Origin of the sequence: Bacillus sp. FSL P2-0069 (genome assembly GCF_038593315.1) — a bacterium.
Classification (GTDB): Bacteria; Bacillota; Bacilli; order Bacillales; family Bacillaceae; genus Bacillus; species Bacillus safensis.
In genome coordinates this window covers 2,874,766-2,932,038 of record NZ_CP151984.1, presented here as the reverse complement: position 1 = coordinate 2,932,038, position 57,273 = coordinate 2,874,766, and the positions used below count along the sequence as shown (strand labels likewise).

60 protein-coding genes, 2 pseudogenes and 1 riboswitch (2 of these 63 cut by a window edge) are annotated in these 57,273 nt (G+C 41.5%); of the genes and pseudogenes, 48 read left to right on the top strand and 14 right to left on the bottom strand.

Going from position 1 to position 57,273, the window contains the following annotated elements:
- From NSQ34_RS15150 to pdxA, 4 genes are all read left to right on the top strand, one after another.
- A protein-coding gene (locus NSQ34_RS15150; protein ID WP_061110070.1) for a sialidase family protein crosses the window boundary here: on the top strand, positions 1–949 show its 3' portion. The gene continues 227 nt to the left of window position 1, outside the view; the window shows 949 of its 1,176 coding nt (coding positions 228–1,176); its start codon lies beyond the left edge, outside the window; its stop codon occupies positions 947–949.
- Between the two features lie 147 nt (positions 950–1,096).
- On the top strand, positions 1,097–2,878 hold the full coding sequence (locus NSQ34_RS15145; protein ID WP_176967222.1) for a sigma-54-dependent transcriptional regulator: 1,782 nt from the start codon (positions 1,097–1,099) through the stop codon (positions 2,876–2,878).
- A 25-nt stretch (positions 2,879–2,903) separates the two neighbouring features.
- Positions 2,904–4,247 carry a four-carbon acid sugar kinase family protein gene (locus tag NSQ34_RS15140; RefSeq protein WP_176967223.1) on the top strand — a complete coding sequence of 448 codons (1,344 nt, stop codon included), beginning with the start codon at positions 2,904–2,906 and terminating at the stop codon, positions 4,245–4,247.
- Positions 4,223–5,248, top strand: a complete 1,026-nt coding sequence (pdxA, locus tag NSQ34_RS15135; protein WP_065215182.1) for a 4-hydroxythreonine-4-phosphate dehydrogenase PdxA — start codon at positions 4,223–4,225, stop codon at positions 5,246–5,248. The genes NSQ34_RS15140 and pdxA overlap by 25 nt, the downstream gene beginning before the upstream one ends.
- Positions 5,249–5,265: 17 nt before the next feature.
- Here pdxA and NSQ34_RS15130 read toward each other — a convergent pair whose 3' ends face one another.
- Complete coding sequence (locus NSQ34_RS15130; protein WP_065215183.1) at positions 5,266–6,012, bottom strand: 3-oxoacyl-ACP reductase family protein; 747 nt, start codon at positions 6,010–6,012, stop codon at positions 5,266–5,268.
- A 187-nt stretch (positions 6,013–6,199) separates the two neighbouring features.
- Here NSQ34_RS15130 and NSQ34_RS15125 point away from each other — a divergent pair, with 187 nt between their 5' ends.
- The 7 genes from NSQ34_RS15125 to NSQ34_RS15095 all read left to right on the top strand — a co-directional run bounded on the left by NSQ34_RS15125 (position 6,200) and on the right by NSQ34_RS15095 (position 11,653).
- Positions 6,200–6,769 carry a cob(I)yrinic acid a,c-diamide adenosyltransferase gene (locus tag NSQ34_RS15125; protein WP_065215184.1) on the top strand — a complete coding sequence of 190 codons (570 nt, stop codon included), beginning with the start codon at positions 6,200–6,202 and terminating at the stop codon, positions 6,767–6,769.
- Between the two features lie 345 nt (positions 6,770–7,114).
- Positions 7,115–7,507: a membrane protein gene (locus tag NSQ34_RS15120; protein ID WP_041115718.1), complete on the top strand. Its 393-nt coding sequence runs from the start codon at positions 7,115–7,117 to the stop codon at positions 7,505–7,507.
- 15 nt (positions 7,508–7,522) lie between these two features.
- Positions 7,523–8,191 carry a PspA/IM30 family protein gene (locus NSQ34_RS15115; protein WP_024423427.1) on the top strand — a complete coding sequence of 223 codons (669 nt, stop codon included), beginning with the start codon at positions 7,523–7,525 and terminating at the stop codon, positions 8,189–8,191.
- Positions 8,192–8,295: 104 nt separating this feature from the next.
- Positions 8,296–9,165, top strand: coding sequence for a DUF4097 domain-containing protein (locus NSQ34_RS15110; RefSeq protein WP_041115720.1), 870 nt, complete (start codon positions 8,296–8,298; stop codon positions 9,163–9,165).
- Between the two features lie 3 nt (positions 9,166–9,168).
- Positions 9,169–9,960 carry a cell wall-active antibiotics response protein LiaF gene (gene liaF, locus NSQ34_RS15105; protein WP_170825847.1) on the top strand — a complete coding sequence of 264 codons (792 nt, stop codon included), beginning with the start codon at positions 9,169–9,171 and terminating at the stop codon, positions 9,958–9,960.
- A complete protein-coding gene (liaS, locus tag NSQ34_RS15100) occupies positions 9,957–11,021 on the top strand; it encodes a two-component system sensor histidine kinase LiaS (protein ID WP_034280874.1) in 1,065 nt (354 codons plus the stop codon). The genes liaF and liaS overlap by 4 nt, the downstream gene beginning before the upstream one ends.
- Positions 11,018–11,653, top strand: a complete 636-nt coding sequence (locus tag NSQ34_RS15095) for a response regulator transcription factor (protein ID WP_024423423.1) — start codon at positions 11,018–11,020, stop codon at positions 11,651–11,653. Before liaS ends, NSQ34_RS15095 begins: the two co-directional genes overlap by 4 nt.
- Positions 11,654–11,695: 42 nt before the next feature.
- Here NSQ34_RS15095 and NSQ34_RS15090 read toward each other — a convergent pair whose 3' ends face one another.
- The 4 genes from NSQ34_RS15090 to NSQ34_RS15075 are packed head-to-tail and all read right to left on the bottom strand — an operon-like array spanning position 11,696 to position 15,725.
- Complete coding sequence (locus NSQ34_RS15090; RefSeq protein WP_034280872.1) at positions 11,696–12,064, bottom strand: hypothetical protein; 369 nt, start codon at positions 12,062–12,064, stop codon at positions 11,696–11,698.
- Positions 12,065–12,101: 37 nt separating this feature from the next.
- Positions 12,102–13,223, bottom strand: a complete 1,122-nt coding sequence (locus tag NSQ34_RS15085; protein WP_144496375.1) for a Ger(x)C family spore germination protein — start codon at positions 13,221–13,223, stop codon at positions 12,102–12,104.
- The gene (locus tag NSQ34_RS15080; protein WP_046313241.1) at positions 13,220–14,314 is read right to left on the bottom strand and encodes an endospore germination permease; all 1,095 of its coding nucleotides are present in this window, start codon (positions 14,312–14,314) and stop codon (positions 13,220–13,222) included. The genes NSQ34_RS15085 and NSQ34_RS15080 overlap by 4 nt, the downstream gene beginning before the upstream one ends.
- Positions 14,301–15,725 carry a spore germination protein gene (locus NSQ34_RS15075; RefSeq protein ID WP_034280868.1) on the bottom strand — a complete coding sequence of 475 codons (1,425 nt, stop codon included), beginning with the start codon at positions 15,723–15,725 and terminating at the stop codon, positions 14,301–14,303. The genes NSQ34_RS15080 and NSQ34_RS15075 overlap by 14 nt, the downstream gene beginning before the upstream one ends.
- Before the next feature lie 112 nt (positions 15,726–15,837).
- Here NSQ34_RS15075 and NSQ34_RS15070 point away from each other — a divergent pair, with 112 nt between their 5' ends.
- Positions 15,838–16,005, top strand: a complete 168-nt coding sequence (locus NSQ34_RS15070; protein WP_003213147.1) for a YvzF family protein — start codon at positions 15,838–15,840, stop codon at positions 16,003–16,005.
- An 89-nt stretch (positions 16,006–16,094) separates the two neighbouring features.
- Positions 16,095–17,489 (top strand): class II fumarate hydratase, encoded by a 1,395-nt coding sequence (fumC, locus tag NSQ34_RS15065; RefSeq protein WP_061110061.1) that lies wholly within the window; start codon positions 16,095–16,097, stop codon positions 17,487–17,489.
- A gap of 46 nt (positions 17,490–17,535) precedes the next feature.
- Here fumC and NSQ34_RS15060 read toward each other — a convergent pair whose 3' ends face one another.
- Entirely contained in the window at positions 17,536–18,414 is an 879-nt protein-coding gene (locus NSQ34_RS15060) for a TetR/AcrR family transcriptional regulator (RefSeq protein WP_144496373.1), read from the bottom strand.
- A gap of 192 nt (positions 18,415–18,606) precedes the next feature.
- Here NSQ34_RS15060 and spxO point away from each other — a divergent pair, with 192 nt between their 5' ends.
- Positions 18,607–18,771, top strand: coding sequence for an anti-adapter protein SpxO (spxO, locus tag NSQ34_RS15055; RefSeq protein ID WP_003212782.1), 165 nt, complete (start codon positions 18,607–18,609; stop codon positions 18,769–18,771).
- A gap of 20 nt (positions 18,772–18,791) precedes the next feature.
- On the opposite strand, the gene NSQ34_RS15050 is transcribed toward spxO, so the two are convergent.
- Positions 18,792–20,123 (bottom strand): HAMP domain-containing sensor histidine kinase, encoded by a 1,332-nt coding sequence (locus NSQ34_RS15050; protein WP_254001434.1) that lies wholly within the window; start codon positions 20,121–20,123, stop codon positions 18,792–18,794.
- Positions 20,120–20,794, bottom strand: a complete 675-nt coding sequence (locus tag NSQ34_RS15045) for a response regulator transcription factor (protein WP_034280861.1) — start codon at positions 20,792–20,794, stop codon at positions 20,120–20,122. The genes NSQ34_RS15050 and NSQ34_RS15045 overlap by 4 nt, the downstream gene beginning before the upstream one ends.
- A 327-nt stretch (positions 20,795–21,121) precedes the next feature.
- On the opposite strand from NSQ34_RS15045, the gene NSQ34_RS15040 reads away from it, so the two are divergent.
- Positions 21,122–22,528: a trypsin-like peptidase domain-containing protein gene (locus NSQ34_RS15040; RefSeq protein ID WP_254001433.1), complete on the top strand. Its 1,407-nt coding sequence runs from the start codon at positions 21,122–21,124 to the stop codon at positions 22,526–22,528.
- A 46-nt stretch (positions 22,529–22,574) separates the two neighbouring features.
- On the opposite strand, the gene NSQ34_RS15035 is transcribed toward NSQ34_RS15040, so the two are convergent.
- Positions 22,575–23,420 (bottom strand): oxidoreductase, encoded by an 846-nt coding sequence (locus tag NSQ34_RS15035; protein WP_254001432.1) that lies wholly within the window; start codon positions 23,418–23,420, stop codon positions 22,575–22,577.
- A 110-nt stretch (positions 23,421–23,530) separates the two neighbouring features.
- Here NSQ34_RS15035 and NSQ34_RS15030 point away from each other — a divergent pair, with 110 nt between their 5' ends.
- The 3 genes from NSQ34_RS15030 to NSQ34_RS15020 all read left to right on the top strand — a co-directional run bounded on the left by NSQ34_RS15030 (position 23,531) and on the right by NSQ34_RS15020 (position 25,277).
- Positions 23,531–23,977, top strand: coding sequence for a YusW family protein (locus tag NSQ34_RS15030; RefSeq protein WP_176544474.1), 447 nt, complete (start codon positions 23,531–23,533; stop codon positions 23,975–23,977).
- A gap of 146 nt (positions 23,978–24,123) precedes the next feature.
- Entirely contained in the window at positions 24,124–24,954 is an 831-nt protein-coding gene (locus tag NSQ34_RS15025) for an ABC transporter ATP-binding protein (RefSeq protein WP_008347057.1), read from the top strand.
- A 71-nt stretch (positions 24,955–25,025) separates the two neighbouring features.
- Entirely contained in the window at positions 25,026–25,277 is a 252-nt protein-coding gene (locus NSQ34_RS15020; RefSeq protein ID WP_024423411.1) for a YusU family protein, read from the top strand.
- Between the two features lie 33 nt (positions 25,278–25,310).
- Here the strand turns inward: NSQ34_RS15020 and NSQ34_RS15015 are convergent, their stop codons facing one another.
- The 3 genes from NSQ34_RS15015 to NSQ34_RS15005 are packed head-to-tail and all read right to left on the bottom strand — an operon-like array spanning position 25,311 to position 26,085.
- A complete protein-coding gene (locus NSQ34_RS15015) occupies positions 25,311–25,658 on the bottom strand; it encodes a spore coat protein (protein WP_024423410.1) in 348 nt (115 codons plus the stop codon).
- Positions 25,659–25,669: 11 nt separating this feature from the next.
- Positions 25,670–25,921, bottom strand: coding sequence for a hypothetical protein (locus NSQ34_RS15010; protein WP_048237393.1), 252 nt, complete (start codon positions 25,919–25,921; stop codon positions 25,670–25,672).
- A 26-nt stretch (positions 25,922–25,947) separates the two neighbouring features.
- Complete coding sequence (locus tag NSQ34_RS15005; RefSeq protein WP_003212904.1) at positions 25,948–26,085, bottom strand: YuzL family protein; 138 nt, start codon at positions 26,083–26,085, stop codon at positions 25,948–25,950.
- Between the two features lie 199 nt (positions 26,086–26,284).
- Here NSQ34_RS15005 and NSQ34_RS15000 point away from each other — a divergent pair, with 199 nt between their 5' ends.
- The 22 genes and pseudogenes from NSQ34_RS15000 to NSQ34_RS14895 all read left to right on the top strand — a co-directional run bounded on the left by NSQ34_RS15000 (position 26,285) and on the right by NSQ34_RS14895 (position 47,084).
- Positions 26,285–28,672 carry a 3-hydroxyacyl-CoA dehydrogenase/enoyl-CoA hydratase family protein gene (locus tag NSQ34_RS15000; protein WP_176967224.1) on the top strand — a complete coding sequence of 796 codons (2,388 nt, stop codon included), beginning with the start codon at positions 26,285–26,287 and terminating at the stop codon, positions 28,670–28,672.
- Between the two features lie 12 nt (positions 28,673–28,684).
- Complete coding sequence (locus NSQ34_RS14995; RefSeq protein ID WP_041088345.1) at positions 28,685–29,860, top strand: acetyl-CoA C-acetyltransferase; 1,176 nt, start codon at positions 28,685–28,687, stop codon at positions 29,858–29,860.
- A gap of 14 nt (positions 29,861–29,874) precedes the next feature.
- Positions 29,875–31,656, top strand: a complete 1,782-nt coding sequence (locus tag NSQ34_RS14990; protein WP_176967225.1) for an acyl-CoA dehydrogenase family protein — start codon at positions 29,875–29,877, stop codon at positions 31,654–31,656.
- 110 nt (positions 31,657–31,766) lie between these two features.
- Positions 31,767–32,123 (top strand): arsenate reductase family protein, encoded by a 357-nt coding sequence (locus NSQ34_RS14985; protein ID WP_024423406.1) that lies wholly within the window; start codon positions 31,767–31,769, stop codon positions 32,121–32,123.
- 66 nt (positions 32,124–32,189) lie between these two features.
- On the top strand, positions 32,190–32,573 hold the full coding sequence (gcvH, locus tag NSQ34_RS14980; RefSeq protein ID WP_008347039.1) for a glycine cleavage system protein GcvH: 384 nt from the start codon (positions 32,190–32,192) through the stop codon (positions 32,571–32,573).
- A gap of 44 nt (positions 32,574–32,617) precedes the next feature.
- On the top strand, positions 32,618–32,854 hold the full coding sequence (locus tag NSQ34_RS14975; RefSeq protein WP_039181284.1) for a YusG family protein: 237 nt from the start codon (positions 32,618–32,620) through the stop codon (positions 32,852–32,854).
- Positions 32,855–32,985: 131 nt separating this feature from the next.
- Positions 32,986–33,330, top strand: a complete 345-nt coding sequence (locus tag NSQ34_RS14970) for a toprim domain-containing protein (protein ID WP_034281437.1) — start codon at positions 32,986–32,988, stop codon at positions 33,328–33,330.
- 12 nt (positions 33,331–33,342) lie between these two features.
- The gene (locus tag NSQ34_RS14965) at positions 33,343–33,645 is read left to right on the top strand and encodes a thioredoxin family protein (protein ID WP_142945144.1); all 303 of its coding nucleotides are present in this window, start codon (positions 33,343–33,345) and stop codon (positions 33,643–33,645) included.
- A 120-nt stretch (positions 33,646–33,765) separates the two neighbouring features.
- Positions 33,766–34,107 (top strand): SCP2 sterol-binding domain-containing protein, encoded by a 342-nt coding sequence (locus tag NSQ34_RS14960; RefSeq protein WP_024423403.1) that lies wholly within the window; start codon positions 33,766–33,768, stop codon positions 34,105–34,107.
- Between the two features lie 102 nt (positions 34,108–34,209).
- Positions 34,210–34,318, top strand: a riboswitch (SAM riboswitch).
- A gap of 154 nt (positions 34,319–34,472) precedes the next feature.
- Complete coding sequence (locus NSQ34_RS14955; protein WP_061110360.1) at positions 34,473–35,498, top strand: methionine ABC transporter ATP-binding protein; 1,026 nt, start codon at positions 34,473–34,475, stop codon at positions 35,496–35,498.
- Positions 35,491–36,159 (top strand): methionine ABC transporter permease, encoded by a 669-nt coding sequence (locus NSQ34_RS14950; RefSeq protein WP_024423401.1) that lies wholly within the window; start codon positions 35,491–35,493, stop codon positions 36,157–36,159. Before NSQ34_RS14955 ends, NSQ34_RS14950 begins: the two co-directional genes overlap by 8 nt.
- 14 nt (positions 36,160–36,173) lie before the next feature.
- Positions 36,174–36,995 carry a methionine ABC transporter substrate-binding lipoprotein MetQ gene (gene metQ, locus NSQ34_RS14945; RefSeq protein ID WP_024426003.1) on the top strand — a complete coding sequence of 274 codons (822 nt, stop codon included), beginning with the start codon at positions 36,174–36,176 and terminating at the stop codon, positions 36,993–36,995.
- Positions 36,996–37,098: 103 nt separating this feature from the next.
- Complete coding sequence (locus NSQ34_RS14940; RefSeq protein WP_003212803.1) at positions 37,099–37,467, top strand: carboxymuconolactone decarboxylase family protein; 369 nt, start codon at positions 37,099–37,101, stop codon at positions 37,465–37,467.
- Between the two features lie 215 nt (positions 37,468–37,682).
- Complete coding sequence (locus NSQ34_RS14935) at positions 37,683–37,817, top strand: hypothetical protein (protein ID WP_254965641.1); 135 nt, start codon at positions 37,683–37,685, stop codon at positions 37,815–37,817.
- 213 nt (positions 37,818–38,030) lie between these two features.
- On the top strand, positions 38,031–38,816 hold the full coding sequence (gene sufC / locus NSQ34_RS14930) for a Fe-S cluster assembly ATPase SufC (RefSeq protein ID WP_176967226.1): 786 nt from the start codon (positions 38,031–38,033) through the stop codon (positions 38,814–38,816).
- Positions 38,817–38,834: 18 nt separating this feature from the next.
- On the top strand, positions 38,835–40,148 hold the full coding sequence (sufD, locus tag NSQ34_RS14925) for a Fe-S cluster assembly protein SufD (protein WP_176967227.1): 1,314 nt from the start codon (positions 38,835–38,837) through the stop codon (positions 40,146–40,148).
- On the top strand, positions 40,148–41,368 hold the full coding sequence (locus NSQ34_RS14920; protein ID WP_041107713.1) for a cysteine desulfurase: 1,221 nt from the start codon (positions 40,148–40,150) through the stop codon (positions 41,366–41,368). Before sufD ends, NSQ34_RS14920 begins: the two co-directional genes overlap by 1 nt.
- The gene (gene sufU, locus NSQ34_RS14915) at positions 41,358–41,804 is read left to right on the top strand and encodes a Fe-S cluster assembly sulfur transfer protein SufU (RefSeq protein WP_041115744.1); all 447 of its coding nucleotides are present in this window, start codon (positions 41,358–41,360) and stop codon (positions 41,802–41,804) included. Before NSQ34_RS14920 ends, sufU begins: the two co-directional genes overlap by 11 nt.
- A 17-nt stretch (positions 41,805–41,821) precedes the next feature.
- Positions 41,822–43,219 (top strand): Fe-S cluster assembly protein SufB, encoded by a 1,398-nt coding sequence (gene sufB / locus NSQ34_RS14910; protein ID WP_007500362.1) that lies wholly within the window; start codon positions 41,822–41,824, stop codon positions 43,217–43,219.
- 418 nt (positions 43,220–43,637) lie between these two features.
- The gene (locus tag NSQ34_RS14905) at positions 43,638–44,204 is read left to right on the top strand and encodes a TetR/AcrR family transcriptional regulator (protein WP_176967228.1); all 567 of its coding nucleotides are present in this window, start codon (positions 43,638–43,640) and stop codon (positions 44,202–44,204) included.
- Positions 44,205–44,261: 57 nt separating this feature from the next.
- Positions 44,262–46,118 carry an alpha/beta fold hydrolase gene (locus tag NSQ34_RS14900; protein ID WP_268456007.1) on the top strand — a complete coding sequence of 619 codons (1,857 nt, stop codon included), beginning with the start codon at positions 44,262–44,264 and terminating at the stop codon, positions 46,116–46,118.
- Positions 46,119–46,560: 442 nt separating this feature from the next.
- Positions 46,561–47,084, top strand: a pseudogene (locus tag NSQ34_RS14895) (ATP-binding protein).
- A gap of 1,051 nt (positions 47,085–48,135) precedes the next feature.
- On the opposite strand, the pseudogene NSQ34_RS14890 reads toward NSQ34_RS14895, so the two are convergent.
- Positions 48,136–48,776: pseudogene (locus tag NSQ34_RS14890) on the bottom strand (NAD(P)H-dependent oxidoreductase).
- Positions 48,777–48,858: 82 nt separating this feature from the next.
- On the opposite strand from NSQ34_RS14890, the gene NSQ34_RS14885 reads away from it, so the two are divergent.
- Complete coding sequence (locus NSQ34_RS14885; RefSeq protein WP_061110048.1) at positions 48,859–49,791, top strand: WYL domain-containing protein; 933 nt, start codon at positions 48,859–48,861, stop codon at positions 49,789–49,791.
- 78 nt (positions 49,792–49,869) lie between these two features.
- Here the strand turns inward: NSQ34_RS14885 and NSQ34_RS14880 are convergent, their stop codons facing one another.
- On the bottom strand, positions 49,870–51,075 hold the full coding sequence (locus NSQ34_RS14880; protein WP_061110047.1) for a DUF418 domain-containing protein: 1,206 nt from the start codon (positions 51,073–51,075) through the stop codon (positions 49,870–49,872).
- Between the two features lie 250 nt (positions 51,076–51,325).
- Between NSQ34_RS14880 and NSQ34_RS14875 the strand changes: the two genes are divergently transcribed.
- The 7 genes from NSQ34_RS14875 to NSQ34_RS14845 all read left to right on the top strand — a co-directional run.
- A complete protein-coding gene (locus NSQ34_RS14875; protein WP_061110046.1) occupies positions 51,326–52,021 on the top strand; it encodes a response regulator transcription factor in 696 nt (231 codons plus the stop codon).
- Positions 52,008–53,315: a HAMP domain-containing sensor histidine kinase gene (locus tag NSQ34_RS14870; RefSeq protein ID WP_061110045.1), complete on the top strand. Its 1,308-nt coding sequence runs from the start codon at positions 52,008–52,010 to the stop codon at positions 53,313–53,315. The genes NSQ34_RS14875 and NSQ34_RS14870 overlap by 14 nt, the downstream gene beginning before the upstream one ends.
- Positions 53,316–53,352: 37 nt before the next feature.
- Positions 53,353–53,781: a phosphate-starvation-inducible protein PsiE gene (psiE, locus tag NSQ34_RS14865; protein ID WP_046313283.1), complete on the top strand. Its 429-nt coding sequence runs from the start codon at positions 53,353–53,355 to the stop codon at positions 53,779–53,781.
- A gap of 195 nt (positions 53,782–53,976) precedes the next feature.
- Positions 53,977–54,777, top strand: a complete 801-nt coding sequence (locus NSQ34_RS14860; protein ID WP_046313286.1) for an HAD family hydrolase — start codon at positions 53,977–53,979, stop codon at positions 54,775–54,777.
- A 320-nt stretch (positions 54,778–55,097) separates the two neighbouring features.
- Complete coding sequence (locus tag NSQ34_RS14855; protein WP_176967230.1) at positions 55,098–56,009, top strand: alpha/beta hydrolase; 912 nt, start codon at positions 55,098–55,100, stop codon at positions 56,007–56,009.
- A 65-nt stretch (positions 56,010–56,074) separates the two neighbouring features.
- On the top strand, positions 56,075–56,983 hold the full coding sequence (locus NSQ34_RS14850; protein ID WP_242025990.1) for an alpha/beta fold hydrolase: 909 nt from the start codon (positions 56,075–56,077) through the stop codon (positions 56,981–56,983).
- Positions 56,984–57,122: 139 nt separating this feature from the next.
- A protein-coding gene (locus tag NSQ34_RS14845) for an iron-siderophore ABC transporter substrate-binding protein (RefSeq protein ID WP_176967231.1) crosses the window boundary here: on the top strand, positions 57,123–57,273 show its beginning. 803 nt of this gene lie beyond the right edge of the window; only the first 151 of its 954 coding nucleotides appear in the window; its start codon is at positions 57,123–57,125; the stop codon falls past the right edge of the window.

The window sequence follows — 57,273 nt, the reverse complement described above, 5'->3', positions numbered from 1 at the left end:
GTGGACAGAGGCAGTGAAGTTATCTAACGATCCTGCACGCTCTGAACAAAATCCAGTTCTGTTTCAAGAGGAAAATGGCAGGCTATGGCTGCTGTATACCGCACAGCTATCTGGGAATCAAGATACGGCCATCGTGAGATACCGGCTATCAGAGGATAGAGGTGAGACATGGGGTGAGATTGATACTTTGTTTGAACAGCCGGGTACGTTTATACGTCAGCCGATTGTTGTACTGGATAATCAAGATTGGCTGCTGCCGGTCTTCTATTGTAAGACCATTCCAGGCGTCAAATGGACGGGGAACCGGGATGTCAGTGCTGTGAAGATTTCATCCGACCAAGGAAAGACATGGGGTGAGGTCATTGTACCAAACAGCACGGGCTGTGTTCATATGAATATTGGAAAGTGTGCAGACGGCTCCCTCATAGCCCTCTTTAGAAGCCGGTTTGCTGATTCGATTTATATCAGCCGTTCCGTCGATCATGGGCGGACATGGTCTGAGCCAAAGGCGACAGAGCTGCCCAATAATAATTCATCCATTCAATTTACCGTGCTCCAAAATGGGCATCTTGCCCTCGTCTATAATCATATCAATGCGGATGAGCAAACAGAACGAAGAGCTTCTTTATATGATGAAATTGAGGATGAAGGCGATACGCGCACAGCGGTTGATACAGAAGCACGTCCAGCCTTTTGGGGAACACCGCGTGCACCGATGACTTTGGCGCTCTCTGAGGATAATGGTGATACATGGCCTATCAGACGTAACCTTGAAGTGGGTGATGGATATGCGATGACAAACAATTCAAAGGATAAACTAAATCGAGAGTATTCTTATCCATCCATCACGGAAGGAAAAGACGGGAAGCTGCATATTGCGTTTACGTATTATCGGCAGGCGATCAAATATGTGTGTGTGACAGAAGAATGGGTCAATCGCACTTCTTAACTGCAAGAGGGCCCTGCTTCTGGTGAATTGTAACCCTCATTTGCTTCATTTATAATTGATGTTTGGAGGGTTGTCCCCATTTTCTATCGGCTGGACTCCCTCAAGCTATGTCTCGTGATGAAGAGATAAAAAATGGGGGTCCTTTTCATGAATATCAAAGTGTTAGGTGTTGCGCCGTATAAAGGGTTGGGCGATGTGTTAATCGACCTTGCCAAAGAAGAAGAAAATATGACATTCCAGCTTGTAGTCGGAGATCTCCGGTCTGGTGTTGCTCTTGCAGAACAAGCAGAAGCTCAAGGAATGGATATCATTATGAGCCGGGGCGGAACAGCTGCGCTCATTCAAAAACATGTGAACATCCCAGTAGTGGATATCCCTGTGTCAGGGTATGACTTGCTTCGTGCCTTAACACTGATAAAAGATTATCAAGGTAAAAAAGCGGTCGTGGGTTTTGAAAATATTACACAAGGTGTACGCACCATTGGGGAATTATACGCGATTAAAATTGATATTTACACAGTGCAGCAAGAGGAAGAGGTATGGGATCTCTTAAAACAATTACAAGAACAAGGGACTCAGGTCGTGCTTGGAGATGTCATTACTGATAAAGCGGCTAAAGAGCTGGGAATGCAGAGTATGCTCATTACATCAGGTCGTGAATCGGTCAAAGAAGCATTTCATCAAGCAAAACAAATGTATCGTTTATATAAAGAGGCGACAGCTGAACAGCGTCTCTTTCGTGAAATGATTGATCAAGAGCCGAAAGGGATGCTCATCATTGATCCGCACAACCAGCTACATTTTATGAATCAACAAATGAAACAATGGACAGAAAAAGGATTATTTGCACCGTCTACTTCTCATGCTGATGTGATTGCGTGGTGTCCAGCACTTGAACCGGCACTAAAGGCGATTCGAGAAGGGAAACAAAATGGCTATTCTCAAATATCCCATCAGCAGCAAGTGTGGCATGTCAAAGGAAGCATGCTATCGAAAGGCGAGTTGCTTGTCACGATTGAAAAGCCTTCGGCTGTGATGAATCAAGAAGGTCATCGTATTTGGACGCTTGCGTCGCCTATTCATTCAGAACATCCATTTGCTCTTTTTACAGATCAAAGCCCAAAAATGAAAGATGTGATCAATAGGGCAAAAGCGTTTAGTCAAACGGAGCGCTCGATTTGCCTGTATGGTGAACAAGGAACTGGTAAATCATGCCTTGCATTTGCTATCCATCAAATGAGCGAGAGGAAAAATGAGAGCTTTACGACAGTACATTGCAGACGTTTGACAGAACCGGAAGATATAAAATCAATCCCTCTGCATCAAAAAGGGACGATGTTTCTAAAGGATATTGAGAGCGTTCCAATGGATATACAGCAGCTCATTGCCGAGCAGCTGCATCATCATCAGAATATTCGCTGGATGGCTGCGTCTCAAGTGGATTTGTTCAAATTGATGCAATCTGGAGCGTTTAGTGAGGAATTATATACAGGCTTACAGGAGCTCACAATTCATGTCCCTCCGTTGTCTGAACGGCCAGAAGATATTGAGGACATGAGCAGGTTATTTATTGCGGAACTGAATTCTCTTTACGGGACGCAGGTGGTTGGGCTGTCAGCAGATGTGATTGAAGCCTTTCAACACCAGAAATTCAGAGAAAATGTCAGGCAGTTCAAGCGGATCATTGAGGAACTGGTACTGACAACAAAAAGTGGATATATCACGTTGAATAGGGCAAAGGCAGCAATTGATCAGCTTGCTTTTGAAAATGAAAAAAAACAGCTGTCCAGCTATTTGAATGGAACGCTTGATGAAATTGAAAGACGGATTATCAAAACGGTGCTGGAAGAAGAAAATATGAATCAATCAAAGGCGGCAAAGCGGTTGAATATCAACCGTACGACGCTATGGAGAAAGCTAAAGGAATAATATGTAATGAGGCCGAGGTGTCTAAATGACAAACGATCTATTAAAAAAAGGAGCGAAATTAGAGCAAAAGGTAATCATTGTGGCGGATGATTTGACAGGTGCCAACGATACAGGTGTTCAATTTGTCAAATCGGGCTTAACAGCCTCTGTTCTGTTTCAGCCGTCATTTGAAGGCATTGACAGGTATAAAGAGGATGTGCTGATTGTGGATACCGATTCACGAAGTATGTCTTCAGAGAACGCCTACCATGAGGTCAGCCAAATGGTGCAGCCATTTCTCCAAGATGAATCGCACCTTTTCTTTAAAAAAATAGATTCAACGTTAAGAGGCAATATAGGAATTGAACTGCAAGCACTAATGGATATTGGCCCATTTGATGCGGCCGTTATCGCTCCTGCTTACCCAGATGCACAAAGAGCAACCAATAATGGCATACATTATGTGGAAGGAGTGCCTGTTCATCTGTCAGAGGCAGCAAAGGATCCGAAAACACCAGTTTTGACATCCAGCATATCAGGTTTAATTGAGGAGCAGACGAACGTCAGACCAAAAAACCTTTCTCAACAAACAATCGGCGAAGAGCTCAAAGGAATGAATGATGAGGTATCATCGTTATTGAAGCATGGTCACCAATGGTTTGTGTGTGATGCAGAAACAAGTGATGATTTAGGGCGGATTGTGGAAGTGTTTATGAAGATGGATAAAAGAATACTATGGGTCGGTTCAGCGGGACTAGCTGGTGCATTATCGGCATATGTCGCTAAACATAGAAATACTTCTCGCCTTAAAAAACAGAGACCTGTCCTCATCGTATCTGGAAGTGCCTCTCAAAAAACAAATGAGCAGTTTGCTTATTTAAGAGAAACTCACGATTGTTTTGAGATAAAAGTGAACCCGCTGAATGTATTAAACGGCCGTGAAGCATGGGAACGAAAATCAGTTCTCGATCAACTGCGTAAGCGTCAGAACGAAGATATTCTCCTTTATACAGATGCACGGCCAGAGATGGTTGAAAAGATGCTGGTTTACGGAGAAAAGAAAGGGCTGTCAAGACAAGAGGTTGGAAGTGCTTTGTCCGTCTTTCTTGGAATGATCACAAAAGACATTGTCACATTATCAGGAATGAGACGACTTTTCCTAACTGGCGGAGATACAGCGCGGGCGATTTGCCAGGAGCTTGGAGCAGGAGGTATTCGGCTGCTGAAAGAAATTGAACCTGGCATCCCGCTCGGTCAGCTCGTTGATACGAATTTATATGCGGTTACGAAAGCAGGAGCTTACGGTCAAAAAAATTCAGTACTCCATGCGATAGAAGTGCTGAAAAAGATAGAGGGGGAAGTCGAATGTCAAAACCAATCATTGCTGTAACGATGGGAGATGCGGCTGGCGTTGGTCCTGAAATTATTTTAAAAGCTTTTCAGCAAACGCGTTTACATGAAGAAGCCGTTCTATTTGTGATCGGAGACACCAGTATATTAAATAGGGCGAAAGACTTTGTGAATACAGATGTGGAGATTGTAAGTATCATAGAACCAGAGGAAGCGGAGCAAGTTAAAGCCGGAGCTGTTCCCTGCTTAGACCTCAAGCTCTTAACGAACGAGATTCCAATTGGGGACATATCAAAAGAAGCAGGAAATGCTGCTTTCCGATATCTTGAAAAAGCCATTAGTCTTGCAAATGACCGTAGAATTGACGGCATTTGCACAGCGCCGCTAAACAAAGAGGCACTTCATAAGGCAGGTCATATGTATCCAGGACATACAGAAATTTTAGCTGACCTGACGGGTACAGAAGATTATGCGATGATGCTGGCGGCCCCTAACTTAAAGGTAGTTCATGTCACCACACATATTGGATTAATGGATGCCATTTTAAAGATTAATCCTGAGCGTGTATACACGACGATTAAGCTGGCACATGATACACTCGTCCGTTCTGGAATCTCTGCCCCTAAAATTGCTGTATGCGGGATTAACCCGCATGCTGGGGAGAATGGGTTGTTTGGGAACGGAGAAGAAGAGGAGAAGATCATCCCAGCGGTTGAACTAGCGCAGGAAGAAGGGATTCAAGTATTTGGGCCGCTGCCTGCTGATACCTTGTTCTTTAGGGCAGCAAGAGGTGACTTTGATATCGTTGTGGCGATGTATCATGATCAAGGGCACGGACCGATTAAGGTGCTTGGCTTAGAATCGGGTGTAAACATTACAGTTGGGCTGCCGATTATTCGTACAAGTGTCGATCATGGGACGGCATTTGATATCGCAGGAACAGGAAAAGCCGATTCTGCGAGCATGGAAGAAGCTATTAGACAGGCCATCATGCTTTCTGGTACGAGAGAAAATCAATATGAGAAGAAAAAGAGCCTTTAAGAGGAGGCTCTTTTTTTCTAGTTCATATACGTTCCGCCATTCATATTGATGGTTTCTCCTGTGATAAAATCCGACTGGTCAGAAGCTAAAAATGTCACAACATTTGCGACTTGTTCTGGTGTTCCAATCGTTTTCAAAGGAATTCTATCTAAAACCGAACGCCGGTATTCATCGCTCCACTGTTTGCTCATGTCTGTTTCAATTGGACCAGGGCAGACAGCATTCACATGAATGTGGTGCTCTGCTAATTCTTTGGCAAGATGCATGGTTAAATAATTGATGCCTGCCTTTGATGCACCGTATGCAGGTGATGCATTGTGATGAGGGGTTTTGCCAGTTGTAGAACTCATATTGATAATCTTTCCGCTTTGTTGTTTGATCATGTCAGGAATGACCGCTTGGCACATGAGGAACGTGCCGGTCAAATTAATATCAATTAATCGTTTCCACTCATCAAGGGATGTCTCGACTGTTGATTTTCGTAAATTGATACCAGCATTGTTGACGAGCAGATCAATCTGTCCAAAATGTGTTTTCGCTTGCTCCACGAGTGAAAATGCTGTCTCTGGTAAACTAGCATCACCTGCAACATAAACGGCTCGTTTCTCTTTTTTATTCAGTAAGGAGCAAACCTCTTGAAGCAGCATGTCGTTTGTTCCATTGAGAACGACGTGCGCTCCTTCGCAGGCAAGTGCCTCCGCAATGGCGCGGCCAATCCCTCTGCTTGCACCTGTAATGATCGCTACTTTATTTTGTAAACTCACGTACATCCCACCCATCTCTCATTTTAAAAAGCGCTTTCATTCATTATAAAACGGTATGTTTCATCATTCAACATATATAAGGGGATTAGGGTAATTTTCAGTTAATGTGTTTCATAATTAAACAAATACTTCCTTTCAACTTCAGGTTATACTAAAAGGACAAAGCAGTAGAAAAGGGGGCAAACCGTTGAAACTTTATACGAAAACCGGGGATCAGGGTCAAACAGGCTTGATCGGCGGAAGAGCTGATAAAGATGATGTGAGAGTAGAGGCGTATGGAACGCTAGATGAGGCGAATAGCTTTATTGGACTCGCGCATGCAAATTTACGGCAGCATGGCGAATTGTTTCAGGATCTTTTGTCAGAGCTGATTGTTATTCAGCATGAGCTGTTTGACTGCGGCGGTGATTTGGCAGCAGTCAAACCACGTAAAGAAGGCAAATTAACAGAAGCCTCTGTGACAGTCCTTGAGGAAAGAATGGATGTCTATGTAGAAGAGGCCGCGCCGCTCACCAAGTTTATTTTACCAGGCGGTCAGGAAGGCGCTGCTCTCTTACATGTGGCGCGGACAGTCGTCAGAAGAGCCGAGCGGCATATTGTGACACTTGCGAAACAGGAGGAGATTCCAGCCGCTGCGCTCACATACGTAAACCGTCTATCCGATTATTTATTTGCAGCCGCCCGAATCGTGAATCATCGGCTTGGTGAAGCTGATGTTGAATATGAACGAAGTGCCGACGTGTTTCGTTCTAAATAAGGAAAGCACTCTTCAAATAGAAGAGTGCCCAGCGTGTAGACAAACCCTCGCATTCTTTGTCAGGTCTGCGCTCCGGTGCTCACGAATGTTCAATTCGCTCCGCTCCGGTACTCGTCCTTCCTAGACTGCAAAGGTTTTCTATCACACTGAAAAAAGAAGACCAATAGCCCTTGGTCAACAATCTGAGCACTCTTCAAATAGAAGAGTGCTTTTTTGTTAGGTTCTGCCGCTCAGTCTGAGCATTGTTACGACTCTAGTCGCAATCAAAGATCAATCTGTGACACGTTTTGCCGGCTTTCTTTTTTGACTATAGTTAAAGCAAGGAGCAAGAAAGGAGGCATGAAGATGAAAATAACAAGTAAAACCATTATCGGTTCAATTTTATTGTTTGTCGGTTTATCCATCTTCTTTGGTGGTTCATTTGGTGGACTGATCCCGGTTTTGATTGGGGCAGGGCTCATCTATGTAGGTGTTAAAAAATACGAAAAAGGCAGTAAAACCTTAGGTGTCATTCTAGCAGTCATTGGTGTATTGATCGTCGTGCAATTTTTGCCGTTTATACTTGGCATCGCATTTGCAGGGGTACTTCTTTATTTTGGCTGGTCGATGATCAATGGTGAATCTACCAAAAAATCATCAAGCAGAGCATATATGGAGCCAAACACGGCACCTAATACGGAAGAACCGCTTCACACGTCTTTTGATCAAGAATGGGAAGACTTTTTAAAGAAAAAATAAAAGGAGGAACATCAAATGGTATTAAGAAGAGTAAGAGATATGTTTGTTGCAACTGTCAATGAAGGCTTAGATAAATTGGAGAATCCGCGTGTCATGCTGAATCAATACGTTCGTGATATGGAGGATGATGTTGCGAAAGCGAAACATGCCATCATCAAACAGCAAACGATTCAGCAAGGCTTCCTGCGCAAAGCAGAAGAGACGGAAGCATTTGCTGAAAAGCGAAAGAAGCAGGCCGAGCTGGCATATCATGCGGGAGAAGAGGAGCTTGCACGAAAAGCGCTCACAGAAATGAAGTATTTTGAAGAAAAGCACAACGAATATCAGGAAGCCTACCAGCAATCTGTGAAGCAATTGAAAGAGCTGAAAGAGCAATTGCAGCACTTAGAAACGAAGCTGCGTGATATAAAAGACAAGAAGCAGGCACTGATTGCAAGAGCCAATGCCGCACAGGCAAAGCAGCATATGAATGATTCCATCAATAAAGTAGACAGTGAAAGTGCATATAAAGAGTTTCTCCGAATGGAGAACCGTATTGAAGAAATGGAAACAAAAGCAGGCAGCTATGCACAATTTGCGGATCAAGGTGCATATGCTCATTTAGATTATGCCGACGAGGTTGAAAAAGAATGGCAGAAGCTGAAGCTCGAGAAAAAGCCTGAACAACAGCAGGCAAACGTATAGAGATCACATCGGAAGAAAAGCAGGCTTTTTCTTCCGATATTTGATTTCTTTCTGTTTCGCTTTTCCTTATAATGAAAAGGTCAGAAGATAAAGGGATGGTATGAATGAAGCGATTAATCGGTCTAATTTGTATACTTGTAGGTATCTTTTTAATGATTGGCATGCTTTTCAAAAATGAAGATCTCTTTCATTTAAGTTTTTCCCGTGAAAAACCAGTGACAAAAGCTTCAGCGAAAAAAGAGGAGATTGATCAATTAGATATTTCTCTTTCTGGGTTTCGCGTGAAGGTAAAACCTGAAAATCGTTCCGATATTTCCGTGACTGCTGTCAATGGAAAAGGGAAAATGTATGCGGAGCAAACAGGCGGTACTTTTAAAATTCGCGCTGAAAATAAAAGCTTTTTGTTTTTCACTCAATTTGAAAAAGGAGAGCTTTTAGTTAAAATTCCAACAGATTATCATAAAAATGTGAAGATTACGGGTGGAAGCGGAGTCAGCGAGATGAACGGAGAAGGAAAACTGTCCCTTCAAGATGTGATACTCAAATCAACGAGCGGAAACCTCACAGCTGAGAATTTCTCAGCCAAAAATGTGGAAATCAAAGCAACCTCTGGCAGGCTGGCAGTGTCGCACATCGATGCGAAGGATAGTGATATTGGGGCAACTTCAGGGCGTGCCGATATTAATGATGTCAAAGGCGAGCTGCAATTGGGCATGACAAGCGGCCGGTTGACAGCAAGTTTTGATACAATTGAGTCACCTGTCTCCTTTCATATGACATCAGGGAGCGCGAAATTTAATTTGCCAGATGACGGAGATTTCAACGTTCAGGTGAAAAAAACAAGTGGAAGCGTCGATCACTCGTATGACTTTGATCAAGTGGATAGTGAAGGTCGAGGCTTTACAGGTACGCGGGGGAAAGGGACACATTTAGTCGATATTGAAATGACAAGTGGTAACCTCAAGCTGCGGTAATGAATGAAAGAAAGGAAGGAGGCGAGTCAACTGCGTTTTACAAGGAATCAAATTTTAGGCATCATTGTCGTGATATTTGGTATTAATTTATTTCTCAAAATTATTGGGATCGGAGCAGATTTGTTTTGGCCTGTGTTTTTTGCGCTGGCAGGTTATTGGCTGCACTCACGATCCAAACGTTGGCTCGGTTCAGTTTCCTATATTTTTGCCGGCTTTCTCTTCTTAAAATTTCTGCTCAATATTACATTTAGTTTAACAGGTTACTTATTTGCGGCCTTTTTGATTTATGCCGGCTATCGCTTATTGAAAAATAAACCTGTTTTTGATGTCGATAAAAAAGAAACATCAGACGACGGGAAGCCTTCACTGAAAGTCAATCTTGAAAAAAAGGACGATCAGAAAAAAACAAAAAGCCAGACAAAGCCGCGCAAAGAGCATGACTTTTTTATCGGTGAAGTCAGGCTGATGAAAAAGCCGTTTCAATTAAGTGATTTGACGATTTCAGGTTTTATTGGCGATGTGAAAATCGATTTATCAAAGGCGATCATCGCAGAAGAAGAGAGTACGATCGTGATTAGCGGGCTGATCGGAGATGTGGATATTTACGTACCGCAGGATATTGAAGTATGTGTGAGTGCTTCCGCCGCGATTGGTGATATGAAAATCATAGATGAAAAAAGAAGCGGGTTCGGCAGTAAAGTGTACGTGATGACCAACGATTACGATGAGAGCAAACGAAAAGTGAAAATCTCCATCTCTCTATTGATCGGAGATGTGGATGTGAGATACTTATGAGGAAATTCCATTTAGGCCTCCAGTGGCAATCTGTTCGTCTTGGCGTCGGTATCTCGCTCGGTGTTGTGACGATGACGACACTGCCGATGTTTTTTTATTATCAGCTTGATCCGATGATCCTGCTTTCTACCCGCTGGTTTGGCATACCGTTTTTTTGTATTTTACTCATCGTTAGTCTTGCGATTGGGATTTCTGCCGGGAGTGTATTTGGCTATCAGCATAAGAAGCGCCTCGATCAGCTTGTAGAGTCGATTTTGAAATTTGAAAATGGAAACTTTGCATACAGACTGCCGTCTCTTGGCGACGATGAAATTGGCTTAGCCGCCGATCAATTAAATGAAATGGCGAAGCGGGTGGAAGGGCAAGTAGCCTCTTTGCAAAAGCTTTCAAATGAACGGGCTGAATGGCAGGTTCAAATGAAGAAATCGGTCGTCTCAGAAGAGCGGCAGCGGCTTGCACGAGAGCTCCATGATGCGGTCAGTCAGCAGTTATTTGCGATTTCGATGATGACTTCAGCTATTCTTGAAGGCATGAAGGAAAAGGATGAAAAGATATTAAAGCAAATGCAGCTTGTCGAACGAATGGCTGGCGATGCACAAAATGAGATGCGTGCTCTTCTGCTTCATCTAAGACCGATCACGCTAGAAGGAAAAGACCTGAAAAAAGGCTTAATTGAGCTGCTAAATGAATTTCAAGCAAAGCAGCCGATTGATATTGATTGGGAAATCGAAGATGATGTTCCGTTATCTAAAGGAGTAGAGGACCACCTCTTCCGAATTGTGCAAGAAGCCCTGTCTAATGTATTTAGGCATGCAAAGGCGACAAAGGTAACTGTGCGCCTGCTCATAAGAAACCGGCAAGTGCAGCTAAAGATTATTGATAATGGTATCGGCTTTCAAACAGACCATGTGAAGACAGCCTCCTACGGACTTGAATCGATTCGAGAGAGAACAAGTGAAGTAGGCGGTGTCGCAGAGATTATGTCATTTGAGGGAAAAGGCACACAAATTGATGTGAAGGTTCCCATTTTTGATGAAGGAAAAGGAGAGAACGTTCGATGATTCGAGTGCTTTTAATCGACGATCACGAAATGGTGAGAATGGGTCTTGCGGCCTTTTTAGAGGCGCAGGCTGATATTGAAGTCATTGGTGAAGCGTCAGATGGACAAAAAGGTGTAGAGCTAGCCGTTGAATTAAAGCCAGATGTGATTTTAATGGATCTTGTCATGGAGGGGATGGATGGCATCGAAGCAACGAAAAGAATTTGTCAGGAAATTGAAGATGCCAAGATTATCGTTCTGACGAGCTTTATTGACGATGATAAAGTCTATCCAGTGATTGAGGCGGGTGCTTTAAGCTATTTATTAAAAACATCCAAGGCAGGAGAAATTGCTGATGCCATCAGATCTGCAAGTATCGGCGAACCAAGACTTGAATCAAAAGTGGCTGGAAAGGTCATGAATAAACTCCGTCATTCATCAAATGGGTCCATCCTTCACGATTCATTAACGGCAAGAGAAATGGAGATCTTGAAGCTGATTGCGGATGGGAAATCGAATAAGGTCATTGCCGAGGAATTATTTATTACAATTAAAACGGTGAAGACCCATATTACCAACATTCTTTCCAAACTTGATGTGGAAGATCGAACGCAGGCGGCTGTGTATGCGCACCGTCATAAGCTGATTCAATAAAAAAACAGCTTTCAAGTGAAAGCTGCTAGAACATGCGTAAAATTAGTCCTTCTGTCCTGTGATCGGACGTTCGGATAGTTGATGGAGCTCAGGAACTGGAAAAGCCTCCTGCTCCTTGGCCGGTTTTTCTTCCAGGGTTTTCTTCATTTCGGATAAAAGCTTTACGCTCTCCTTTGCTGCTGCCGCTTTTTTTTCCTGCAAATCAATGATCTGTGAAAGTCCGACGAATAATCCGCCTCCCAACAGAAGGAGCGCAGGGGTTTGTCCATAATAAACCACGATCAAAAATGTGCTTGAAAAGCTGTCGGCTTCAATGAAGAAATCTTCTTTTGATTGCGTGAATACAACGATTAACAGAAGTATCCCCAGAATCAAAAATAGAATGCCGGCCGAAAGTAAAGCTCGTTTCATGATTGACACCCTTTTTTTCTTACCATTTTAACATACTCTATAAAGATTGTGTTGCGCCCTTAGTCCCGAAGTCACGGATTTTCACATTTGCTTTGTAACGAATGTCCGATTCACTAAATATTTCATCCCAATGCTTCGCTTCTTTTCGAAAGTCCTTCGGATACGCAATACTCGCTTTTTGATAAAACCCGCAAATATCTGCTTTGATCTCATTCTGTAATTCCCCAATGAAATCTTTTACGTTTTTCTCTAATCGACGCTCCACAACACCTTCAATCTCTTGGAGATACTTTTCATTAAATGCATTTTCCCGCTCATTCCAATCCTCAGATAATCTTCCTTCAAGCGCCACTGACACATTAAATTGATATTTTCCGCTGGCTGTTTTATTCGTTTCAATGTTGTGTTTCAGTTTAAAAATCTCAAAAGAATAGATGCTGTGATCATATTCAAATTCAATGACTCCGCCTTCTCCGTCTCCGGTCAACAGGTTATACGACTGCACGGCTAACGGAGAGATGTTGGTGAGAAATCGTCTGTTCTTTATAATAGAGGCTCCGTCCAGCATTAATTTCCCTTGATCCACACCGACTTTCGGAACAGCAAAAGATACGTTGTTTTGCATAGCAGAAGAAATATCTCCTAATGAAGCGGGCTTGAGCATACGTATAGTCGATTTAGTATTCCTAGAAATATCATATAATGTAGAAGAAGCTGGCTGTCCATCGTCATTGATTTTCAGCAAGTCCCCAGGCTTCTCAGAAGTCATAAAGACAAGGCTTCCTCTCCGTGTTTCATTGTCGCGAATAAATTGATTAATGACGAGGTCGAAATTATTCTCATTGATGAGCTCCTCAGAAAATAAATACACCCTCAGCTGCTGGGCGAAAATCCGGTGACTCTTGAGCGTTGTTGTTCGGAATATTTGATGTACGGAATCACCACTAGTTTCAATAATCTTTGTTGGGTCTTTTACGCTGGATTCTTGCTCAATTTTTTGAGGAACAAGGACTTGCATAGATATTTTAAGCTTATGACCGTCATCTCCTTTATCTAAGCCAAAACCAATCGCCATGTTGAGCTCCTCAATATTGGTACTATCCCAGCATCCACTTAATAGAACAAGGGCCAGGTATGCAAAGGCCGCCTTTTTTTTCATGCTGCTTTCCGCCTCCTTTTAAAAAACACGATGATAAATAAGAGAAACGGGAGGATGCCGAATAAAAGGAAAAATAAATGGTTCACATAGGTTAAATAATCACGCACTGTATCAACATCCTTTGGGAAAACGGCGGCAAAGTAGATGACAATTCCCATCAACGCGAGCACGATCTTTTTTGGTAATTTTGTTAGTTTGGATACCCCCATTGCAGCAAAAAACGTATATCCTACAAAGCTCGTATAAAGCTGAACAAGCCAAACGATAAGCAAAAAAGATTCAATTCGCTCAATAAAAATCCCCTGTATATCGAACGATTGAAATAAAGCAATCGTCGGCCAAGTCAACGTCGCAGTTTCTTTCACAGTGAACGCACCAACGACAAGAATATAGGTGAATATATAAATGATCGCAGGAATTAAAAAGCCGATTGCGCCATAAGCAAAGGTGTGTTTTTGCGTGTTCATATAGACAGGCATAAACAGCATCATTTCAATGCCGACAAACGAAATGGCTGATGCGTTAAGGGATTTGAAGACAGGGGAGAATCCCTCTCCTAAAACAGGCCGGAGGTTATCTAACTTAAATTCTTGAACACTGAGTCCATATGCAACAAATAAGATAATCAAGGTCACAATGAGGAAAAAAGGGCACAGTCTGGCAAAATCACCAATCCCGCCGACTACGAGATAAAGACCAACCAAAATAAAGCTGATCATTGTCACCGCTACAGGTGTGTTTTGAAGCAGAAAGAACTTCACCATTTCTGACATAGCCCGTACTTCATAGCTGGCAACGCCAAGAAAATAAACAATAATGAGCAGGTTAGCAAGAGCACCAATCCACTTTCCAAGCCCCTCATTTGTATAATCATAGTAAGAGGAGAAGGGGACTTTTTTCATCATAAGGACATTCACAAAAATAAATACAATGTAAATGACGCTCATGAGTAAGAGTGCAATCCAGCCATCAGGTGTAGTTGCAGCCTGTGCCATTGCTCTGGGCAGAATCATCATACTTGCACCTAATGTTGTATTGGCAATAATGGCACTTGCCTGATAGCTGGTGATCGACTCTTTATGATTGACCATATCGTTCTCCTTTCTTTTGATTTTTCAAAGGCAATCGAATGATGGAATTGTCTTCATTTTTATAGCTGAACACAAAGTCTGGCGAAAAATAAGGCGTACCAAAACTTTTTTGCCGTGTTAAATGGGTAAGGAGAACGAGCATGAACAGCACAATCCCATATAAACCCAAAGTAGCTGCCGTAAACATGGACACAAAGCGGAGCACGCGGAACGACATGCCCATCCCGTATTGAGGCACAGTAAAGGAAGCAAGGGCAATCACACTGACGATAATCACCATAATCGAGCTCACAATATGAGCCTGAACGGCCGCCTGCCCAATGACGACTCCGCCTACAAGTCCAATCGTTTGACCGAGCGGATTTGGCAGCCTTAAACCAGCTTCCCGCAGCAGCTCAATCGTTATCTCCATGATGAGTGCCTCCACAATAGGCGGAAAGGGGACATTTTCTCTTGTACTTGAGATCGAAATAGCCAGTGTTGTTGGTAAAAGTCCTTGATGGAAGGACACAAGCGCAATATAAATGGCTGATAAAAATAATGTCAGAAAGATAGAGGTAAACCGCAGCATACGAATGAGAGAGGCGGCGATCCACCTTTCATAATAATCATCAGGTGATTGCATAATCGTCGCGAGAGAAGCAGGTACAATTAACACAAAAGGTGAATGATCAACAAAAATGGCGACACGTCCATTATTTAAAGCAGATGCCACTTTATCCGGCCGTTCTGTGTTTTGGATTTGCGGGAAAGGCGAGTACACATTGTCCTCAATCAGTTCCTCAAGAACACCGGAGTCTTGTATATCATCAATGGTGACTTGCTTGAGCCTTTTTTTCACTTCTTTTAAAACAGACGATTGAGCCATACCGTCAATGTACATGATGGTCACTTGGGTGTACTTTTTTTGACCAATTTTCATGTCGACGGTTTTAAGATTGGGGTTTTTCAAGCGCTGCCTCACAAGAGCTAAGTTCGTATCTAAATCTTCAATAAAGCCAATTTTCGGGCCTCTCACAATTGTTTCAGAGGTAGCATCACCTATACTGCGTTTCTTCGTTCCATGCGTTTCTAAAATATACGCATGCTGAAATCCGTTAATCAGTACCACACAATGCCCTTCAAAAATCGCATCGACCAATTCCTCGGTGGTCTTCACAGAACGGGTGGTCATCATCGATAAATTGGATTCCAGCTTCTCTTTTGTGAGAGACGTATGATCTTGGAGAAGCAGCTTTAAAAAGGTTTGAATCTCCATCGTTTCGTTCATTTCTTTTATGTATAAATAGTAAACCACCTGTCCGTGAGGCAGTGTTTTTTTCTCATGGACCAAATCGTCCATTTCTTTTAATTGCGGAAGGATGACGGAGAGATTATCGTATAAGTGCTCTTTTAATGGAGTCTGATTCATTTGGATCACCCGCCTCAAATCTTTTTCTTAGCATTACCTGCTTGAAAAAACAATATTCTGTGTTACATTATTTTGTGGTAAAAGAAAGAATGAGGGTTTTGGAGGAAACAAGATGGCACAGATTCGTTTAGCAGGAACAAAAGAGGAGATCGACCGTATTCTACAGTCGTTTGACAAGCATTATGAGGTGACCTATACATCAAAGGATTACGGAAAAACGAACCCAAAATACAAATATTCGAAGGATGTTCGCGTTTATATTGAACTAAAATTAAAATAAAGATAAAATTTTAATTGAAAACGCTTAAAGGATTTTCGTTTTTTGTATAGAATAGAGTTGAGTGATGAGAAGCTATGGAGGGATACATAATGACAGAATTTAGAATCGAAAAAGACACAATGGGCGAAATCAAAGTGCCGAAGGACAAGTTCTGGGGTGCACAAACACAACGAAGCAAAGAAAATTTCAAAATCGGTTCTGAGAAAATGCCAAAGGAAGTTGTGAATGCGTTTGCAATTTTGAAACGTAGCACAGCGATTGCGAACGAACGACTTGGCAACCTTGAAAGCGAAAAAGCAGAAGCAATTGCTGCTGTATGTGATGATATCATCAGCGGAAAGTATGACGAGCATTTCCCGCTTGTTGTTTGGCAGACAGGCAGTGGAACACAAAGTAACATGAACATGAACGAAGTCGTTGCAAACAGAGCAACTGCTTACTTGAAAGATAAAAATAGCGAGTTCAGCATTCACCCGAATGATGACGTTAACCGCAGCCAAAGCTCAAATGATACATTCCCAACGGCTATGCACGTGGCAGCTGTTTTAGCTGTGTACAAAAAATTGCTGCCTGCAATTGACCAGTTAAGAACAACTCTTGATGAGAAAGCAAAAGCGTATCAAGAGATTGTGAAAATCGGCCGTACGCACTTGCAGGATGCAACACCGCTGACAGTTGGTCAAGAGATTAGCGGCTGGGTATACATGCTGGATCGTTCAAAAGAAATGATTCTAGAATCAACTGAAAAAATGAGAGAATTAGCCATTGGCGGAACTGCTGTTGGTACAGGAATTAACGCACATCCTGAGTTCGGTCAATTTGTTGCTGAGGAAATCAGCCAGCTGACAGGTCAAACTTTCAATTCTTCACCAAACAAATTCCATGCGCTGACAAGCCATGATGAAATTACGTATGCACACGGTGCCTTAAAAGCACTTGCAGCTGATTTAATGAAAATTGCCAATGATGTAAGATGGCTTGCAAGTGGTCCTCGCTGCGGAATTGGCGAATTGATCATTCCTGAAAATGAGCCGGGAAGCTCCATTATGCCAGGAAAAGTTAACCCAACCCAAAGTGAAGCATTAACTATGATTGCAGCGCAAATCATGGGGAATGATGCCACAATCGGTTTTGCGGCAAGCCAAGGAAACTTTGAGCTGAACGTATTTAAGCCAGTCATCATTTATAACTTCCTGCAATCAGTTGAACTACTTGCTGACGGCATGAACTCATTCCATGACAAGTGTGCAGTTGGAATCGAACCAAACCTTGAAACGATTGAGAAAAACTTGAACAATTCATTGATGCTTGTGACGGCATTAAACCCGCACATCGGATATGAAAATGCAGCTAAAATTGCGAAGCTTGCGCATAAAGAAGGATTAACACTAAAAGAAGCAGCACTTCAATTAGAGCTGTTAACTGAAGAGCAGTTCGAGCAATTTGTGAAACCAGAGGAAATGGTGACACCGAAAGCAAAATAAGAAACCAGGGGCAGCTGCCCCTGGTTTTTTCATTGAAAATATGTGTTTACAAATGATCCTCTTTCAAAATACGCAAAAGTGAATCAGAATTGGTTTGAAGCGGTGCATATAATTTCAATTGGTACAGCATGCCTTTCACGATGACTTGTCTTGGTTTTTGTTTGTTTAATTCATTTTCCAGGATGCCAAGCGCTTCAAATAACTCAGGCTCGTTTTTCACTTCATAGTGTGCTTCAGCAATCTCTCTTAATTCCTTTAAAAGAGATTCTGTGAGCGGATCGAATGACCGTTCATAAATTGGACCAAACCAATCGCTCGCTTGATCTACAGAAATGAGAGGAAGATCATTTCGCTTCATCATACCGCCCATCAAATCATCGATACGATGAATCATGGTTTTGGCAAGCTCTTCTGCTTCCAGCTGAAAATCATATAAAATGGCAAGCTCGAAATAAACGTGGCTCATGCCCTCAATCGTCAAACATAAATCAGCCATATAAGGAATAGCAGCGTCTCCATACACTTGTTTAATGTTATCGATGTGAAGCTGGATGGTTGCAAGCCTAATTTGTTTTGCGAGCTGCTGCGTTTCTTCATTCAATGGAAGCGCCCTGTCGCTCAGCTGCATTTTAATAAAATCCTTTTGCTGCAAAATATTATCGTAATAGACAGTGAGCTGTTTGCGGTAGGCTTCTTTTGGTGTGCCGCCCTCTGTTTGAACCTCATGAATCCGGGTAAATACCTTATCGTAATAGTAATGAAGGATCGAAATGAGCAGTGCTTCCTTTGATTTAAAATAAAGATAAAAAGCACCCTTTGACATGTGGCATTCATCTGCAATTTCCTGAACAGACGTTGTGTTATAGCCTTTGCTGGCAAATAATTTCATGCCAGCCTCAATGATCATTTTTTCTTTCTTTTTCAAAATGAATGTCATCCTTTCTTACCGAGAGACAAATGTCTTAGGAAACGTGCGCAAAGAGATGTGACTTATCGGTCATAAACGACGAAAGTTTTCAAAAATTAATCAGATTGTAACTTGTTTTTTACAGTGTAATTCTTTATATTATAAAGTAAGGTGACCAACTGGTCAAAATATGTGAAAGGATGATGTTCCATGAGAGAAATCGATGATATGATTAGACGCCTGCGAACAAAAGGGATTCAAGTAGAAAAAGTCAAAATGCCGAAAGAGACAACCATTGAAAAGAAATGGATGTATCAAGCTGGCAAAAAGATCAAAGCCACATACCGTGATTTCAATGGGTATTCATTCATCTAAAAAAGACTGCGGTCAAAAACCTACAGTCTCTTCTTTGGAACCATAATTGTATAACGTACACCTAGATCATCATTTTCAATAGATATGGACGCTTGATGCATTGAAAGAATTCTTTTGACAATGCTTAATCCAATACCGAATTCGCCCTTTTTTCCCTTACTAAAAGGCTCGTATAGGTTGGACAGCATATGTTCTTCAATTGGAGGACCGTCATTACGAATGACAATGCGGATTTGATCCTCTTCCTGTTTCATCTGAATATCAATCTTACTTTTTGCGTACCGAAGTTGATTTTCTAGTACATTCTCAAATAATTTGCTCCATTGTTCTGGATCGCCTTCAAGAGCAGCCTCATCATCTAAGTCCACGTTCCACTGCAATTCATTTTTCGACCAGCGTATTCGGTCGACCACTTCCAGCATCGTATTACTGAGTAGGAAGGAAGAATGTGCGGGATGTTGTTTTGATAAATAATCAAGCTTTGTTAAGTACAGCAGATCCTTGATTTTCTTCTCAAGCTTTTCCGCTTCACCTTCAATGACTTCCACCGTTTGTTCAAGATCTCCCTTAGGAAAAATACCATCTTTAATGGACTGAGTGTAGCCGCGGATGACCATGACAGGTGTCTTTAAGTCATGTGAAATATTCTGCAAAAGTGTCCGTTCTGTTTCATCTTTTTGAATGAGTTTTTGTCTCATTTCTTCAATGGTATGACCAAGTTTGCCAATTTCATCTTGCCGGTCAACGATGACAGGATCGTCCCAGTCCTCTTGGGCAATCCGTTTGACGTGCTTTTCAAACGCAACGATTGGTCGGGATAAATAGCGGGCAAGCCAAATCGATGGAATCCAGCTTAGTAAAATAACGGTGCCTAAGATAAAGATCAGCTGTTTAAACAGCGTAAAGGACAGGTCATCTCGATAAGAATCTGGTGCATAGGACAGAAGAATATATTGTGTATTGCCTGAAGATACCTTTTTGATGACAAAAAAGATATGCTGGCCGTTCACCTCTTCAGAATACCGTTTCGTTGCGCTTTTTTGTTTTTTCACAAACGATTGGATTTTCTCAATAAAAGCATGCGGAAAAAACTGCGCCATTTGATCTAATTCATCTGATGGGATCAAAATGTGCTGCACGGAGCGGTTTTCCGGTGTCGATTTTGGCGAGCCGTCTCGGTTCAATGGATATTCTGTCAGCACTTGCTGTTCATTTTCGATATTTTTATAAATTTCATTTGTGAAGAAGTCACGTAATGTATTGGAAAATAGAATAATCAGGACAATGGAAATGGTGAGCAAAATGCCAGAGATCACGATCCAAATTTGAAAAGCGAGCGGTTTGTTCTTCATCCTTTAAGCATCCTATAGCCAAATCCATAGATGGTCTCGACCTTTAAGTCGGGCATTTTTTTGCGCAGCCGTCTAACAAGGTCATCCACCACACGATCTGTCCCGAAGTAATCGTGTCCCCAAATCTTGACGAGGATATCTTCACGAGAAAAAGCATGTCCCTGGTGATGTGTAAATAAAAGCAGCAAGTCAAATTCCTTAGAAGTTAAGTTAATGAGCTGTCCCTCTTCATAGACCTCTCTTACATCCTCATGAATGACATAAGAAGAAACTGAAGTGACGCTTTGCTGCGGTGTATCGCTGTTTTTATACACAAGCTCCAGCAGCTTTTGAACCCGAATGATCAGCTCACGCGGAAGAAACGGCTTCGCAATATAATCACTGCTTCCCAGCTCTAAACCGAGGACACGGTCGATATCTGCATCCCGGGCTGAAATGAAAATGACCGGTACGTCAGGTGATGCGGCTTTAATTTCTTTTATGAGGGTATAGCCGTCTGTATCAGGCAGCATGATATCTAAAATCCATAGATGCGGCGGCTTGTTCATTGCCTCGCGTGCCGCTTCTCCGGTTAAAAAAGAGGAGACATTCCAACCTTCACTCTCTAAATATTTGGTTAACAGTTCATTTAAATTTTGTTCATCTTCAACTAAATAAATGGTGTACGACAAAGTCTTCCACATCCTCTCAACGTCATTATAACGGGATACGAAGGCGGCATGTCAACAATCACACGCTTTTTTCACAATTTCACATATTCTTCTCATCATTATCCCATAATGTTTGATTATGATAAGGTCAAGGGAAAAAAGGGCATAGACAAAAGGCGGGTGAATAGGTGCTTTTCATCAATGTGCGCACCTTGCTTTTTTTCTATGAATAAGTATTATATAATTTGACATATTGCCATAAAGTATTTTTCAATGATCTTTCCATTAAGAGGACCTGAAGTCCTATCTAGACATATGAATGAAACATGATGTAAAGGAGTGCAAGCGATGGATTTCCGAAGAGAAGATGAAGAGAATAAGATGAATCATCATGAAAACGCGAATCAAGACAATGAAATGAATCAGCAAAAAGATACCCATCAAGAGAATGAGAAACAAATAGACGCACCAGAAAAAGAGAAGGAACTTGTTTTTCACCAGCATGAAAACGAAGCATCTGCTACAGAGGAGAGTGTGACAAATCATTCTCCTCAAATGGTGGATGACCGTGCGTCGAAAAAAGAGAAAAAGCGGAAGGCGGCATGGCTGAGCCCGATTCTTGGAGGAATTATTGGCGGGGGTCTTGTACTTGGCATTACACCGCTTTTGCCGCAGTCACAGGATACAGCTGCCAACACGCAAACGCAGACAGCATCAAGCGAGCCGGCAGCCTCAGATAATTTCTCGACAAAACAAATCACCAATGCCACAAATGTGGCTGATATGGTAGAAGATTTAGAGCCAACCATTGTTGGGGTCTCAAACTATCAATCTACACAAAATTCGTTTGGCCTGAGCGGTGATCAAACAGAAGCTGAAGCTGGAACAGGCTCTGGTGTCATCTTCAAAAAAGATGGCAAAAAAGCGTACATTATTACAAATAACCATGTTGTCGAAGGTGCCAATAAAATCAAGGTCACCCTTTATGATGGAAAAACGAAAGACGCAAAGCTTGTCGGCAGTGATGTCATGACAGATTTAGCCGTTGTTGAAATGAACGCAGACGGTATTGATAAAGTGGCGAGCTTTGGTGATTCTTCTAAGCTTCGTGCTGGAGATAAAGTCATTGCCATTGGGAATCCGCTCGGTGCACAGTTCTCAGGTACTGTGACAGAAGGAATTATTAGTGGTCTTGATCGTACTGTAGAAGCAAATACGTCATCTGGTACGGTGGAGATGAATGTGCTGCAAACAGATGCAGCGATTAACCCAGGAAACAGCGGGGGGCCACTGATCAATACTGACGGTCAAGTCATTGGCATCAACAGCTTGAAAATCAGCGAAAGCGGTGTGGAATCACTCGGATTTGCGATCCCAAGTAACGATGTCAAACCGATTGTAGATGAGCTGTTGAAAAATGGAAAAGTTGAACGTCCATACCTTGGCGTACAAATGATTGACCTTGAGCAAGTGCCTGAGACATATCAGGAAAATACGCTCGGCTTATTTGATAAACAAATCGGCAAAGGCATTTACGTAAAGGATGTTTCAAAAGGTTCACCTGCACAAAAAGCAGGCTTGAAATCTGGAGATGTCATCATCAAGTTCAAAGGGAAAGACGTAGTGAACAGCTCTCAGCTGAAAGAAATTCTTTACAAAGAAACAAAAGTCGGCGATAAAACCACAATGACTGTCATCCGTGAAGGAAAGAACAAAAATCTAGATATTACCCTTGGACAGTCAGATAGCGAATAAATAAAAAAACAGGTGGATGTCAACATATCCACCTGTTTTTTTGTGCTTATTTTTTTGAAGAGAGTGTACGTAGTATGATCCGTTCCCACATGTTCCAAGGCAGAAGCTGCTTTGCTGTGAATGAAAGCCGTACGCCTTTTCCAACAAGATATCTCAGCCGTTTCAGCCGCTTCTTTTCTGCTAATCGTACAACAAGCTCTGCCACTTCACGAGGATCTCCATAGTTGGATTTCTGGGCATCAATATGGGCCATCATCTTTTGATAGAGTTTTGTGTATTTCGATCCTTCTGCTGGCTGAATCATTTGCTCGTTCATGGAGGTGTTCCAAATATTCGTCTGGAAAGAGCCCGGCTCGATCAAGGCCGCCTGTATACCGAACGAAGCCAGTTCAATCCGCAAGCTTTCTGTATAGCCTTCCAACGCAAACTTAGACGATACATATGGAGAAAGTGCAGGCATCCCCATTAATCCGCTGATGCTGCTCATATTGAAAATCTTTGCACCACTCGTCATAAACGGCAGCACTGCTTGGGTCATTTCCATCACACCGAAGACATTCACTTCAAATTGCTGGCGGTACGTGTCGACAGGAACCTCCTCCGCAAAACCACCAAAGGCTGTTCCCGCATTGTTCACAAGCAGGGTAATGGGTGCATAGGCATGAAGCTTCTTCTGAAATGCTTGAATCGACTGCGTATCGGTCACATCTAACGCTTCAATATGTATCATGCCAGATAAAGAGTCTTGATCAATTTCTTCAGCGAGCTTTTTGGCATTGGTTTCCTGTCTGACGCCGGCAATCACTGTATAGCCCCGCTTGGCGAGACGCATCGTGATGAGCTTGCCAAAGCCGCTATTGGCACCAGTTACAATGGCTGTTCTTTTCATCATCCCATTCTCCTTTTTGTTTCAATTTATCATAGTGCGATGTTTTATTGAATAACGAAAAGGAGCTTGGAGAAGAATAAAAAGCGATGCTGTGAAATAGGAGGAAACACATGATGTGTTGGAAGAAGGCGGGACGAATAGGAGTGCTGCTCTTTATGCTGTCCGGCTGTCAATCAGTTGAACCGTTACAACAAACACATGAAGCAGAAGCAGAAAGTCTGTCAGCTGTTCAAATGAAGGAACTGCCATTTCAGCATGTGCATCTGCATGTACAATATGGACAGAAAAACGAATTATACGAAGCGACTTATCGTCAGGCAAGAGGCAAAGAGGAAGCGATCATCCGTGATCATATGAATGGGGTCCGCTATGAAGGAGAAGAAGCCTTGCGCGAAATGAAGATGAAGCTGAATGATATGTCGATTCCTAGTGAAAAGATCAATGAAGTGTATGTAAAGGAACTATTAGCTGCTTTTAATTTAGATGATGATTATCAGCGGATACAGATCGATCTGAAGCTAGAAGATGGGACCAAACGTACATTCCAAAGGAAGAAATAAACGAGAGTTTCTCATTTTTTAATTGAAAATGATTTTCAAGATCACTTAAATCTGATACACTAAATTGAGATAAGTGATCTTTTACGTCTGTACATAGACGATATTTCATATAAAAATTTGGATGAGAAAAGGAGCGTTTGAGCGGAATGAGTGCCATTTCTACTGAAGGTTTAAGCTTAGGCTACGGAGAAACAATGATCATCGATGAACTAAATGTATCAATCCCTAAGGGTGAAATCACAGTATTTATTGGCAGTAATGGATGCGGTAAATCCACGCTACTTCGCTCTTTGGCCCGTCTCATGAAGCCAATGGGTGGTTCTGTCCTGCTTGAAGGTCATTCCATTGCAAAATTACCTACAAAAGAAGTAGCAAAACAACTCGCCATTCTTCCACAAGGACCAGAAGCGCCAGAAGGATTAACCGTGCATCAGTTAGTGAAGCAAGGCAGATATCCTTATCAAAATTGGCTGAAGCAGTGGTCGAAGCAAGATGAAGAAGCAGTGAACCGCGCATTAAAGTCAACAAAGATGGAAGACCTTGCTGATCGGACCGTTGATTCATTATCAGGTGGACAAAGGCAGCGTGCATGGATTGCGATGACGCTGGCCCAAGAGACCGATATTATTTTGTTAGATGAGCCGACGACATATTTAGACATGACACATCAAATCGAAATTTTGGACCTTCTGTTTGATTTAAATGAGAAAGAGCAGCGCACGATTGTGATGGTTCTTCATGACCTCAATCTTGCATGCAGATATGCTCATCATCTTGTGGCGATTAAAGACAAGTCAATCTATGCAGAAGGCAGACCAGAAACAGTGATTAATTGTGATCTCGTGAAAAATGTCTTTGATATGAATTGCCAAGTGACAACAGATCCTTTATTTGGAACACCATTATGTATTCCGCACGGTAGAGGACGCTGTATTGTGCAGCAAGCGCAAGCTGAAACATTTCTTGCTGCAAGATAATCGTATGTCAAAAGCCTGACATCTGTATCTCACAGAGTCAGGCTTTTTTCTGAAAAAGGAGCGGAATATCAATGGGAAATGAATTAGATGAAAAGCTGGAAGGCTTGCTTGATAAATATACAGAGCTGCTGCTCGGTGAATCAACAGACGAGCTGAAACAAGATGTGAAACAGTGGGTGATCTACTCTCATATTGCAAAAAGCATGCCGCCGCTAGCAAAGCATTTCAATGAAACGTATCCAGAAGCAAAAGAAGAAATCAAACACACGATTCAACGGATCAAACAGTTGAACGAAGCTCATCGCGCCAATAAAGACCGTTAAAAAACTGCCAGCACTAGACTGGCAGTTTTTTTCTTATGACATTTGTGATGAACCGTACGGCGATTGATCTGTCAGTGTTTGCTGGAATTTCTGGTGTGCCTGCTGGAGCTTTTGCTGATCAGCGGCTTCAACAGAATACCAGCCATATCGGAACATGACATCATATAAATGTCTTTGTGTTTTCTGTGTTTCCAGTGCAATTCGCTGAATATCCTGATAAAGAGATTCATGACTGAATTCATTGAGCGCTGTGTTGTATCCACTTGTCATATATTTTTCAGTCGACAAGAGATCTGTGACGAAATCACGATCGTTCATATTTGTTGTTGTGGGAACCGGAGTTTGTGGATTCCCGATTTTTTGTTGGTTTTGCTGTTCCATGTTTTTTCCTCCTATTGCATAAAGCCAGTAGACTGGCCTTGCCCTGAGCTGCCTAAATGCTGAAGAATTTGTGTGTAATGCTGATGATGCATTTGGCCAACTTGATTTAATTCTTGTTTCAATGTTTGGTCCTGGCAATGCTCGGCCATAAAATGAGCCTTTTTCATGGCGATCAAGTTCCAGTTGAGCATATCCTCTAAGTACAAGGAATCCTTCACTGAAATGACTTCTGGGGGCATATTCATTTGCTGATTATTCAACATGTGTTCCTCCTTACGAATTTGTTTCCTTACTGATTCTTTTTATATTGCTGATTTTGACTGGTTTTTTTCCCGCCAAGGTCTGCTTCCTGTGATGGACCTGCGTTTCCTTTTACACTTGCAGCACTTACGCCTGCTTTCGATGGGTTTTTCTTCAAACGAGACATGTGGACATCACCTCCATTCTTACAATTCCCTCTCATCTGTAATTCATACGCCGCAAACGGAGGCACACGAGAATGTGTAAATTTTTGAAATCTGCTATTGAACTGTTTCGGAAAATCTTTTAAGATAAAGAAAGAGGCATTGCTTTTTTTTGGACAAAAAATGAATGACTGTTCATTCAAAATGTTTAGGGGGATATTTATGGGCAAACATATTCGCAAGGCGGCTGTCATTGGTTCAGGTGTCATGGGCTCAGGCATTGCTGCACATTTAGCCAATATTGGGATACCAGTTACACTGCTAGATATTGTGCCAAATGAACTGACAAAGGAAGAAACGGCGAAAAAGCGGACGCTTGATCACCCTAGTGTTCGGAATCGATTAAGTCAAGAAGCGATGAAAAAATTATTAAAGCAAAAGCCAGCACCTCTTACTTCAGCAAAAAACCTATCATACATCACACCGGGAAATCTCACAGACCACCTTTCCTTATTACACGATGCTGACTGGATCATTGAAGTCGTCACTGAAAAGCTCAGCATCAAACAACACGTATTCTCTCTCATCGACGAACACCGCAAAGAAGGAAGCATCGTATCAAGCAATACATCCGGTATTTCAGTTGAAAAAATGGCAGAAGGCCGATCAGATGATTTTAAACGCCACTTTTTAGGCACACATTTTTTTAACCCAGCTCGTTATTTAAAGCTCTTAGAAATCATTCCTATTCAAGAAACAGATCCAGAAGTACTGTCATTTATGAAAACATTTGGCGAGGATGTACTCGGCAAAGGTGTGGTTGAAGCAAAGGACACACCGAACTTTATTGCAAACCGCATTGGCACTTATGGACTTCTTGTCACAGTGCGTGAAATGCTTGAGAACAAATACACCATCGGAGAAGTGGATTCTGTCACAGGACCTCTCATCGGAAGACCGAAAAGTGCGACCTTCCGTACACTTGATGTCGTGGGGCTCGACACGTTCTCTCATGTGGCACGAAACGTATATGAACAGGTAGAAGGAAAGGAAAAAGAGATTTTTCAGCTGCCTGAGTTTATTGAAAGAATGCTCGAAAAAGGATGGATTGGCAGCAAGGCAGGCCAAGGTTTTTATAAAAAAAATGGGAAGGTCATTTTAGAGCTTGACCCAGTGACGCTCACATATGGTGAACGCACAAAGCTAAAAGATCCAGGCATTGAAATGGCGAAACAGCAAAAGGGTGCAAAAGCAAAGTTGAAAGCGCTTATTTATCAGGATGGTCGTGCAGGGCAACTACTTTGGAATATGACAGCGCCCGTACTTCTTTATTCAGCTCATCTAAAAGGTGAAATTGCGGATGATATTCAGTCTATCGATAACGCCATGAAATGGGGATTCGGCTGGCAGCACGGCCCATTTGAGCTGTGGGATGCAATAGGTGTCAAAAAAGCCGCCGAACGCATGGAAGCAGAAGGCCGCATTATTCCAGCATGGGTGCAAGACATGCTGTCAAAAGGACACGAGACATTCTATCAAGAGAATGCTGATGGAGTGCGAGCGTTTTATCATAACGGGGCTTATGAACAGGAAAAAGGAAACGACAAACATATTTCTTTAGCTAGATTGAAAAAGAAACATGACGTCATCTTCAAAAATTCTGGTGCGAGCCTGATCGATATTGGTGATGATGTCGCCTTGCTCGAATTTCACTCTAAAAGCAATGCCATTGGACTAGATGTCATTGATATGATCAATCGCGCTGTTGATGAGACGGAAAAGAATTATAAAGGGCTTGTCATCGGAAACCAAGGGAAGAACTTCTGTGTTGGCGCAAACCTTGCCCTGATTTTAATGGAAGCACAGGACGACAATTTCTTTGAAATTGACTTTGTGATCAGACGCTTCCAGCAGGCAATGATGAAGGTGAAATATAGCAATCGCCCAGTCGTAGCCGCACCGTTTGGGATGACATTAGGAGGCGGAACAGAAGTTTGTCTGCCGGCAGCAGCTATTCAGGCGTCCAGCGAAACTTACATGGGACTTGTGGAAGCGGGAGTTGGACTGATTCCAGGAGGCGGCGGAAACAAAGAGTTATATCTTCGTCACCTGCAAGGGTCAATGAAGCCGTCGCAGACGGCTATACAGGATGCCACGCTGAAAACATTTGAAACAATTGCGATGGCAAAAGTATCAACTTCAGCTGAGGAAGCGCGGGATATGAACATGCTCCGCGTGAACGACCGGATCAGTATGAACGGGGATCACCTGATCTATGATGCAAAACAACTGGTGCTCTCTCTTGATGAAGCCGGTTATCGTGCGCCGCTCAAGCAAAAGGTGCCGGTCATGGGAGAAACAGGATATGCAGCGATGATTTTGGCTGCTGAAAATATGAGACTGTCAGGATACATTTCAGAGCATGACATGACCATTGTAAAAAAATTAGCTCATGTCATTTCCGGCGGGAAACTGCCATTTGGAACCGAGGTAGAGGAGCAATACTTATTAGAGCTTGAAAGAGAAGCCTTTTTAAGTCTTGTAGGAGAAGTGAAATCACAGGCACGTATGCAGCACATGCTCGTCAAAGGAAAACCTTTACGTAACTAAGGGGGAGTCAAAATGAGAGAAGCAGTCATTGTCGCTGGCGCAAGAACACCAGTAGGGAAGGCGAAAAAAGGATCGTTAAAACATGTCCGGCCTGATGATATGGGCGCATTATGTGTAAAAGAAACGTTAAAGCGTGCCGGTGAATACGACGGACAGATAGATGATTTGATCATTGGCTGTGCAACGCCAGAAGCAGAGCAGGGGTTAAATGTGGCCCGAAATATTGGAGCATTAGCGGGACTTCCTTATACAGTACCTGCCATCACCATAAACCGCTACTGCTCGTCCGGACTTCAATCTATCGCTTATGCGGGTGAACGAATTATGCTTGGGCAGGCAGAAACGATTTTAGCCGGAGGAGTCGAATCGATGTCGCAGGTGCCGATGATGGGTCATTCCATTCGTCCGAATGCTCTCTTGGCAGAGCAAGCGCCTGAATACTACATGAGCATGGGTCACACGGCAGAGCAAGTGGCGCAAAAGTATCAGGTCACACGTCAAGATCAGGACGCCTTTGCGGTGAGAAGTCATCAAAAGGCAGCAAAGGCACTTCAAGAAGGGAAATTTTCAGATGAAATTGTACCGGTTGATGTAACAGAGCGACGGGTAGGAGAGCAATATCAATTAGAAGAGCATCAATTCACGTTCTCACAGGATGAAGGTGTGAGAGCAGGCACAACGGAGGAGATTCTTTCCACATTGCGTCCAGCCTTTTCGACAAAAGGCACAGTGACCGCAGGGAACTCTTCGCAGACAAGTGACGGGGCTGCGTGTGTGATGATGATGGACCGCGAGAAAGCCTCCTCACTTTCTCTTCAGCCGCTCGCTAAATTCAGAGCATTTGCTGTTGGCGGTGTACCGCCTGAAGTGATGGGAATCGGTCCGGTTGAAGCCATTCCGCGTGCGCTGAAAATCGCTGGACTTGAGCTGAAGGATATTGGTCTGTTTGAATTAAACGAAGCGTTTGCTTCTCAGGCAATTCAAGTCATTCGCCATTTAGGAATTGATGAGGAAAAGGTGAATGTCAATGGCGGGGCCATTGCGCTCGGACATCCGCTCGGCTGTACAGGAACGAAACTAACGCTGTCACTGATTCATGAAATGAAACGGCGAAACGAGCAATTTGGCATTGTCACAATGTGTATCGGCGGGGGCATGGGAGCAGCAGGCATTTTTGAATTGATCTAAAGGGGGAAATCAGGATGAAAGCATTGGAAGATGTAAAAAAGGGTGGAAGCTTTTTAATTGATGAGACGAATTATGAGCATATTTTTACACCGGAGGATTTCTCTGATGAACATCAAATGATTGGAAAAACAACAGAGGATTATATTTTACAAGATGTTGTTCCGCATATTGATCAAATTGAAAACCATGAGTTCGAGCATTCGGTCAGGCTTCTCAAAAAGGCTGGTGAGCTTGGACTTTTAGGAGCCGATGTGCCTGAAGAATTCGGCGGGCTTGGATTAGATAAAATCAGTTCAGCGATCATTACTGAAAAATTCGCTAGAGCAGGAAGCTTCTCACTTTCCTATGGTGCTCATGTCGGTATTGGTTCTCTGCCGATCGTGCTCTTCGGAAATCAAGCGCAAAAGGAAACGTACCTGCCTGGACTCGCCTCTGGTGAAACCATTGCGGCGTACGCACTCACTGAGCCAGGATCAGGCTCTGACGCTCTTGGAGCAAAAACAACCGCAGTTCTGAATGAAGCAGGTACTCATTATGTCCTGAATGGAGAAAAGCAGTGGATCACAAACTCCGCATTTGCCGATGTCTTTGTTGTGTATGCGAAGATTGATGGTGAACACTTCTCTGCTTTTATCGTCGAAAAGGATTTTCCAGGTGTCAAAACGGGACCTGAGGAGAAAAAGATGGGCATTAAAGGATCATCGACAAGAACATTAATTCTTGAAGATGCCCAAGTACCGAAGGAGAATTTGCTCGGTGAAGCCGGCAGAGGTCATGTGATTGCCTTTAACATTTTGAATATTGGGCGCTATAAGCTGGCAGTCGGCACAATCGGTGCATCAAAGCGCGTCATTCAATTGTCGGCAGAATATGCGAACCAGCGTAAGCAGTTCAAAACACCAATTTCTCAATTCAGCTTAATTGGTGAAAAAGCAGCCAATATGTCAGCAAAGCTCTATGCGATGGAAAGTGCTGTTTACCGTACGGTTGGATTATTTGAACAGCGGATGGGGCTCTTAAGTGATGAAGAGCAAAAAGATGGCAAACAAATTGCTCAATCCATTGCGGAATATGCGATTGAATGTTCTCTCTGTAAAGTGCTTGGCTCTGAAACGTTAGATTATGTTGTGGATGAAGGCGTGCAGATTCACGGCGGATATGGATTCATGCAAGAATACGAGGTCGAAAGAGCCTATCGCGACTCACGAATTAACCGTATTTTTGAAGGGACAAACGAAATCAATCGTTTACTTGTACCAGGTACATTCTTGAAGAAAGCGATGAAAGGAGAGCTTCCGCTGCTTCAAAAAGCGCAAACCTTACAGGAAGAGCTGATGATGATGATGCCGGAAGAGCCAGGCAATCAGCCGCTCGATCAAGAAAAATATTTGCTCGCCCATGCAAAAAAGATCGCCTTAATGGTGGCTGGTATGGCAGCAATGAAATACGGGAAAGCCTTAGACAAAGAGCAAGAAATTCTTGTGAACATAGCCGATATCGTCAATGAAATTTTTGCTGCTGAATCAGCGGTTCTGCGTACAGAAAAGGCAATCGCTGCAACAGGGGCAGAAAAGAATGCTCAAAAGCTTGTTTACACTCAAATTTTCACGCAGGAAGCTTTCTTAAAGATTGAAGCCCATGCAAAAGAATCCTTGATTGCGATGGAGGAAGGAGATTCACTCCGCATGAGCCTGTCAGCCCTTCGCAAGCTGACAAGATTTACGCCGATCAATGTCATCGCCAAAAAGCGCGAAGTGGCAAAACGAATCTTTGAAGCAGAGAAATATATCGTATAAGGGCGGGTTAAAGGTGCGGATATCACTCCGCACCTTTTTGTAAGCATACATTTAGGTTTTTAAAATATTTTGTGATAAAATGTTGTCACAATTTGCAGGAGGTGAAAATGGTGGCTTTAGATTTTTACGAATACCCATCTTGCGGTACATGCCGAAAAGCAAAAAAGTGGCTGGAAGCACACAATAAAGACATCAACAGCATACATATCGTTGAAGAGACGCCTGATAAAGAAACATTAAAAGCCCTTTACGAAAAAAGCGGTTTAGAGCTGAAGAAATTCTTTAATACAAGCGGGCAAAAATACCGGGAGCTGCAGCTGAAAGATCAACTTCCTGCAATGTCAGAGGACGAGCAGCTAGAATTACTCGCGTCTAACGGAATGCTGATTAAGCGCCCGATTACAACAGACGGAAAACGAGTCACGGTAGGATTTAATGAAGATACATTTAAAAGCGTCTGGAAATGATGTAACTTTCATTCAGATTGTGGTATCTTCAATATAGATTGTAAGAAAAGACTGGAGGGGTATTGAATGAGCACACCAAAAGATTTACGTTATTCAGAAGAACATGAATGGGTCAAAGTAGAAGGAGATAAGGTGCGTATCGGTATTACGCATTTTGCTCAATCCGAGCTGGGCGATATCGTGTTCGTTGAGCTTCCTGAAGTAGGAGACAAAATCACAGCGGACGAGCCTTTCGGAAGTGTAGAATCAGTGAAAACAGTTTCTGAACTTTATGCACCGATCAATGGCACAATTGTTGAAGTGAACGATGAGCTGGATGACAGCCCAGAATTCGTCAACGACTCTCCATACGAAAAGGCATGGATGATCGTTGTAGAACCAGCTGATGCATCTGAAATCGAGAACTTAATGACGGCTGAGCAATATGAAGAAATGACAAAAGAAGACTAATTCATGTGAAATTGGACACTCTACCTTTATGGGGGGTGTCCAATTTGTCTTTTCAAAAAGAACAGGTGGATATAACAGAGCATGTCACTGGACGATTCAAAGAAAGCGGCATGGTGCTTTATCATCAAAATGAAGAGATTGGCACGATGATTAGTGAAAACCAATATGAGCTGAAATCGGGATATTCCTATGATCAAAATCGTTTTTATCGTCTAACGGATACATTGACCGACGGGACAGAAAAATATGTTGACTGTGACGATGAAAATGGCTGGTGCTAATCACAGATGAGACTGCAGTGAACAGAAGCTGCAGTCTTTTTGATGACGAGGCGCTCAATCTTTACAACCTGAATGAAAGATTGTAATCTAAGGAAGAAGTGAATCAACGTCAAAAGGGCCGGGTGATCGTGATGAATGTCGAGATAGAAAAGGTCATCATTGTAGAAGGTAAAACAGACAAACAAAAGCTAAAAGAAGTCATAAGTGAACCTGTTACCATCATTTGCACCAATGGCACGATCAGTACATCGAAGCTGGATCAGCTTGTGGACGATTTATTGGGGAAAGACGTTTACATATTAGCTGACAGTGACGATGCAGGCGACAAACTGCGGAAGCAATTTCGAAAAGAATTCCCTGAAGCACTTCATCTTTTTGTCGACAGAACGTACCGCGAAGTGGCCGCTTCACCCTCAGCCCACATTGCATCTATCCTATTAGCTGCAAACATTGATGTTCATTCGAAATATTTATGAGGGTGGACGTATATGAAAGAGATTGAAGAACACGAATTCAAGGAGATAGAGGACGATTTATTTCTTTTATACTTATATACACCGTTTTGCGGAACATGCCAGCTGGCAAAGAAAATGCTGGCAGTCGTAGACGCCATGCAGCCGGATGTACCTTTTTACGAAAACAATTTAAACTACTCTCCAGGCTTTGCGAAAGCATTTGAGATCGAGAGTGTTCCTTGCTTTCTACTGTTTAAAAAAGGTAAATTGGTGCAAAAAGGCTATGCCTTTCACTCAGTTCCATATCTTCATGAAATGATTGAAACCGCTAAATAAAGCGGTTTTTTGTCATATTTCAAGAAATTCATTTGAAAATTTGTCGAGTTATTTATAAAGGACAAGAAGATGTTTGTAGAGAAATGTTATGTATAACCAAATGACAGGGAGGTTATACATGTGGAAAATGTGAAAGCCCATGGAAACACAGGGCAGCGTTTATTATTAAAACCGCTGCTCTCATCATCATCCTTGAAGATTACATTTGAGGCGGAAACTGACTCTTGTACATTGATTGTGGATGAACGTGGTGAAGTGAAGAAACTACCTGCAATTGAGTTATCGGATCTCATCTTTTATGGTGAGAGGAAAGAAATTCTTCAATTATTAGACGGAGATATGTCCTTACAGCAGTTAATCAGCAGGGGACAAGTCAAAGTCAAAGGGTCATTCCGTGCGCTCCTTAGACTAGAGGCAGTGCTTTGGCTGACGAACGGTTTTTTTCGAAAAATGATAACGTAGTTGTTTACTTGGAAATTAGCGATTTACAGCGTTGACATATCTCGGGTAGCATGATATTCTACGTTAGTAAAAACATGAACATCACATAAAACAACATATTTTCTCTTATTAAGAGAGGTGGAGGGACGTGCCCTATGAAACCCGGCAACCGTCAGCATAGCTGAAATTGGTGCCAATTCACTCAAAGCCGCAGCGCTTTGAAAGATGAGAGAAAGGCGTAATTGACATAAAAGGCCTTTCTGCTTGCGTTGCAGTTAGGTCTTTTTTACTGACCTGGCGTCAGGCTAGAGTCATGACAGAAAGAAGAATAAATAACGTATGTGATGGAAACCTATAGATTCAGCAAGAAAGCAGGTGATCAGACTGTGATTCATTTACAGAATGTATCAAAAACGTACCATTCAAAAAGCGGAAATGTTGATGCCGTGAAAGACGTCAACCTGGATATTGATAAAGGTGAAATATTCGGAATTATCGGGTATAGCGGTGCAGGAAAAAGCTCGCTTATTCGCCTATTAAACGGTCTGGAGCTGCCAACAGAAGGAATTGTTGAAGTGGCAGGCAACCGGATCAATGAAGTATCGAATGCGAAACTTCGGAAAGCAAGACAAGAAATCAGCATGATCTTCCAGCACTTTAATTTGCTTTGGTCAAGAACAGTGAGACAAAATATTATGTTCCCGCTTGAGATCGCAGGTGTACCGACATCAAAACGGAGAGAACGTGCGAATGAACTGATTAAATTGGTCGGTTTAGAAGGAAAAGAAAATGCATATCCGTCTCAGCTGAGCGGCGGGCAAAAACAGCGTGTCGGCATTGCGAGAGCATTAGCGAATGATCCAAAGGTTCTTCTATGTGACGAAGCGACATCTGCGCTAGATCCGCAAACGACCGATTCGATCCTTGAACTTTTGGCGGATATCAATAAACGACTAGGGCTCACGATTGTGCTGATAACACACGAAATGCACGTCATTCGCAAAATTTGTCATCGCGTCGCGGTCATGGAAAATGGACGCATTGTCGAAGAAGGCGAAGTATTACGCGTCTTCAGACAACCGAAGGAAGAAATGACGAAACGATTTGTGCAACAGCTTGCAGAACCAGAGGAAGCGAAAGAAACAATTGAGCACGTCTTAGAACGAGTAAAAGAAGGTCAGGTCGTACGGTTGTCCTTTATCGGAGATTCTGCCGAGCAGCCGCTGATCACTGAAATCATTCGATCCTTCAAGGTCGATGTGAACATCCTTCAAGGGAAGATTTCTCAAACGCAGGAAGGCGCGTTTGGAACACTCTTTATCCACATTAATGGAGAAGTGACTGAGGTAGAAAAAGCCATCGCCTATATCCAAAGCAAACAGGTTGAAATCGAGGTGATGACACATGTTTGAGAAATGGTTTCCGAACGTTGATTTAGACGTCATCTGGAGTGCAACAGGTGAAACGGTGTATATGACACTGATTTCATTGGCATTTGCCTTTGCAATCGGGATTATCTTAGGGCTCCTGCTCTTCCTTACAGGAAAAGGCGGTCTTTGGGAAAATAAACCGATAAATGCTGTCATCGGCGCTGTCGTCAATATTTTCAGATCGATTCCTTTTATCATTTTAATTATTTTATTACTAGGGTTTACGAAATTCTTAATGCATACGATTTTAGGCCCAAATGCAGCACTCCCTGCCCTTGTCATAGGGTCAGCTCCATTCTATGCACGTCTTGTCGAAATTGCACTGCGTGAGGTAGACAAAGGAGTCATTGAAGCAGCACGATCAATGGGAGCAAAAACGTCGACAATCATTTTCAAAGTATTGCTGCCAGAATCATTGCCAGCCCTTATTTCAGGTATTACCGTAACAGCAATTGCTCTGATTGGCTCTACTGCGATTGCAGGTGCAATTGGAGCAGGCGGACTTGGAGACCTCGCCTATGTGGAAGGGTACCAATCTGGTAATACAGATGTCACACTTGTAGCTACTGTGTTTATTCTCATCATCGTCTTTATTATTCAAATAATCGGTGATTTGATTACAAATAAAATTGATAAACGTTAAGGGAGGATTTATTCATGAAGAAATTGATTTTAAGTGCACTATTTCTAGCATTTGCAGGTATTTTAGCTGCGTGCGGTTCATCTAATAACGCAAGTGAAAGCAAAACCATTACGGTTGCCGCTTCAAAAACGCCTCATGCCGAAATTCTTGAAGAAGCAAAACCACTTCTAAAAGAAAAAGGCTACGATTTAAAAGTGAAAGTGCTTAGCGATTATAAAATGTACAACAAAGCGTTAGCTGAAAAAGAAGTGGATGCGAACTTTTTCCAACATATCCCTTACTTAAACGAAGAAAATAAATCAAACAAAGATTATAACCTAGTGAGTGCTGGTGCGGTTCACCTTGAGCCTTTCGGTATCTACTCTAAGAAATACAAATCAGTAAAAGATATTCCAAACGGCGGCACAATCATCATGACAAACAACGTAGCTGAACAAGGCCGTATGCTTGCCCTGCTGCAAAATGCTGGTGTCATCAAGCTTGATCCGAAGGTTGATACAATTAACGCAACAGTAAAGAACATTAAAGAAAACCCAAAGAACCTAAAATTCAAAAAAATCGCGCCTGAATTAACTGCGAAAGCTTATGAAAACAGTGAAGGCGATGCTGTATTTATCAACGTAAACTATGCGATCCAAAATAAATTGAATCCGAAAAAAGATTCAATCGAACTTGAGCAAACAAAGAACAACCCATATGCAAACATCGTTGCGGTTCGCAAAGGTGACGAAAAATCAGATAAGATCAAGACATTAATGGAAGTTCTTCACTCTGATAAAATCAAAGAATTCATCGACAAAAAATATGATGGTGCAGTATTGCCTGTATCTGAATAACAACATTTCAACCTCGCTTCTACCAAAGCGAGGTTTTTTGTGTATTTTTTCAAATCTCGCTCATAATAAAAACGTACAAATGACCTGAAGGGATGGAATCAAGATGAATGAACAGCATATGAGCGGATCCATGCAGCAATCACTGACTGATTATAAAACCGCAATGGGTGAATTCCAGAAGAAAATGCCGGTGTTTGGAAAGAAATTCAATGAATTTACGGAGCAGTGCTTCCAAAGCGATTCATTAACGCAAAAAGAAAAACAAATGATTGCCCTTGGCATCAGTATTCATGCGCAGGATGAATACTGCATGATTTATCATACAAAAGGAGCTCTCGATCAAGGGGCGACAGAAGAGAATTTGCTGGAGGTTGTCAGCGTGGCGGCAGCTTTTGGCGGCGGGGCAGCACTAAGCCAAGGAATCACTGTCGTTCAGCAATGTATTGATGAATTTGGAGGACAGACGCATTAAGGGAAGCATAACACGGTATTTTTCCATATCAGGGAGTTGAGCGCTTCTCATCCGTTTGTGTGAGAAAATATGCCAGCATAGGGTGTCATATCCCTTTTGAGTGAAGCCGCATACGTTTGCTACAATAAAGCTACACTCAAGGAAGGGAATGGTTTATTATTTGTTCGGACCATAGTACACTAGGATTGGATTATACCGCCGAGATGGAAAAGGCCATGCATCAAGCTCATGGCATGAGCTATGCAGAGTACGAAAGAGACCATGACTTAAGGATGAAAGTGGAATATAAACGAGAGCAGTCCTATCGAGATGAGAAAAGACAGCTCGCAAAAATGAATATACGAGGCTAATAATAGCTGAGGGGCGGGGAGAACAGTTTCCCGCCCCTTCTTTATGAAAACAGTCTTTTCGACATAAATCCTTTTATCTACCTGCTTTTTTTGTTAGAATTTTGAGAGCATCCTCTCACGCTTATCGTGAATGTGTTGTATTCAGTTTTAATTTGTTATAAAATTAGAATGAGAATAAATTGAGAATAATGATTATTTTGGAGGTATCGATATATGACTGCTTCGACATTAACAATTAAGGACTTGCACGTTGAGATTGAAGGGAAAGAAATCTTAAAGGGTGTAAACCTCGAGATAAAAGGTGGAGAATTCCATGCAGTAATGGGACCAAACGGAACAGGTAAATCTACTTTATCTGCTGCCATTATGGGTCACCCTAAATATGAAGTAACAAAAGGGAGCATCTTGCTTGATGGCGAAGATGTCCTTGAAATGGAAGTAGATGAGCGCGCTCAAGCTGGTCTTTTCCTTGCGATGCAATACCCATCTGAAATCAGCGGTGTTACAAATGCTGACTTCCTTCGTTCTGCAATTAACGCACGCAGAGAAGAAGGCGATGAAATCTCTCTTATGAAATTCATCCGCAAAATGGACGAAAACATGGAGTTCCTTGAAATGGAACCAGATATGGCACAGCGCTACCTAAACGAAGGTTTCTCAGGCGGGGAGAAAAAACGCAACGAAATTCTTCAATTAATGATGATTGAACCAAAGATCGCCATCCTTGACGAAATCGATTCTGGTCTTGATATCGATGCCTTGAAAGTTGTTTCTAAAGGAATTAACAAAATGCGCGGCGAAAGCTTCGGCTGCTTAATGATCACTCACTATCAGCGTCTACTGAACTACATCACACCAGATCACGTTCATGTCATGATGCAAGGTCGTATCGTGAAATCTGGCGGACCAGAACTCGCGCAGCGTCTAGAAGCAGAAGGCTATGATTGGATTAAAAAAGAGTTAGGAATTGAAGACGAAACTGTTGGTCAAGAAGCGTAAGCGTTAGGAGGATTATTGATGACATTAGAAACGAAATTATCAGTAGATCAAGATTATGTCAAAAGCTTCTCCGAGAAGCATCAGGAACCGGCATGGATGAGCTCCCTTCGCTTACAGGCTCTTGAAAAAGCAGAAGACCTCCCAATGCCAAAGCCTGACAAAACGAATATTTCAAAATGGAATTTAACGAAATTCAAACAGCATACAGTCGAAAGTGCGCCATTTGGATCATTAGAAGAGCTTCCAGAAGAAGTGAAATCTCTGATTGATTTAGAGGACACAGATAAGACAGTTTACATTCAGCGTGATCAAACGCCGGCCTATTTGTCTCTTTCAGCTGAAGCAAAAGACAAAGGTGTGATCTTCACTGATCTTCATACAGCGATCCGCGAGCATGGAGAATTAGTGAAACAATACTTCATGACAGATGCAGTGAAAGTGGATGAGCATAAACTAACAGCTTTACATGCTGCTTTAGTGAATGGCGGAGCTTTCCTCTATGTACCGAAAAACGTAGAGCTTGAAGCACCAATTCAAGCTGTTTATCTTCATGAAAATGACGAAACGACTTTGTTCAACCATGTCATCGTTGTAGCAGACGATCATAGTGCTGTGACATATGTAGAAAACTACATCAGTACAGCAAAACCGGAAGAAGCGATCTTCAATATCGTTTCTGAAGTGTTCACAGGCGCTAACGCCCGCGTCACATACGGTGCTGTAGATAACCTTGCAGAAGGAGTCACAGTATATGTAAACAGACGCGGTATGGCAAATGGCCGTGACAGTAAAATCGAATGGGCGCTTGGCCTGATGAATGATGGAGACGTCGTATCTGAAAACATCACAAAACTGATGGGCGACGGTACATTCGGTGATACGAAATCAGTTGTTGTCGGCCGAGGAAACCAAACAGAAAACTTCACAACAAGCATCATTCACTTCGGTAAAAATTCTGAAGGATATATCTTGAAGCATGGTGTGATGAAGGATCAAGCATCCTCTATCTTTAACGGAATTGGCAAAATCGAGCATGGCGCAACGAAGTCAAATGCAGAGCAGGAATCACGTGTCCTCATGCTGAGTGAGAAAGCACGCGGTGACGCAAACCCAATTCTTTTAATTGATGAAGATGATGTGACAGCAGGGCACGCCGCTTCTGTTGGACGTGTCGATCCAATTCAATTGTACTACCTCATGAGCCGCGGGATTTCCAAAGAAGATGCAGAAAGACTTGTGATTTACGGCTTCTTAAATCCAGTTGTAAAAGAACTGCCGATTGAAGGAGTTAAAAAGCAGCTTGTTTCTGTGATTGAAAGGAAAGTAAAATAATGAATATCAAAGACGTTCGTGAGCAATTTCCAATCCTTCATCAGCAAGTGAACGGACATGATTTGGTGTATTTGGACAGTGCAGCGACTTCTCAAAAACCAAGAGTGGTCATTGATGCAATGAATGAGTATTACCGGTCTTACAACTCGAACGTCCACAGGGGTGTTCATACCCTTGGCACAAGAGCAACGGACGCATACGAGGGTGCGAGAGAGAAAGTTCGTGCATTCATCCGTGCTTCATCTGTTCAGGAGATTATTTTTACTAGAGGTACAACAACTGCGCTAAACACAGTGGCGATCAGCTATGCTAGAGCCAACCTCAAAGAAGGCGATGAGATTGTCATTACGCATATGGAGCATCATGCGAATATCATCCCTTGGCAGCAAGCAGCAAAAGCAACTGGCGCCACATTGAAATACATTCCGTTACAGGAAGACGGCACGCTATCGCTTGAAGATGTGAAGCAAACGATCACACATCAAACGAAAATCGTCGCTGTCACACATGTCTCAAACGTATTAGGAACCATCAACCCGATTAAAGAAATCGCCAAAATCGCCCACGATCATGGGGCAATCATTGTCGTCGACGGTGCGCAAAGCACTCCGCACATGCAAATTGATGTTCAGGATCTAGATTGTGACTTTTTCGCATTCTCTGGGCATAAAATGTGTGGACCGACTGGCATCGGTGTGCTTTACGGGAAGAAGGACCTTTTGAATAATATGGAGCCTGCTGAGTTTGGCGGTGAAATGATCGACTTTGTGGATCTATATGATTCTACATGGAAAGAGCTGCCGTGGAAATTTGAAGCGGGAACACCGATTATTGCTGGAGCAGTTGGACTAGGAAAAGCAATTGACTTCTTGAATGACATTGGTATGGAGGAAGTCAGCCGTTACGAGCATCAGCTTGCGACTTACGCGCTTGAGCGCTTTAAGGAGCTTGACGGTGCGACTGTTTATGGACCGCAGCACCGAGCTGGGCTTGTGACGTTTAACTTAGACGATGTCCATCCGCATGATGCATCAACTGTTCTGGATACGGAAGGTGTCGCCATTCGTGCTGGACACCACTGTGCACAGCCGCTCATGAAATGGCTTGGTGTATCAGCGACTGCAAGAGCAAGCTTTTATCTGTATAATACAGAAGAAGAGATTGATCTACTCATTGCAGCGCTCCGTAAGACAAAGGAGTATTTTACGAATGTCTTTTAATGTAAACTTAGACACACTGTACAGACAAGTGATTATGGATCATTATAAAAATCCGAGAAACAAAGGTGTGCTAAACGACAGCATTGTCGTCGATATGAACAACCCAACGTGTGGTGACCGCATTCGTCTTACGATGAAAATCGAAGACGATAAAGTCACGGATGCGAAATTTGAAGGAGAAGGATGCTCGATTTCGATGGCATCTGCCTCGATGATGACGCAGGCGATTAAAGGGAAAGATATTGAAACAGCTTTGAAAATGTCTCAGATTTTCTCCGATATGATGCTAGGAAAAGAATACGACGATTCCATTGATCTTGGTGACATTGAGGCGCTACAGGGAGTGGCAAAATTCCCTGCCCGCATCAAATGTGCAACATTATCATGGAAGGCGCTTGAAAAAGGCGCATCTGCCGAAGATAACGGCAAATCATAAGATTGGAGTGAAAATGGATGGCTAAAAAAATGCCAGATGTTGGTGAATATAAATACGGCTTTTCTGATAAAGACGTTTCCATTTTCCGTTCAGAGCGCGGACTGACAAAAGAGATCGTTGAAGAAATTTCTCGTATGAAAGAAGAGCCTCAGTGGATGCTCGACTTCCGTTTGAAATCTCTTGAGCACTTTTACAACATGCCGATGCCACAATGGGGCGGAGATTTAAATGCATTAAACTTTGATGAAATTACGTACTACGTAAAGCCATCAGAGCGCTCTGAGCGTTCTTGGGATGAAGTACCAGAAGAAATCAAACAAACCTTTGATAAGCTTGGTATCCCAGAAGCAGAGCAAAAATATTTAGCTGGTGTATCTGCTCAGTATGAATCTGAAGTTGTGTATCACAACATGAAGCAGGATCTTGAAGATCTAGGAATTGTGTTTAAAGATACAGACAGCGCATTAAAAGAGAACGAAGACATCTTCCGTGAGCACTGGGCAAAAGTCATTCCTCCGACTGACAACAAATTTGCTGCGCTTAACTCGGCTGTATGGTCTGGTGGTTCATTTATCTACGTACCAAAAGGCGTAAAAGTAGATACTCCACTTCAAGCATACTTCCGTATCAACTCTGAAAACATGGGTCAGTTCGAGCGTACACTGATCATCGTTGATGAAGGCGCACATGTGCATTACGTAGAAGGCTGTACAGCTCCAGTTTACACAACAAACTCACTTCACAGTGCGGTTGTTGAAATCATCGTCAAAAAAGGCGGCTACTGCCGTTATACAACGATTCAAAACTGGGCAAACAACGTCTTCAACCTTGTGACAAAACGTACAGTATGTGAAGAGAATGCAACAATGGAATGGATTGATGGAAACATCGGTTCTAAGCTGACAATGAAATACCCAGCAGTCATCCTAAAAGGTGAAGGCGCTCGTGGTATGACATTAAGTATTGCTCTAGCAGGTAAAGGTCAGCACCAAGATGCAGGTGCGAAGATGATTCACCTTGCACCAAACACATCTTCAACGATCGTATCGAAATCGATTTCCAAACAAGGCGGTAAAGTCACATACCGAGGAATCGTTCACTTCGGACGCAAAGCAGAAGGTGCACGCTCAAACATCGAGTGTGATACACTCATCATGGATAACAAATCAACGTCTGATACGATCCCTTACAATGAAATCTTAAACGACAACATTTCATTAGAGCACGAAGCAAAAGTATCAAAAGTATCAGAAGAACAGCTATTCTACTTGATGAGCCGCGGAATTTCTGAAGAAGAAGCAACAGAAATGATCGTCATGGGCTTCATCGAGCCATTCACAAAAGAACTGCCAATGGAATACGCCGTTGAAATGAACCGTTTGATTAAGTTTGAAATGGAAGGTTCAATCGGTTAACCGTTGATATAGCGGGGATTAAAGGTGTTTAGATGTTATATTTATATTAAGCACCCACAAAGCGCCCACAAAATTTAATTATTGAACATACCGCAGATACATTTCCTTTGGTCCTCAATTTTTGGGTGACATGGAGATACGTGTCTGCGGTTGTTTTTTATACTAGAATGTCTTAACCTTTCCCCATACATAGTTCTTATTCAAAATGTTTACAGCATGGCTATGTCTCAATGCATGTCTTTTACAAACTTCTTTGAAATACTCTCTCACAACATTTGTTATGAACCTTTTAAAGGAGAAATGATTTTACCTTTAAGGCCGCAACAACTTCGAGGTTCAGATCAACTTTATTCAAAATAAATACTTGCAACATTTAAATTAGTACTGTATAGTTCTAATTATGACAAAGGCAAAATTAATGAATCAAAAGCGTGTACTTGAAGTAGCTGCAACATTATTTTTGGAAAAAGGGTTTGCTTATACAAGTATGGATGAATTGGTACGTGTAAGCAAAGTGTCAAAGTCGAATGTGTATTATCACTTTTCTAATAAGGAAGAATTATTAGAAGGGGTCGTTGATTATTGGATTGACATGTATCAATCTGCAATTGATGACGTAATGTCTCAGACCCAATTTTCAGTTGAAGATCGTATCCAAATGTTTTTAAAGCAATTATCACAAGGCGTCCAGTCGAGAGAGTATCAGGGAGGCTGTCCATTTATTACTCTTTATATTCAAAGTCCTGTACAGGCCACGCAAATAAAAGAAAAAATAGGTTTATTTTTTACAGGATTACAAAAGAAAGTTTCTCTATTACTGAAACAAGGTGTAGAGAACGGGGAATTCAGAGATACGATTCAGATTGATGAGGTGGCATCACTTTTTATTACAAATCTTGAAGGAGCGTTATTTATTTCAGAAACATTGAAGGATGCCACTGTCATCACAAAAACAGCAGATCATTTATTTAACTTGCTTCGATAAAGAAGCATTTTTTTTACATCAAATTAGTACTATGTAGTACTAAAAAGGAGCCTTCATATGAAAACAGTATTTTTAATTGGTGGAACAGGCTTTATCGGAAAGCAATTAGTCGAAGAATTAGCCAAAGAGGATGTGAACATTCTTCTTTTAGTGAGGTCGAAAAGTAAAGCGACACGCATTTTTCAAGAAAGAGGCATTTTAAAAGAGTCAGTGATGCACTTTGTTGAAGGTGATTTGACGAAAATAGATTTAGGTCTAAGTGCTGAAGATAAGGAAAGGGTATTGAAAACGGATGTGATCATTCACGCAGGAGGCCCCATGGATATTCAAGCGACAAGTAATGAGGCAGCTTCCGTCTTTTTAAATGGCGCCAAACATATGAGTGAATTAGCTAAAAGTATTCATCAATCGAAGGGCTTGCATCAATTTATTCATGTTGTCGGTTATATGAGTCCCTTTGATGATCAAAATAGCAAGGTTACAATTGATGTGTTTAAAGAAGGAAACAACTATTTGAAAATAAAAAATCCATATGAGAGAACAAAATTTTTAGCAGATCTTTATATCCGTCAACAGGCATCAGCAATAGGTTATCCGCTGTCTGTCATTAATCCGCCAACTGTGGTCGGTAGTAGTAAAACAGGGAGTACAGAGCAGATAGCAGGATTAGGTTTGCTTGTAAAGAGTATGCGAAGAGGGCTCATGCCAGTGATTCCTGGAGGTAAAGGATATAGGCTGCCACTGATTTCAAACGATATGTTTGCGAAGTTTATTGTGCAGGTTTTCAGGATGGAGCAGCCGGCTATTCAAACATTTACACTTGTTGAAGACAAAGAGCATGATCAGAACATTGCTGAATTATTAAGTGTGATGTCGGAAAGTATGAATATGAGGGCACCAAAAATCTCTGTCCCAATGCCGCTTATGAAAACAATGATGAAAAGTGGAGTCAGTAAAATAACAAACATTCCTTCTGATGGACTCAATTTTATGACTAAACGAACATTTCCAAATGCTTCAACGAAAAAAATGATGGGAGGAGATTGGTTTAAGAAGACGAGCGTCATGAACTTTTTACCTGCCGTAGTAGCTGATCTGGATTATCGCATGATGGATCAACATGGTGAGCGTCATCATACATTTGAGCGAACATTATGCGATAACAACACCCTTTACCAATTACAAGGAGAAGGGAAACCGTTTATTTTATTACATGGTTTATTGAGTGATGGAGAGGATTTATTCCCTTTAGCACAAGAGCTTCATGAAAAAACGGGTCAACCTGTATGGATCTTGGATCTTCCAGGTTTGGGGCGTTCCCCATTTAAACGAGAGAAACATCTTCTAGATCTCTATTTGAATGTAGTGAAAAAGGTATTGGAGAAAGCGGCTCATGGTGCACATCTAATCGGCCATTCATTCGGTGCATTTATTCTACTGGAAGCACTGGGGAAAGGGTACATAGATAAGAAGTATTCAATCACTTTACTTCAGCCGCCACTTTCCAAAAAAAATGCTAAATCGCTAAATGTTCCTCAATGGATGAACAAATGGTCTTTAAAATTAGCAACTCCTAAAATGATAGAGCGTTATTTATTAAGTAATGGTTTGTTTGAAAGGACGGAAAGCATCCCTGAACATTATATTGAAAAAATCAGAAACAGTTTTACGTCTCCTAGAATTTTAAATACGACGGTTCAGCTTAATCATTTACTATTGAAAAACGATCAAGGGGCAATCAATGAAGTAACAAAGGATAATCTTCATATGATTTGGGGGGAGTATGACAAAGGCTATTATCTTCCATCGCATCTTGGAAAAGTTGATATTGTTCCATACGGCCATCATTTTCCTCTTAGCCATCCGAGTGAAACGGCAGCATTGGTTATAAAAAATAGTTTTACTAGCAGTTGAGAATGTGGGATAAATAAAGAATGTCGTAATTGAAATGAAATCGCAGTGCTTGTGATCCCGCCGTTGCACACCAACTGAAAGATTTTATAAAACACCCCAAAACGAAAAATGAGATTTATATGACAAGTTAGCACAATTTTTCTTTTTGGGGAGTTGTTCTTAGATTGATGATGATGTGGGCTCACCTACAGAACACTAACAAGCTTCTGACGGTTCAAAATGTTATAAGACGCATAATAAATATAAAACGTGGGAATCAAGTAGGATGGCTGCATGGCATTTTTAAATTGTAGCGGCATGAAGAAGCAGCATTGCATTTCATAAAAGCTGGAGATTATTTATTTAAGATTGTACAGGAAGTATCATGAAATTGCTTGTTCATGATGGTTCTAATCATTCACTATCTCTTAGTGAATGAATTACTATCTTGGTAGTTGAAAATATGGATTTACTAGACTTTGGGGAACGTATAGAAAATTTCGCGAAGTCACAATTAAAATCAAGTGCGGTCATGTTTGCGCTTGGTAAGTTTTGCGAGCTTTTTGGAATGAATGTAGAAGAAAAAACAGCGGAATTTATTGATGAAGCATGGATATTTACAGCTTCACCACAGGGTAAAAAGTAGAGCTTCAAATGAGACGTATTGGGTGTTCTTACAACAATGCTGTGTTCTTTGTCTCTCAATCCACTAAGGACGCACTTCATGAAGATGACACTGGGAACTTTGGTGTAGCATTCGCCTTTGACGAACCAAACGAACGTGAAGAACTTGAAATGGATGAACCTTGAACCAAGCGAGGAAAACAAAATATGCTTGAATCCATGTTTCAAGGTCAACGCTTATTTAAGGACATTTATGGGCGTACAGCTAAAATATCCATTGAATGCTTGTTTGATGAGTGGAAGGGTGCTTTCGAGACCATTAATAAAAGTGATGTTGCGTATGCTGAAGAAATGTATTTGTAATTCTTGAGTTAACGACCTTAAACTTGTCACTAATTAAAAAATTACACATACCCATCTACATGTATATAGATATATGTTATTTGTGTTTTTGTGTTATAATCCAGATATACGTCATTTAACATAATACTCGTTAATCTGCAATTATGTTAAATGAATCTTACTACACTTTTTTAAAATAAAACCATTGCAATGAATTAGAGCATTAAAATAAAAATTATCCATAAAACACAGCATAATAGATTAAACAAAAGTATTGCAATTAAAACACATCTTCTCTTGTATTTCTGTTCATTTTCCATCGATAAAGGGCGGAGAGAAGGCGGGAGCATGGCGGTATTAAACGAAAGATTATACTCGAGGCGCAACAAATAATTACAAAATGATGCCTTTACAGTTTGTTTTTTGAAGCTGGAGGTGAAATAAAGCGTAAGTATTGCTTTAATAAATAACAAATAACATATATTGAGACTAGTGAGTCTTATCCGATGATGTCTTCTAATTAGAGAAGGCGGAGGACAAACAAAAAATGGCCCAATTAAGGACCATTTTATGAAGTGTAGCTTACTTGATTAGAGTGATTAAACTCACAATCAAGTGAGCCAAAGCTATCACGATGAGGATAATAGTGGATAGCTTCATATTTTTCACCTCCTTTGAGGTGGAACGAGCTTGGGCTAGTGCAATAGCCTAGGCTCTTTTTTGATTATACCTTAAAACATCCATCAATTGGTGTGTTTTATGTAATATTGCTAAAAGCACCTGTGGTATTAGGCACGACAAGGAATTGATGATCGTCAGTTTAGAACATTGGCTCTTGATATGATAGAAAACAAATATTTTTGATAGAATGTTCAAATGACTGGTTGGCAAGGCAATAGCTTAGGGTGTTGTGAATATGGCATTGTGGGAAGGACAATGTTATCACTGTGTGAATCAGAATCAAAGTATGAACGTGAATAACAAACAATATTGTCGAAATGGAAAATTGTAAAAAAGACCCAAAACGTTGACAACATACGTTTTAGGTCTTTTTGTTTTTGAAAAATAGAAATTAATTAGGTGCATAAAACTTCTCTAAGGTTTTCGTCATATCATCAGATGCAGATTGTAAGATCGCATCTTGTTCTAAAATCGCTGTTCCTTGTGCTCGGACAATATGAAATTGATGAAACCCCATCAAGTTTTGAAATATTTCTTTTAGGTAATAATGTGAAAATTCCAGAGGTGTATATCGATCGTGATTTGTGAAAATTGAGCCGCTTGCTTGAAGTAAAAGTACACGATAATCGTCAGTCATCAGACCAACAGAACCATTTTCTGTATATTTGAACGTTTCTCTCGCAATAAAGATATTATCTATATAATCTTTCGTGAAGTCACATTGAAATTATGAACAGGTGACACGATCACAATTCGATGATGTGCTTTGAATTGAGCCAATAAAGCAGATGAAGCAGCGGCGATTTTTTCCTCGGCAGCCGTTAATGCTTGTTTGGATGCTTGCTTATCCCAAATTCCTAGCAGCTGTTCTTTTTCGATACGAGGAATTTCAGTTCCATATAAATGTAAAATGGTTGGTTCCTCATGAGGAAACCTTTCTTTAAATTGTTTTAAAAATAGTGTTTGCAGTTTGTTTGAATAACTTTCTCGATGAGTGAAATCTGGGTGCGCGTTAATGATTAATGTTTGCATGTACATGCTCCTTTTCTTTTGATAAGCTGAGTATAAATGATAAAGGTGACAAAAGAAGGCACCTTTTTAAGAGGGAAAACAAATGAAAAAATCAGAACGATTAAACCAAGAACTTATTTTTTTAAGCGATAAACACTCTTTTCAGTTAAAGGACTTACAATCCGAATTTGGCATTTCTAAAAGGACGGCTTTAAGAGATATAGAAGAGCTAGAGTCAATGGGTTTAGCTTTTTACGTTGAAAATGGAAGACATGGAGGATATCGACTGGTGAATCAATCTCCATTGGTTCCTATTTATTTCAATATTGAAGAAGTCCAAGCTATTTTTTTCGCTCTTAAAGCGCTAGACCTGGTGTCAGCAACACCATTTAAAAAATCCTACTCACAAATTCGGCAAAAGTTGTTTGCCACAATGTCTGATGAGAGAAAGCAAATGATTACGGAGACTTTGGATGTGATTCATTACTATAATGTCGCACCAGTTAGTGAACAAAATCATTTGGAATTGATTTTACAGGCAATGATGAAAGATCAAATCGTGAAGATGACGTACACTCAATATGAAAATAAATGGATCAGGCTGCAATTTCTTGAGTTGTTTTATCGAAATGGCATTTGGTTTTCTCAAGCATATGATGTTCAAAATAAAAAGTGGGGCATCTATAGATGTGACTTTATGAAGGACATGATGATTGAAGAAGAAATGAGAGACACATTTACGAAGGATGAATTAAAAGAACTGCAGCTCGAGTACGAAAAAACTTATCATGATATCTCATTTAAATGTCGATTAACGGAACAAGGAAAAGAAAAGTTTTTGAAGCATCATTACCCAAATATGAGATTGGAGATCATTGATCAGATTCCTTATATTGTGGGTGGGTACAACCAAGAAGAATTATCGTATATGACACACTATTTGATGTCTTTTGGGAAACATGTGAAAATTGAATACCCAGATGAATTGAAAGAAAGTTATTTGAATCAATTGCGAGAAGTGATTGATCAGTATTGAAAGTAAACGAATTGTCTCTGAATCACAAAAAACTCCACATATTAAAAGAGGCGAATTATAGCAATTCGCCTCTTTTTTTTACTTCGCCGCATGAAAGGTATTTGTTTTCGGTTGATCATCAACCTTCCCATACGTCAGCTGACGCCAGATAAACTCCATCGGACCGTATTTAAACCGCTTTAACCATAATGTACTAAAGAGCAAGAGGAAGACATAAACCCCGAGTCCAATCATGAACGTGCCAGCCGGCTGAAGATGATCGGCAAGTCCGGCTCCATATTTCAGAAATAGCATTGTGCCAATGATGGAGTGAAGCAAATAGCAGGTCAATGACATCCGTCCAACTTTGGTAAAGACCATCAAAGCACCACGCAGCTGAGGGACGTGAAGAAACAGCATCGCAAGTGTACTCATATAGAACATACTGCCTGTTAATCCGCCGTTTTGTTCAAGGGCAGAGGCTATGTTCATCCAGAGTGTATTTTCAAAAGGATTGACCGCTGTTATGATCGTACTGCCTTGGGTGATGAGAAAAGCAATAGCAAAAATGATCCAAATGCGATTCCAAATCGCTTTTTTCGCCTCCATGTTTTTGAAAAACTTCATTTTCACAAAATACACACCAAGTAAAAACATGAAAAACATAGAATAGACGGTGGAAAAAGAACTGGAAGCCATTGTGACCATATCTGTCCACCGATCACTAATTGATGCTAAATAAGTCAGACTGTTGTGGCTGGTCAGCTCGAAATCAGCAAAATCCGGCTTGGCTGATGATGCTGTGTTCATGGTATTGAACAGCATCGTGAAAAAAGGTGTAAGCAATTGAATCACAAATAGTGTAATCAGCCAGTATAGGATGGTTTTAGCTGTGCGTTTGTAAAAGAAAAGCAATAAAAAGCCAGCGACTGCATAATAGGCCAAAATGTCACCAATCCAAACAAAGGTCAAATGCAGAAGGCCAAATCCTAAGAGAATGGTTAATCTGCGGGCAAACAGCTTGTTCGGGCTGTCCACCTTCTGAGCAGCTCGGTCCATAAAAATCATAAAACCAACCCCGAATAGAAAGGAAAACAGTGTAATGAATTTCCCCGAGGCAAACCAATTCACCACATTGTGAAAGACATCATTTGACAGCATGTCAAATCCCTTGGCTGAATCCACGATCAAAAAGTAATTGACTAGAATAATCCCCATTAAGGCGAATCCTCGTACAATGTCCAAGAAATGAACCCGTTCGCGCAGACTCATCGGTTGTCCGTGTGCTACTTTGTTTGCATTCATATCCATGCTCCTTTTCTTGTTATGATAAATGTAATGCGGATCAATTCATCGATCCTTACAATGAATCAATATACGGCCCAATTCTTAACAATTTATGAAGATCCAATTTTTTGAAAATGAATGTGACGAATTGATGGCAGATGATCAAATTCATAAACTGTTAAGGTTTATGCTGTATCTTTTCATATAGCTAGATGATATATAGTAAAGACATAAAAGAAAGAGCATCACATTACATGAGGTGAGAGACATGACCCATCGAATATTAGTCGTAGAAGATGATCAGGATATTGGTGACCTTCTGCAGGAATCCCTTACACGTGCAGGATATGAGGTGCTAAGAGCGATGAATGGCGAGCAAGCATTGAAGCTTGTGGAGGATTCGCTCGATTTGGTGATCTTAGATGTGATGATGCCGGGGCTCTCAGGCATCGAAACATGCCAACACATAAGAGCCTCATCTAACGTTCCGATTCTATTTCTGACAGCCAAGTCGAGCACTTTCGATAAAACTGAAGGATTACTTGCCGGCGGGGATGATTATATGACAAAGCCCTTCTCAGAAGATGAGCTTCATGCTAGAGTCATTGCACAATTACGCAGATATACCATTTATCAGGAAAAAAGGGAGCAGGAAGATACGTTTCTTGTCGGGGGCAAGCTGAGGGTAAGTGAAGAATTTAATGAAGTATGGAAAGAAAGCCAGCAAATTAAGCTTTCTGATCTAGAATATCGGATGTTAAAGCTGCTCATGAGCAGGCGAAACAAAATATTTTCTGCTCAAAATATTTATGAAAGCGTGTGGGGACAGCCCTATTTCTATTGTTCCAACAATACGGTGATGGTGCATATTCGAAAGCTTCGTGCCAAAATTGAAGATGATCCTGCGCGTCCTGTATATATCAAAACTGAATGGGGAAGAGGATACCGATTTGGCACATCGTAAATATACACTGGCCAAAAAGCTGTCACTGCTGATTTTGGCGGCTGCAATCGTGAGTGGTATTGTCTTTTTGACGCTGCAAAAGATCACCAATGATTTGATCGATGGATATTTGAGTTCAGACGAGTATTACGAGCAGGAGTCAGCCAAGTACATTCAAAAATTCAGCCGCTATGTGTCTGAGAATGAGCTGTCTTCAACGGATCGAAAAGCGTTTGGCGAGTGGGTGAAAAAAGAAAATTACATTAATTTGACCATCTTCAAGGATCAAGTGCTGCAATATGACTCTATTTATTCCGCTGACGATGAATCGGCGTACGGAAAAGAAAGGATGACCCAGTACGCTGAGCATCATTCATATCCGGTTCAGTTTAGCGACGGTAAAGGCTGCGTCATGGTGGACGGTTTCTATTCATCTCGCTACCACGATCTTGCCTTTACACTCGAGCTGCTCGGGGCGACGCTTATTTTTCTCCTCATTGTTCTTCTCGGTATTCGCAAAAGTCTGCGCTATCTGCAAACGATTCATCAAGAGATTCATATTCTTGAAGGCGGAGAGCTGGACTATGAAATGACGGTAAAAGGGCATGATGAATTAGCGATGATTGCCAAAAGTATTGAGGATCTGCGTAAAGCCTTTTTGGACAAGCTTCAAGCCATTGATGAGCTGCAAGAAGAGAGCCGCAGCTTGGTCACCGAAATGTCCCATGATATGAGGACACCGCTGACGTCGCTGATGATGAATCTGGAGTTTGCGAAAAAAGAGGAGACTGGAGCGGATACCCGTAAGGATCAATATATAGCGAGTGCCTACGGGAAAGCACTGCAATTAAAAAATCTGTCTGACAATCTGTTTGCCTATTTTCTGCTGGATAAAGAACATGAATCTGAGCTTGAGACCGTTGCAGTCAAAGAGGTGATTTACGATCTTCTGTCAGATCAGGTGGCCATCCTGCATCAAGAGAACTTTAAGGTTCATCTTTTAGGAGAGCTGCCTGACAGCTATATCAATGTGAATGTCGAACTGCTTGGCCGAGTATTTGATAATGTGATGTCCAATTTACGGAAATACGCAGATCCTAAAAAGGATATCAATCTCACGTTTTTATCCGATCAAGAAATCTTTGAGATCCATGTCAGCAATGCGATAAAAGAGACAAAGGTTACGCCGGAAAGCAATGGACTTGGTGAACGAAGTATCAGACGAATGATGACCCGCATGCACGGGCAGTTTGAAAGTATAGAAAGGAACGATGTTTACTACATCGTGCTGCGATTTTGGAACATCAAAATGTAGAAAACAAATGAATATACTGGAATGGAGAGACAGCCCAATGAAACGATTCAACAATTTCCAAAAGATACCTGATCTCTTGCAAGGCCTTCTCAATATCTGTTTGTTCTTTTTGGCCATCGCTTTAAGCGTTCTCTTAATCAGTGAAACATGGTACATTGTCCAATTTGTTTATAAGACACTGTTCAACAAAGGAGAAAGCTATTATGGAATGCTTGGGGAACTGCTGATCTTCTTTATGTACTTTGAGTTTATTGCCTTAATTATTAAATACTTTAAATCTAACTTTCATTTTCCGCTTCGTTATTTTATTTATATAGGGATCACAGCTGTCATCCGTTTGATTATCATTGATCATGAAGAGGCAGTATCGACATTCTGGTGGGCGCTGGCCATTCTTGCCATGACCTGTGCACTCTTTATCGCGAGCAAAAGAAATGCTGCTCAAGAGCATGAGGAAGTGAAGTAAGGAAAGAAGACGAACGATGACCGTTCGTCTTTTTTGTATAGAATGATTCATGAAACACCGTGTGACGTACATGTAACAAGTGCCTTTATATGTGATGACAAACAACATGTTCCTGGCTTATTTACTTACTGACACGTACACATATACAATTTTCATCGTATAGTGTTTGTTCAGCTAAGGAATTGGAGGAAGAACATGATTAAATTAATTATTACGGATTTAGACGGCACCTTTTTAAACCGCCAAGGATCATTTGATCAAGCTTTATTTCAGAAAATAAAAGCATTAATGGAAGAGAAAAATGTGGCGTTCGCTCCTTGTACGGGTAAGCAGTGTGAACGAGTAGAGGCATTGTTTGGTGATGATGCAAAGGATTTTTGGATTTTAGGGGATAGTGCAACGCGAATTAAAAAGGATGGGCAATTTGTTTATGAATCATTAATAAAAAATGATCTAGGTTTATCGATCATCCATAAGCTGGAGGAGATAAGCAAAGAGCAGACGATCATTGCATGTACGAAAGATGGTGCAGTGGTCAATGAGCATTTATCTGAGAGTGAAATGAGATTTGTGACGGGCTCTTATACAAATGTACTCAAGGTATCAAACTTTGCAGACATACAAGATGACTTTGTGAAAATTACCGTTCATGATCCTGAGGCAAAATGCGTACAGACAAGGGAGAGAATAAGTGAATTCTTTGAACAAGTATATGTTGTTGCTTCAGAGGATACGTGGATTGACATTGCCAATATTGGCGTTCACAAAGGAACCACCGTGAAACAGCTTCAGCACATATTGGGTGTGACAGAAGAGGAAACGATGGCATTCGGTGATGGTCGTAATGATCTAGAACTGATGGAATCCGCTCAATACAGTTTTGCTGTAAGAAATGCCATCCAAGAGGTAAAAGATGCTGCTCATTTTATTACGCTTTCAAATGAAGAGAGCGGGGTCATGCATACGATTCAAAAAATCCTAAGCTTGCAGCCTTAATCGTACTCAATTAAGAAGACGAACTTGTCCAGTTCGTCTTTTTTCATGTCTGGACATTAACGAGATGAACACTTAGTCGTTATCTGTCTATTAATGAACGGTTAGGGTCAGATTGACAATTGATTGTCATGCGTCTAAAAAGTAGAATATGAGTAACAATAAATAAACAGTTGTTCATTAATGAATAAGTGTTTGTTGTGGTGAGTGATCAGCTGGATAAAAGGTTTTTTCCTGATGTACGTCTTCATATGGTATGCTTTAGAAGCCTTATCTTTCCATCGGCATCGATCATCATGATTCTATGAACAGGGGTCGATCATATGCGAAGTATTCAAAGTTTTTTAGTAGAACAGCTGCTTATTTTGACGAAAAAGAAACTCAACGTAAATGATTATCTAGAAGAACGAAGAAGGGCAAATCAATTACCTTATGAATTGCCTGAAAAACTTAAGAATAAGTACAAAATCACTCAAAATCACTCGTTTCCAGTCGATACGTATATGCTGAAATCAAATGTCCAGCCGGATGACCATCAAGTGTTGTTTATACACGGTGGCGGCTATATTGAACAGCCTTTGACTTGGCATTGGCGTTTTTTAGACCGATTGACGAAGCAATTAAATAGTAGGGTGTATGTGCCGGTTTATCCAAAAGCACCAAACCATCAGTATATGGATGCGATCGAAAGTGTCCTTCCTGTGTACCAAGCTCTTTTAGAGAAAGGAACGCCTGAAAATATCGTCATCATGGGTGATTCTGCTGGCGGAGGTTTATCGTTAGCCTTTGCTCAATACTTGGCAAAAAAGGGATTGCCGCAGCCAGGGAATATCATTCTTTTATCACCATGGCTAGATGTTACATTAAGTAACCCTGATATCGCTGCTATGGTTCCAAAAGAACCAATGCTCAATCTAGCATTATTAATTGAAGCAGGAAAAAGATATGCGGGTGACATGGATGAAACACACTACTTAGTCAGTCCAATCTATGGAGAGATCAAGTCACTGGGACGAATTTCTGTTTTTATAGGCACTCACGAATTCTTCCTCCCAGATGCCCGTAAATTCAAAGAGATGGCAGATAAGCAGGGGGTTCCAATAAACTATATAGAATATCCTAAAATGAATCACGTGTTTCCGGTCTTCCCTATACCAGAAGCAAAAAAAGCGGTAAACCAAATTGTCGCGATTATTGAAAGTAATACCTTTCCTTTGAAAGAGTGCAATGAATAAGAAATAGAAATGAGGATGACTAGCGCGGCTGGCCATTCTTGTTTCTGTTTGAAGGAGCGAAAAAATTGACAGACATCAAGACCGAACCATTCTCGTTTGCAAGTATGCAGCAGGCAGTCCCTGTACATATTCCAGAAAGACAATACATTTCATCACATGATGGTACAAGCCTTGCGTATTATCCATTTTTGTCAGAAAAGAAGACGCAGGCCAATGTGATCTTAATTCATGGCGGTGGTGCTCATAGTTTGGCTGGTTATGAGCATATCGCCCATACGCTGCAGCATGAATTTCATGTGAATACGTTTTTGCTCGATCTAAGAGGTCACGGCCATTCGGATGGAAAAAAGGGTGATACACCTAATATCACGGATGTGTGGCAGGATATTTCGCAGATCGTGGATGCGGTTAAACAGAAGCAGAAAGGAGCCGTTTATCTTTGCGGTCATTCATCTGGAGCGGGATTGCTGTTAAACTATCTATCTTGGCAAGAAAAAAGAGAGGTTGATGGCTACTTTTTTATTGCACCTGAATTTGGCTATCAATCAGATACTGCGAGGCCAGATCAAATTCCTTTTGCGGCCGTTCAAGTATGGAAATTCGTTCTGTCTGCCATGACAAAAGGAATGTTGATGAGTCATTCTGAAGCCGTACGTTTTCATTATCCAAAATGGGCAGTCGAGCAGGATCCGCTTTTATTGACAGCCATCACCGTCAAACTATCACTTGCCTTAACCCCATCAGCACCTAAAAAACAATTTGCGAGAATGGATCGGCCATATGCGATGTTAGTAGACAGCGAGGATGAACTGTTTGATATAGAAAAATTTCCTGCCTATCATGAGCTGCCAAATGAAGCGATCCAACAACAATCAGTCTATCAAGTGCTGGATGGACACACCCATTTGTCGATTCTACTAGAAGTGGGAAAATGGATTGGGAGAACTATCCAAGTGTGGAATCATTCTATTTAGCATGAACAACTAGTCAACACTCTCCCGTTTTCTTAAAAATTTACATTGACACCATCCTTTTCTATGATAAAATCATAGTGTGATAATGAGAATCGTTATCAAACGATATGACTACATATAGAATGGATAGGTGAGGTACATGTTCAAGAAATCTTTTTGGTCGCTTTTAGTTGTGCTCTCCATCGTTTTACTTGCAGCTTGCGGCAGCAATAGCAGTAACGGCAAGTCAGATAGTAAAGAGAAAACAAGAACCGTTGAAAGCGCTATCGGTTCAACTGAAATTAAAGGAT

What these genes read in the sequence shown, in the direction of transcription:
- NSQ34_RS15145 (WP_176967222.1), top strand. Translation starts at nt 1,097, where the DNA reads ATGAATATCAAAGTGTTAGGTGTTGCGCCGTATAAAGGGTTGGGCGAT.
- NSQ34_RS15140 (WP_176967223.1), top strand. Translation starts at nt 2,904, where the DNA reads ATGACAAACGATCTATTAAAAAAAGGAGCGAAATTAGAGCAAAAGGTA.
- pdxA (WP_065215182.1), top strand. Translation starts at nt 4,223, where the DNA reads ATGTCAAAACCAATCATTGCTGTAACGATGGGAGATGCGGCTGGCGTT.
- NSQ34_RS15120 (WP_041115718.1), top strand. Translation starts at nt 7,115, where the DNA reads ATGAAAATAACAAGTAAAACCATTATCGGTTCAATTTTATTGTTTGTC.
- NSQ34_RS15115 (WP_024423427.1), top strand. Translation starts at nt 7,523, where the DNA reads ATGGTATTAAGAAGAGTAAGAGATATGTTTGTTGCAACTGTCAATGAA.
- NSQ34_RS15110 (WP_041115720.1), top strand. Translation starts at nt 8,296, where the DNA reads ATGAAGCGATTAATCGGTCTAATTTGTATACTTGTAGGTATCTTTTTA.
- liaF (WP_170825847.1), top strand. Translation starts at nt 9,169, where the DNA reads ATGAAAGAAAGGAAGGAGGCGAGTCAACTGCGTTTTACAAGGAATCAA.
- liaS (WP_034280874.1), top strand. Translation starts at nt 9,957, where the DNA reads ATGAGGAAATTCCATTTAGGCCTCCAGTGGCAATCTGTTCGTCTTGGC.
- NSQ34_RS15095 (WP_024423423.1), top strand. Translation starts at nt 11,018, where the DNA reads ATGATTCGAGTGCTTTTAATCGACGATCACGAAATGGTGAGAATGGGT.
- NSQ34_RS15090 (WP_034280872.1), bottom strand. Translation starts at nt 12,064, where the DNA reads ATGAAACGAGCTTTACTTTCGGCCGGCATTCTATTTTTGATTCTGGGG.
- NSQ34_RS15085 (WP_144496375.1), bottom strand. Translation starts at nt 13,223, where the DNA reads ATGAAAAAAAAGGCGGCCTTTGCATACCTGGCCCTTGTTCTATTAAGT.
- NSQ34_RS15080 (WP_046313241.1), bottom strand. Translation starts at nt 14,314, where the DNA reads ATGGTCAATCATAAAGAGTCGATCACCAGCTATCAGGCAAGTGCCATT.
- NSQ34_RS15075 (WP_034280868.1), bottom strand. Translation starts at nt 15,725, where the DNA reads ATGAATCAGACTCCATTAAAAGAGCACTTATACGATAATCTCTCCGTC.
- NSQ34_RS15070 (WP_003213147.1), top strand. Translation starts at nt 15,838, where the DNA reads ATGGCACAGATTCGTTTAGCAGGAACAAAAGAGGAGATCGACCGTATT.
- fumC (WP_061110061.1), top strand. Translation starts at nt 16,095, where the DNA reads ATGACAGAATTTAGAATCGAAAAAGACACAATGGGCGAAATCAAAGTG.
- spxO (WP_003212782.1), top strand. Translation starts at nt 18,607, where the DNA reads ATGAGAGAAATCGATGATATGATTAGACGCCTGCGAACAAAAGGGATT.
- NSQ34_RS15050 (WP_254001434.1), bottom strand. Translation starts at nt 20,123, where the DNA reads ATGAAGAACAAACCGCTCGCTTTTCAAATTTGGATCGTGATCTCTGGC.
- NSQ34_RS15040 (WP_254001433.1), top strand. Translation starts at nt 21,122, where the DNA reads ATGGATTTCCGAAGAGAAGATGAAGAGAATAAGATGAATCATCATGAA.
- NSQ34_RS15035 (WP_254001432.1), bottom strand. Translation starts at nt 23,420, where the DNA reads ATGATGAAAAGAACAGCCATTGTAACTGGTGCCAATAGCGGCTTTGGC.
- NSQ34_RS15030 (WP_176544474.1), top strand. Translation starts at nt 23,531, where the DNA reads ATGTGTTGGAAGAAGGCGGGACGAATAGGAGTGCTGCTCTTTATGCTG.
- NSQ34_RS15025 (WP_008347057.1), top strand. Translation starts at nt 24,124, where the DNA reads ATGAGTGCCATTTCTACTGAAGGTTTAAGCTTAGGCTACGGAGAAACA.
- NSQ34_RS15020 (WP_024423411.1), top strand. Translation starts at nt 25,026, where the DNA reads ATGGGAAATGAATTAGATGAAAAGCTGGAAGGCTTGCTTGATAAATAT.
- NSQ34_RS15015 (WP_024423410.1), bottom strand. Translation starts at nt 25,658, where the DNA reads ATGGAACAGCAAAACCAACAAAAAATCGGGAATCCACAAACTCCGGTT.
- NSQ34_RS15010 (WP_048237393.1), bottom strand. Translation starts at nt 25,921, where the DNA reads ATGTTGAATAATCAGCAAATGAATATGCCCCCAGAAGTCATTTCAGTG.
- NSQ34_RS15005 (WP_003212904.1), bottom strand. Translation starts at nt 26,085, where the DNA reads ATGTCTCGTTTGAAGAAAAACCCATCGAAAGCAGGCGTAAGTGCTGCA.
- NSQ34_RS15000 (WP_176967224.1), top strand. Translation starts at nt 26,285, where the DNA reads ATGGGCAAACATATTCGCAAGGCGGCTGTCATTGGTTCAGGTGTCATG.
- NSQ34_RS14995 (WP_041088345.1), top strand. Translation starts at nt 28,685, where the DNA reads ATGAGAGAAGCAGTCATTGTCGCTGGCGCAAGAACACCAGTAGGGAAG.
- NSQ34_RS14990 (WP_176967225.1), top strand. Translation starts at nt 29,875, where the DNA reads ATGAAAGCATTGGAAGATGTAAAAAAGGGTGGAAGCTTTTTAATTGAT.
- gcvH (WP_008347039.1), top strand. Translation starts at nt 32,190, where the DNA reads ATGAGCACACCAAAAGATTTACGTTATTCAGAAGAACATGAATGGGTC.
- NSQ34_RS14970 (WP_034281437.1), top strand. Translation starts at nt 32,986, where the DNA reads ATGAATGTCGAGATAGAAAAGGTCATCATTGTAGAAGGTAAAACAGAC.
- NSQ34_RS14965 (WP_142945144.1), top strand. Translation starts at nt 33,343, where the DNA reads ATGAAAGAGATTGAAGAACACGAATTCAAGGAGATAGAGGACGATTTA.
- NSQ34_RS14950 (WP_024423401.1), top strand. Translation starts at nt 35,491, where the DNA reads ATGTTTGAGAAATGGTTTCCGAACGTTGATTTAGACGTCATCTGGAGT.
- metQ (WP_024426003.1), top strand. Translation starts at nt 36,174, where the DNA reads ATGAAGAAATTGATTTTAAGTGCACTATTTCTAGCATTTGCAGGTATT.
- NSQ34_RS14940 (WP_003212803.1), top strand. Translation starts at nt 37,099, where the DNA reads ATGAATGAACAGCATATGAGCGGATCCATGCAGCAATCACTGACTGAT.
- NSQ34_RS14935 (WP_254965641.1), top strand. Translation starts at nt 37,683, where the DNA reads ATGCATCAAGCTCATGGCATGAGCTATGCAGAGTACGAAAGAGACCAT.
- sufC (WP_176967226.1), top strand. Translation starts at nt 38,031, where the DNA reads ATGACTGCTTCGACATTAACAATTAAGGACTTGCACGTTGAGATTGAA.
- sufD (WP_176967227.1), top strand. Translation starts at nt 38,835, where the DNA reads ATGACATTAGAAACGAAATTATCAGTAGATCAAGATTATGTCAAAAGC.
- NSQ34_RS14920 (WP_041107713.1), top strand. Translation starts at nt 40,148, where the DNA reads ATGAATATCAAAGACGTTCGTGAGCAATTTCCAATCCTTCATCAGCAA.
- sufU (WP_041115744.1), top strand. Translation starts at nt 41,358, where the DNA reads ATGTCTTTTAATGTAAACTTAGACACACTGTACAGACAAGTGATTATG.
- sufB (WP_007500362.1), top strand. Translation starts at nt 41,822, where the DNA reads ATGGCTAAAAAAATGCCAGATGTTGGTGAATATAAATACGGCTTTTCT.
- NSQ34_RS14905 (WP_176967228.1), top strand. Translation starts at nt 43,638, where the DNA reads ATGAATCAAAAGCGTGTACTTGAAGTAGCTGCAACATTATTTTTGGAA.
- NSQ34_RS14900 (WP_268456007.1), top strand. Translation starts at nt 44,262, where the DNA reads ATGAAAACAGTATTTTTAATTGGTGGAACAGGCTTTATCGGAAAGCAA.
- NSQ34_RS14885 (WP_061110048.1), top strand. Translation starts at nt 48,859, where the DNA reads ATGAAAAAATCAGAACGATTAAACCAAGAACTTATTTTTTTAAGCGAT.
- NSQ34_RS14880 (WP_061110047.1), bottom strand. Translation starts at nt 51,075, where the DNA reads ATGAATGCAAACAAAGTAGCACACGGACAACCGATGAGTCTGCGCGAA.
- NSQ34_RS14875 (WP_061110046.1), top strand. Translation starts at nt 51,326, where the DNA reads ATGACCCATCGAATATTAGTCGTAGAAGATGATCAGGATATTGGTGAC.
- psiE (WP_046313283.1), top strand. Translation starts at nt 53,353, where the DNA reads ATGAAACGATTCAACAATTTCCAAAAGATACCTGATCTCTTGCAAGGC.
- NSQ34_RS14860 (WP_046313286.1), top strand. Translation starts at nt 53,977, where the DNA reads ATGATTAAATTAATTATTACGGATTTAGACGGCACCTTTTTAAACCGC.
- NSQ34_RS14855 (WP_176967230.1), top strand. Translation starts at nt 55,098, where the DNA reads ATGCGAAGTATTCAAAGTTTTTTAGTAGAACAGCTGCTTATTTTGACG.